We start from the raw sequence: 56,099 nt of genomic DNA, 5'->3' as shown, positions 1-56,099 counted from the left end.
GTGACCGGTGATCGCCGACAGGGGGACGCCCGCCGCGTGCAACTCCACGGCCACCGCCAGCTCTTGGGGGCTCGGCACCAGGTACTCCTCGGTGTCCCGGCCCGGCAGCCGCTCCAGGACACCGAGCTCGACCGCCTCCCGGACGGCGTCCTCGTCCGGGGTGCCGCCGAAGCGGGCGTCGAGCTCGGCCCGGGTGATCCGGGCCGCCTCCTCGTCCGTCCACGGCCCCTGGACCTCGGCGACCAGTCCGAGGACCCCGCCCAGCCCCCGGCCCGTGTCCCACGCTTCGAGCAGCTCCTTGATCGAGGCCAGGGTGTAGCCCCGGTCGAGGAGGTCGGCGATCTGCCGCAGCCGGGCCAGGTGGCCGTCCCCGTACACGTTCGACCTGCCCCGCCGCTCCGGGCGGGGCAGCAGCCCCCGGTCCTGGTAGGCGCGGATCGTCCGGACGGTGGCCCCGCTGTGATGGGCGAGATCCTCGATCCGGTACTCCGGCCGCACTGCTGACTGCTCGGACAAACCCGCTCCCACCGACCGATCGTTCCACCCCGCGCGGGGCCCTCACGCGAGGGATCGTACGGCCGTCCGCCCGGCCCCCGGTCCCGGGCGGACGGCCGGGCCCCCTACGCCGGCGGCTGCCAGCGGGCCAGGGCGCGCAGGGCACCCGGGGCCAGCCGGGAGAGGGCGTGGGCGCCGCGCGCCTCCGGGGTGACCGGCACGACCGCCCGGTCGTGCAGCACCGCGTCCAGGATCGCGTCGGCGACCTTCTCCGGCGGGTAGTTCCGCAGGCCGTACAGGCGCGAGACCTTGCGCTGCCGCCGCTTCTCCTCCGCCGCGTCCGTGACCCCGGCGAACCGGGCGGTCGCCGTGATGTTGGTGTTCACGATCCCCGGGCAGATCGCGCTCACCCCGATGGACCGCCCGGCGAGCTCGGCGCGCAGGCACTCGCTCAGCATCAGCACCGCCGCCTTCGAGGTGCTGTACGCCGGCAGCGCCCGCGAGGGCTGGAAGGCGGCCGCAGAGGCCGTGTTGACGATGTGGCCGCCCTGGCCGCGCGCCACCATCTGCGCCCCGAACACCCGGCTCCCGTGGATCACGCCCCACAGGTTCACGTCCAGGACCCGCTTCCACTCCTCGCTGGTCGTCTCGAAGAAGGAACCGGTGAGCCCGATGCCGGCGTTGTTGACCAGGACGTCGACGGTCCCGTACTCGGCGGCCACCTTGACGGCCAGCTTCTCCATCGCCTGCTCGTCGGAGACGTCCACCGCCTCGCCCCAGGCCTCCGGGGCGCCGATCAGCCGGGCCATCTCCGCCGTCCGGGCCGCGCCCTCGGCGTCCCGGTCCACCGCCACCACCCGCGCCCCGGCCTCCGCGAAGGCGAAGGCGGTGGCCCGCCCGATGCCGCTGGCCGCGCCGGTGACCAGCACCAGCTGACCGCCGAACCGCTCCGCGTACTCCGGCCGCACCCCGCCCTTCGCCGCCGACTCCGCCGCCGGCCGGGGCGCCCGCGCCGCCGGTTCCTCGTGGGCGCGGACGAAGTCCGTGATCCACGCGGCCAGCCGGTCGGGCCGGGTGCGCGGCACCCAGTGCTTGCCCGGCAGGCTCCGCCGGGTCAGCTCCGGCACCCAGTCGCCCAGGTCGTCGTAGAGCCGCTCGGAGAGGAAGGCGTCCCCGGTCGGGGTGATCAGCTGCACGGGCGCGTGGGCGAAGGCGTCGGGGCGCGGCCGGAGCATGCGCGCCCGGACGTTGTCCCGGTACAGCCAGGCACCGTTGGCCGCGTCACTGGGCAGCGACGGCGTCGGGTAGTCGCCGGCCGGGACCTTCTCGATCCGCTCCAGCATCTTCGGCCAGCGCCTGCCCAGCGGTCCGCGCCAGGCCAGCTCCGGCAGGACCGGGGCGTGCAGCATGTACACGTACCAGGACTTCGCCCCCTGTCCGAGGAGCTGCCCGACCCGGCGCGGGGTGGGGCGGGCCGCCCGGCGCTTGATCCAGTGGCCGAAGTGGTCGAGCGACGGGCCCGACACGGAGGTGAAGGAGGCGATCCGGCCCTCGGTGCGCTCCACGGTCACGAACTCCCACGACTGCACCGAACCCCAGTCGTGGCCGACGAGGTGGACCGGCCGGTCCGGGCTGACCGCGTCCACGACGGCCAGGAAGTCGTCGGTGAGCTTCTCCAGGGTGAAGCCGCCGCGCAGCGGCGTCGGCGCCGTCGAACGCCCGTGGCCCCGCACGTCGTACAGCACGACGTGGAACTCCTCGGCCAGCCGCACCGCGACCTCGGACCAGACCTCCTTCGAGTCCGGGTAGCCGTGCACGAGCAGTACCGTCGGCCGGTCGGCGTCGCCGAGCTCGGCGACGCACAGCTCGATCCCGCCCGTCCGGACCCGGCGCTCCCGCGCCCCCTCGAGTCCCGCGCCCGCCATCACACCGCTCCTTCGTTCCACCGCCGCACGTGCGGCAGGTCGTCGTCCAGCCAGAACGCGCTCTGCTCGGGGTCCCTGGAGTCGGTGACGACCAGGATCTCCTCGAACTTCGCGCCCGTCCCCCGGAATCCGAGGTGCGGCTCGACCGCCCAGAGGCCCGGCGTGGGCGGGTGGTCGGAGAACTTGTAGGGGGACCAGAGCGGCGACCAGCCGTCCCGGTGGCCGTGCAGGGCGTCGCTCACCAGGCCCTTGAGGGACTGGGTGCCGAAGCCGAACAGGGTCGGTGCGAACCGCCGCTCCCGCACCCGGTCGATCTTGTGGGCGATCACGCCGAACGGATAGGCCCGGTGCCGGTTGGCGTACCCCTGGCGGACCATGAGCCGGTCCACGTCCTCGTATATCTCGCGCAGGCTGCGCCGCTCGCGCACCTCGCGCAGGATCAGCTCGCGGTGCTCCCGCAGGTCGGCGAGGAGCTTGTCGTGGAGCGGGTTGAGCCCGAGGCAGCCGCTGTAGCCGATGTCCGCCGTGTACCCCTTGTAGACGGGCGCCATGTCGAGGATGAAGGGCATCCCCGCCTCCAGCCGCCGGTCGGTGGGGAAGAACTGGAGCGGGATCTTGAAGTCGACGAAGGCGGTGCGGTCGCCGAACCAGGCGAACGGCCGGTGGAACCAGTCCTTCACACCCCGCTCGTACAGCCACTCGCGCTGCATCCGGGCCGCCTCGCGCTCGGTCACGCCCGGCTTGAGCTGCGCCGCGACCGCTTCCGCGCAGGCGTAGGAGAGCTGCTGGACTTCCCTGAACCCCCGCAGTTCCGCGGTCAGTTCGCTTGCCACTGCTGAGGTCATGCCACCCGCCCGTCCGGTGTGAGCGCACGGTCGCACTACGCGTCCGTAACTTGACACCGATGAATGTGACAATGCCCGGCGGCTGCGTCAAGGGGTGTGCACGAGCCCCTGTGGAAAACCCCGGCCGGCCGGCGCCCCGACGACTTTCGTCCCGACCCGCCTCAGGGTCCGTACGCCGGAAGTCGGAGAGGGATCGATCCGTAGGGCTGACGATCCCTGTGGCATTCGCCACTACCTTCGAACCGTGACTGTGATCGCCACCGAAAGCCTCAGCAAGCGGTTCCCCCGGGTGACCGCTCTCGACCGGCTCTCCCTGGACATCGGGCCCGGTGTGACCGGACTGGTGGGCGCCAACGGAGCCGGCAAGTCCACGATGATCAAGATCCTGCTCGGGCTCTCCCCGGCCACGGAGGGCCGCGCCGAGGTCCTGGGCCTCGACGTCTCGACGCACGGCCCCGAGATCCGCGAGCGTGTCGGCTACATGCCCGAGCACGACTGCCTCCCGCCGGACGTCTCGGCCACCGAGTTCGTCGTCCACATGGCGCGGATGTCCGGCCTGCCGCCGGCCGCCGCCCGCGAGCGGACCGCCGACACCCTGCGCCACGTCGGCCTGTACGAGGAGCGCTACCGCCCCATCGGCGGCTACTCGACCGGCATGAAACAGCGGGTGAAGCTGGCCCAGGCCCTGGTCCACGACCCGAAGCTGGTCCTCCTCGACGAGCCGACCAACGGCCTCGACCCGGTCGGCCGGGACGAGATGCTCGGCCTCATCCGCCGCGTCTGGACCGACTTCGGCATCTCGGTGCTCGTCACCTCCCACCTCCTCGGCGAGCTGGAGCGGACCTGCGACCACGTCGTCGTCATCGACGGCGGAAAGCTGCTGCGGTCCAGCTCCACCAGCGACTTCACCCGCACCACCACGACCCTGGCGGTCGAGGTCACCGACTCCGACGCCCACCCGGACGGCACCGGCGCGCTGCGCGCCGCCCTCGCCGCCGCCGGCGTCCACCTCCACGAGGGCGTCGAGGAGGGCCTGCCCGGCGCCGGCCACATCCTGCTCCTGGAGGCCGCCGGCGAGGAGACGTACGACCTGGTGCGCGACACCGTCGCCGACCTCGGCCTCGGCCTGGTCCGCATGGAGCAGCGCCGCCACCACATCGCCGAGGTCTTCCGTCCCGAGGCCGCCGCGCAGCACGAGGAGGTCAAGGCCCGATGAGCACTCCCGCCCCCGAGGCCGCCCCCGACACCACCCGGATCCACAACATCGGATACCGGTCCTACGACGGCCCCCGGCTCGGCCGCTCCTACGCCCGCCGCTCGCTCTTCTCGCAGTCCCTGCGCGGGGCGTACGGCCTGGGCCGCAGCGCCAAGTCGAAGGTGCTGCCGATGCTGCTCGCCGGCGTCATGTGCGTCCCCGCGCTGATCGTCGTCGCGATCGGGGTGTACACCAAGGCCGACAAGCTGCTGATGGAGTACACCCAGTACGCGGTCTACCTCCAGCTCGTCATCGCCGTCTACCTGGCCTCCCAGGCCCCGCAGTCGGTCTCCCGCGACCTGAGGTTCCGCACGGTGCCGCTGTACTTCTCCCGCCCCATCGAGCGGGTGGACTACGTGCTCGCCAAGTACGGGGCGATGGCCTCGGCGCTGTTCATCCTCACCGCCACCCCGCTGCTGATCATGTGGATCGGCTCGATGCTGGCGAAGATGGACTTCGCCGAGCAGGCGAAGCTGTTCGGCCAGGGCCTCGTCTCCGTCGCGGTCCTGTCGGTCCTCTTCGGCGGCATCGGTCTGGTCATGGCCGCGCTCACCCCGCGCCGCGGCTTCGGCGTCGCCGCCGTGATCGCCGTCCTCACCATCTCCTACGGCGCGGTCTCCACCCTCCAGGGCATCTCCTACGCCACCGAGAACACCGACGCCATCGCCTGGCTCGGCCTCTTCTCGCCCCTCACCCTCGTCATCGGCCTGCAGAACGCCTTCCTCGGCGCTCCCGCCTCCTTCCCCGGCGAGGTGCCGGTCGGGTCCGGGACCGGCGTGGTCTACCTCGTGGTGGTCCTCGGCCTCATCGCCGGCTGCTACGGCATCCTGATGGCCCGCTACCGGAAGGTCGGACTGTGAGCACCCTGCACATCGACCACGTCTCGCGCTGGTTCGGGAACGTGGTGGCGGTCAACGACATCACGATGTCGATCGGCCCCGGCGTCACCGGCCTCCTCGGCCCCAACGGCGCCGGGAAGTCCACCCTCATCAACATGATGGGCGGCTTCCTCGACCCCTCCACCGGCAGCGTGACCCTCGACGGCGAGCCGGTCTGGCGCAACGAGTCGGTCTACCGCTCCATCGGCGTCGTCCCCGAGCGTGAGGCGATGTACGACTTCCTCACCGGCCGCGAGTTCGTGGTGGCCAACGCCGAACTCCAGGGCCTCGGCGCCGCGGAGGCCCAGCGGGCGCTGGCCACCGTGGAGATGGAGTACGCGCAGGACCGGAAGATCGCCACGTACAGCAAGGGCATGCGGCAGCGCGTGAAGATGGCCTCGGCCCTCGTCCACGAGCCGTCCGTGCTGCTGCTCGACGAGCCGTTCAACGGCATGGACCCGCGCCAGCGGATGCAGCTCATGGAGCTGTTGCGCCGGATGGGCGCCGAGGGCCGGACGGTGCTGTTCTCCTCGCACATCCTGGAGGAGGTCGAGCAGCTCGCCTCCCACATCGAGGTGATCGTCGCCGGCCGGCACGCCGCCTCCGGCGACTTCCGCCGGATCCGCCGCCTGATGACCGACCGGCCGCACCGCTACCTGGTCCGCTCCAGCGACGACCGGGCGCTCGCCGCCGCGCTGATCGCCGACCCGTCCACGGCCGGCATCGAGGTCGACGCGGTCGACGGCGGCCTGCGGATCCAGGCCGTCGACTTCGGACGCTTCACCGAGCTGCTGCCGCGGGTCGCACGCGCGCGGGGAATCCGGCTGCTGACGGTCTCGCCCTCCGACGAGTCCCTGGAATCCGTCTTCTCGTATCTCGTCGCGGCCTGAAAGGAGCCTGACCGATATGTACGACCCCACTGTCGCCCGGCTCACCTACCGGGCCCTCCTCGGCCGCCGCCGGGCGGCGATCCTCTTCCTCCTGCCCGGCCTGCTCCTGATCATCGCCGCGGCCGTCCGCGTCCTCAACGGCGCCGACGACCAGGTCGCGGCCGACCTCCTCGGCGGCTTCGCGCTGGCCACGATGGTCCCGCTGATCGGCGTCATCGCCGGCACGGGCGCGATCGGCCCGGAGATCGACGACGGCTCCATCGTCTACCTGCTCTCCAAGCCGGTGAAGCGGTCGACGATCATCACCACCAAGCTGATCGTGGCCATTGCCGTGACCATGGTCTTCTCGGCCGTGCCCACGCTGATCGCCGGCTTCATCCTGAACGGCAACGGGCAGCAGGTCGCCGTCGCCTACACGGTCGCCGCGCTGGTCGCCTCCATCGCCTACAGCGCGCTCTTCCTGCTGCTCGGCACGGTCAGCCGGCACGCCGTGGTCATCGGCCTGGTCTACGCCCTGGTCTGGGAGGCGCTGTTCGGCTCCCTGATCGCCGGCGCCCGCACCCTCAGCGTCCAGCAGTGGGCGCTCTCCCTCGCCGAGAAGGTCACCGGCGAGGGGCTGATCAGCTCGGACGTGGCCCTGCCGACGGCGACGGTGCTGCTCGTCGCCGTCACCCTCGGCGCCACCTGGTTCGCCGGCCACAAGCTGCGCACGCTGACGCTGGCCGGCGAGGAGTAGGCCCTCCCCGGACGGAGCGTCAGACGGTACGGTCGCGGGCGGCGAGCAGGCCGACGCCCGCGGCCGCCGCGCAGACGGCGAGCACCAGCGAGATCGGCAGCGTCCACGAGCCGGTCGCCTGGTGCAGGGCACCGGCCGCGAGCGGCCCGGCGGCGGCCATCAGATAGCCGACCGTCTGGGACATCCCGGAGAGCCGGGCGGCCGTCGGGGCGTCCTCGGTACGCAGCACGATCAGGGTCAGCGCGAGCCCCAGGGCCCCGCCCTGACCCACCCCGAGGACCGCCGACCAGAGCCAGGCGCCCTCGGCCGGGGCGACGAGCAGCCCCGCGTAACCGGCGGCGACCATCGCCGTCACCAGCACCACCAGCGGACGCTGGCTCCGCATGCGGCCGGCGAGCAGCGGCACCACGAAGGCCCCGGCGATCTGGATCAGGTTGTTGAAGGCGAAGACCACGCCGGCCTCGGAGCGGCTCATCCCGTGGTCGGTGAAGATCGTCGGCATCCAGGCGATCAGCACGTACGACCACAGCGACTGAAGGCCCATGAAGAGGGTCACCTGCCAGGCGAGCGCCGAGCGCCACACGCGCGTGGGCGCGGCGCCGGCGGCCGGAACGGCCCGCACCTCGTGGCCGGTGCGGCCCCGGGCGATCAGCACCTGCGGCAGCCAGGCCACCGCCGCCACCACGGCCAGCAGCGACCAGAAGCCGAGCGAGCCCTGCCAGCCCCCGCCGAGCGCCTCCTCCAGGGGCACGGCCGCCGCGGCGGCGACCGTCGCGCCCGCCACCATCGCCCCCGTGTAGACGGAGGTCATCGTGGCGGCCCGCTCCGGGAAGTCCCGCTTGATCAGCCCCGGCATCAGCACGTTGAGCAGGGCGATGGCGGTGCCGACGAGGACCCCGCCGCCGTACAGCGCCGCCACCGAGGGCAGCAGCCGCAGCAGGATCCCGCCGGCGAGCAGCAGGAGCGCGGCGAGGACCGTCCGCTCGGCGCCGAAGCGGCGGCCCAGCCAGGGCGCGACCAGCGCGCCGAGGCCCAGGAAGAGGACCGGGATCGAGGTGATGAGCGAGCCGGCGGTCGAGGAGAGCCCGAAGCTCCCGGCTATCTCGCCGACCAGCGGGGCCACGCTCGCGAGCGCCACCCGCATGTTGAGCGAGGCGAGCACGATGCCGACGAGCAGCAGCACCGGATGGGCGAGCAGCGCCCTCCGCGCGGCCGCCCCGGCGGCCGAGGGCCGTACGTCCGCCTCGGCGTCGACCAGCACGCGCGCGGGGCCCGTCTCCGTGTCCGTGCCCCTCACGCGCGCACCTCCCCGGACTCCCCCGGCAGCGCCGCGAGCGCCTCCGCCGGGATCCGCAGCAGCTCGCGGGCCTGGCGTTCGGCGGCGTCCGCGTCGCCGGCCTCCACGGCGGCGACCAGGGCCTCGTGGGCGTCGATGTCGACCGGGGGCATCGCGCGGTCGCCCAGCGCCTCCACCAGGACCTCGTGGACCTGCGCGGAGAAGAAGCGGTAGACCTCGATGAAGGCCGCGTTGTGGGTGGCGGCGACCACGGCGAGGTGGAAGGCGAGGTCGGCGTCGGCGTCCCGGTCGCCCTCCTCGCGCAGGGTGGTCAGGGCGGCCCGCAGCCGCAGCAGGTCGTGGGTGTCCCGCCGCCCGGCCGCGAGCCGGGCCGCCTCCGCCTCCAGGGCGGTCCGCAGCTCCAGGACGTCCCGGGCGCCCGCGTGCCGGACCCCGCGCAGCACGGCGGCGGGGTCGGCGGTGGAGCGGACGAAGGTGCCGTTGCCCTGCCGGGACTCCAGGAGCCCGGCGTGGACGAGGACCCGGATCGCCTCGCGGACGGTGTTGCGGCCGACGCCGAGCTGCTGGGCGAGTTCGTGCTCGGTCGGGATGCGGTCGCCGACGGACCACTCGCCCTCGGCGAGCTGGGCCCGCAGCTGCTCGACCGCGGAGTCCACCAGCGAGGTCCGTCCCGCCGCTCTCAGTGCCGCCATCCGCTCCGTACCTCCATGTCCAGTAGATTCGCCCGGTTGCCCAGTCATCCTACAAGTCATCCACAGGTGAGCGGTTCCACCGGGGCGCCGCCGGGCGACGGGACTACTGTGGGCTCGTACGTGGACCGAACACCCTCATTCACCTTCGGGAGTCAGTCATGTCAGACCGCTTCGACGTCGTCGTACTCGGAGCTGGCCCCGGCGGCTACGTCGCCGCCATCCGCGCCGCCCAGCTGGGCAAGCGGGTCGCGGTCGTCGAGGAGAAGTACTGGGGCGGTGTCTGCCTGAACGTCGGCTGCATCCCCACCAAGGCGCTGCTCCGCAACGCCGAACTGGCGCACATCTTCAACCACGAGGCCAAGACCTTCGGCATCAAGGTCGACGGCACGGTCTCCTTCGACTACGGCGAGGCGTTCCGCCGCAGCCGCACGGTCGCGGACGGCCGCGTCAAGGGCGTCCACTTCCTGATGAAGAAGAACGGGATCACCGAGTTCGACGGCCGGGGCACCTTCCTCGACGCGAACACCCTCCAGGTGGCGAAGGCCGACGGCACCACGCAGACGATCACCTTCGACAACTGCATCATCGCCACCGGCGCCTCCCCGCGCCTGCTGCCCGGCACCTCCCTCAGCGACCGCGTGGTCTCGTACGAGCAGCAGATCCTCGCCGAGGACGCCCCGAAGTCGATCGTCATCGCCGGCGCCGGCGCGATCGGCATCGAGTTCGCGTACGTGCTGAACAACTACGGCACCAAGGTCACCATCGTCGAGTTCCTCGACCGGATGGCCCCGCTGGAGGACGAGGAGGTCTCGAAGGAGCTCGCGAAGCAGTACCGCAAGCTCGGCATCGACGTCCTCACCTCGACCCGCGTCGACGCGATCGACGAGTCCGGCCCGCAGGTCCGCGTCACCGTCACCGGCAAGGACGGCTCCCAGAAGGTCCTGGAGGCCGACAAGGTCCTCCAGGCCATCGGCTTCGCCCCGAACGTCTCCGGCTACGGCCTGGAGAACACCGGCGTCGCCCTCACCGAGCGCGGCGCCATCGACGTCGACGGCCGCGCCCGCACCTCGGTGCCGCACATCTACGCCATCGGCGACGTCACCGCGAAGCTGATGCTCGCGCACACCGCCGAGGCCATGGGCGTCATCGCCGCCGAGACGATCGCGGACGCCGAGACCATGGAGCTCGACTACGCCATGATCCCGCGCGCCACCTACTGCCAGCCGCAGATCGCCAGCTTCGGCTACACCGAGGCGCAGGCCCGCGAGAAGGGCTACGACGTCAAGGTCGCCAAGTTCCCCTTCATGGCGAACGGCAAGGCGCACGGCCTCGGCGACTCCACCGGCTTCGTGAAGATCGTCGCCGACGCCAAGTACGGCGAGATCGTCGGCGCCCACCTGATCGGCCCCGACGTCACCGAGCTGCTCCCCGAGCTGACCCTGGCCCAGCAGTGGGACCTCACCGTCCACGAGGTCGCGCGGAACGTGCACGCCCACCCGACCCTGGGCGAGGCCGTCAAGGAAGCGATCCACGGCATCGCCGGCCACATGATCAACTTCTGAGGCGCCGCCCGGCCTCCCGGGCCACCCCCGGTTCCGGGTGATAGGCACTGACGGGTGCCGAGCGAAACCTTCCCGGGTGGCGAACCGTCCCGACCGATCAGGTCGTGGGTGCGTTCGTCACCCGGCACGCACCTCTGGCTGGCGGTCCTCGCGATCACCGGCCTCACCCTCGCGCTGTCCCCGGCCGGACTGGACGCGTACTTCCTCCACCGCAACAGCAGCAACCTCCACCAGCTCGCCCACCACCCGGTCCGCGCCCTGCTCGGCAGCGCGTTCTGGATCGAGGACCCGGCGGACCTGCTGCTGTACGCCGTCCTCTTCGAGACCCTGCACGCCCCCGTGGAGCGCTGGCTCGGTACCGCGCGGTGGCTCCTCACCGTCGCCACCGCGCACATCGCGGCCACCCTCCTCAGCCAGCAGGCCGTCCTCTTCGCGATCGCCCACCACGACGCGCCGCGCGGCATGGCGCACGTCGTCGACATCGGCGTCAGCTACGGACTCGCCGCCTCCGCCGGGATCCTGACCTACCGCGTCCCCCGGCCCTGGCGGTGGGCCCACCTCGTCGCCGCGGTGGCCTTCTTCCTCGTCCCGCTGCTCGCGGACCGCACGTACACCGACCTCGGGCACGCGATCTCGCTGGCGATCGGCCTGGCCTGCCACCCGCTCACCCGCCGTCCGCACGGCCGCGGGCCACGCGGAAAACCGCTCGCTCCCGAACGGCGGTCCGGCGCACACTAGTTGTGCGGGGGACACGGGGGATCCCCCGAGGGGCGGCCGCTTCGAGCGCGCGGGCCACGCGACCGCGCGGGCCGCCCCTCCGGTACGCCGCGGGGCCCGCCTCCCTCGGGAAGGCGGGCCCCGCGGCGCACGTCAGGGACTTCGCTCAGGCGGCCAGCAGGCGCTCCAGGACGACCGCGATGCCGTCCTCCTCGTTGGAGGCGGTCACCTCGTCCGCGACCGCCCGCAACTCCTCGTGGGCGTTGCCCATCGCGACCCCGCGCGCGGCCCAGCCGAACATCGGGATGTCGTTGGGCATGTCGCCGAAGGCGATCGTGTCGGCCCCCTTCACGCCCAGCCGGCGTGCCGCCAGCGAGAGGCCGGTGGCCTTGCTCAGGCCCAGCGGCAGGATCTCCACGATCCCCGGACCCGCCATGACCACGTCGACCAGCCCGCCGACGGTGGCGCGCGCGACCGCGGTCAGCTCGTCGTCGGACAGGGTCGGGTGCTGGATGTAGAGCTTGGTGAGCGGCGCCGTCCACACCTCGGCCGGGTCCTCGTAGGGCACGTACGGCAGCGGACCCTCCTGGGCCCGGTAGCCGGGGCCGATCAGGACCTCGCCCTCCAGCCCGTCCCGGCTGGCGGCCAGCGCCAGCGGACCGACCTCCGCCTCGATCTTGGACAGGGCGAGCCCGGCGAGCTGCCGGTCCAGGGTCAGGGAGGTCAGCAGCCGGTGCTCGCCGGCGTGGTAGACCTGCGCGCCCTGGCCGCAGACCGCGATCCCCCGGTACCCCAGGTCGTCGAGGATGTGCCGGGTCCAGGGCACCGCCCGGCCGGTGACGACGATGTGCGCGGCGCCCGCCGCCGTCACCGCGGCGAGCGCGTCCCGGGTGCGGTCCGAGACGGACTCGTCGGCCCGCAGCAGCGTGCCGTCGAGGTCCGTCGCGACCAGGCGGTAGGGGAAGGCGCTCACTTCGCGATCGGCTCCAGGACCTCGCGCCCGCCCAGGTACGGCCGGAGGACCTCCGGGACGCGCACCGAACCGTCGGCGAGCTGGTGGTTCTCCAGGATGGCGACGATGGTGCGCGGGACGGCGCACAGCGTGCCGTTCAGCGTGGCGAGCGGCTGGACGGCCTTCTTGCCGCCCTGGTCGTCGCGCATGCGGACGGAGAGGCGGCGGGCCTGGAAGCCGTCGCAGTTGGAGGCCGAGGTCAGCTCGCGGTACTTGCCCTGGGTGGGGATCCACGCCTCGCAGTCGAACTTGCGGGAGGCCGAGGCGCCGAGGTCGCCGGTGGCGACGTCGATGACCTGGAAGGGCAGCTCCAGGGAGTTGAGCCACTGCTTCTCCCACTCCAGGAGCCGCTTGTGCTCGTTCTCCGCGTCCTCGGGCGCGACGTACGAGAACATCTCGACCTTGTCGAACTGGTGGACGCGGAAGATGCCGCGGGTGTCCTTGCCGTACGTGCCGGCCTCGCGGCGGAAGCAGGGCGAGAAGCCCGCGTACCGCAGCGGCAGCTTGTCGGCGTCGATGATCTCGTCCATGTGGTACGCGGCGAGCGGGACCTCGGAGGTGCCGACCAGGTAGTAGTCGTCCTTCTCCAGGTGGTACACGTTCTCCGCGGCCTGGCCGAGGAAGCCGGTGCCCTCCATGGCGCGCGGGCGGACCAGCGCGGGGGTGAGCATCGGGACGAAGCCGGCCTCGGTGGCCTGCGCGATGGCCGCGTTGACCAGGGCGAGCTCCAGGAGGGCGCCGACGCCGGTCAGGTAGTAGAAGCGCGAGCCGGAGACCTTGGCGCCCCGCTCGACGTCGATGGCGCCGAGCGCCTCGCCCAGTTCCAGGTGGTCCTTGGGCTCGAAGCCCTCGGCCGCGAAGTCGCGGATGGTGCCGTGCGTCTCCAGGACGACGAAGTCCTCCTCGCCGCCGACCGGCACGTCCGGGTGGACGATGTTGCCGAGCTGGAGGAGCAGGTTCCTGGCCGACTCGTCGGCCTCGTTCTGCTCGGCCTCGGCGGCCTTGACGTCGGTCTTGAGCCGCTCGGCGCGCTGGAGGAGCTCGGCGCGCTCCTCCGGGGTGGCCTTGGGGATCAGCTTTCCGAGCGCCCTCTGCTCGGATCGGAGCTCGTCGAAGCGGACGCCGGACGACCTGCGCCGCTCATCGGCGGAGAGCAGGGCGTCGACGAGGCCGACGTCCTCTCCACGGGCGCGCTGGGAGGCGCGAACACGGTCGGGGTCCTCACGGAGCAGGCGAAGGTCAATCACCCCACCAGGCTACCGGTGTGCGCTCGCGCGACCCCACCGTATATGAGAACGCGTACCGGTATGCCCGAATTGCCGAATCTTGCGGGCTGGGGAAATGCGCGGCGAATCAAGTTATCCACAGGGTGTGCGGAAGTTCTGTGGATTTCCCCTCCGTCACCTCCGAATTAGGTGATCAAACTCCATTCACGCACCCATTTCGAGGGGAATCGATCCCTCCGGAGAGTGAGTCGCGGTAGCCCGTTCTGACGTGGACAGCGGTACGGCCTGTGGATGGAGGGCATGCGCGCGAGGAGTGAAGCGGGCGATTTGTCGACCTTGCGGAGACCGGGTGTCGACTTGTCCCCAGCTTGCGCCACAGCCCTGTGGATAACCGAGGGGGAAAACGAAAAGTATGCAGGTAGGACTAGTGAGCTCTGCCTGTGGACGAACGAACGCACGAGGCGCGCCGTTCGGTCAGTATCGCGGTCAGGCCCTGCCGTCCTGGGCCCTCGCCAACCAGTCGGAGGCAGCCGTGAACTCCTCGTCCGAGGTCCCCCGCCGCAGTGGCCGGACGTCCGCGCGGGACGCGCCCGCCCGCGGATACGAACCGAGGAAGCGCACCTGCGGACAGATCCGCTTCAGACCCATCAGCGCCTCGCCCACCCGGCGGTCCGAGATGTGGCCCTCGGCGTCCACGGCGAAGCAGTAGTTCCCGATCCCGGCCCCCGTCGGCCGGGACTGGATCAGCATCAGGTTCACCCCGCGCACCGCGAACTCCTGGAGGAGTTCCAGAAGGGCACCCGGATGATCGTCACCCAGCCACAGCATCACCGAGGTCTTGTCCGCGCCGGTCGGCGCCGCCGGCCGGGCCGGCCGGCCCACGAGCACGAACCGCGTCTCCGCGTTCTCCGCGTCGTGGATCTCCTTGACCAGCGCCTCCAGGCCGTACGTCGCCGCCGCGAACTCGCCCGCGAAGGCCGCGTCGAACTGCCCCTCCCGCACCAGCCGGGCCCCGTCCGCGTTCGACGCGGCCGACTCCCACACCGCCTCCGGAAGGTGCTTGCGCAGCCAGTTGCGCACCTGCGGCTGGGCCACCGGATGGCCCGTCACCGTCTTGATGTCCGACAGCGCGGTCCCGGGCCGCACGAGCAGCGCGAAGGCGATCGGCAGCAGCACCTCGCGGTAGATCATCAGCGGCTCGCCGGAGGCCAGCTCGTCGATGGTCGCCGTCACCCCGCCCTCGACCGAGTTCTCGATCGGGACGAGCGCGGCGGCCGCCTCCCCGTGCCGTACGGCGTCGAGCGCGGCCGGAACCGAGACCATGGGGACGAGCTCCCGCGTCGCCGCCTCGGGCAGGCTCCGCAGAGCGGCCTCCGTGAACGTGCCTTCGGGGCCGAGGTAGGTGTACCGGGTGGCGGACATACCGTCACCCTAATGCGCCCCGTCGCCCGGCTCTTCCCCGTCCCGGCCTCCGGGCGCCCGCCGGCCCCGGCCGCCCGGCGGGCCGGGGCCTCAGCCCTCCAGCAGCCGCTGGCCGACGTACTCGCCCTCGGCGGCTCCGCCCGGCACGGCGTAGAGCCCGCTCGACTCGTGCCGGATGAACGCGGACAGCGCGTCGCCCCGGTCGAGCTTGCGCTGCACCGGCACGAAGCCGCGCAGCGGATCGGCCTGCCAGCAGATGAAGAGGAGCCCCGCGTCCGGGGTGCCGTCCGCGCCGATCCCGTCGTGGAAGGAGAAGGGCCGGCGCAGCATCGCGGCCCCGCCGTTCTGTTCGGGGGCGGAGATCCGGGCGTGGGCGTTGCCGGGGATGACGGGCTTCCCGTCCGGCCCCGCCTTGTCCAGGTCCAGCGGAGTGGTCTCCGAACCGCCCGACAGCGGTGCCCCGTCCGCCTTGCGGCGCCCGATGACCCGCTCCTGCTTCTCCGTCGACAGCCGCTCCCAGTCGTCCAGGAGCATCCGGATCCGCCGCACGACCGCGTACGAGCCGCCCGCCATCCAGTCCTGGGCGCCGGCCGCCCCGGCGGGGACGAAGATCCGCCGGTCGAAGTCGGGGTCCGTGGGCTTGGGGTTGTTGGTGCCGTCGACCTGGCCCATCAGGTTCCGCGCGGTCATCGGGCGGGCGGTCGCCCCCGCCGAGCGGTTGAAGCCGTTCATCTGCCACCGCACCCGGGCCGCGCCCCCGGCCTCCTTCTGGAGCGCGCGCAGCGCGTGGAAGGCGACCAGGGCGTCGTCCGCCCCGATCTGCACCCACAGGTCGCCCTCCGAGCGCCTGGGGTCGACGGCGTCGGAGGAGAAGGCGGGCAGCGGATCGAGCTGCTCCGGCCGCCGGTAGGTCAGCCCCGTCCGATCGAAGAAGGTGCGGCCGAAACCGAAGGTGACCGTGAGGGAGGACGGGCCCGCGTCCAGCGCGATCCCGGTGTCGCCGGACGGGGCCTTCCCGGCCATCAGCGTCCGCGCCGTCGCCGACCAGCGGCGCAGCAGCGCGGCGGCCTCCTTGCGGCCCGCGCCTGGCGCGAGGTCGAAGGCGACCAGGTGGCCCCGCGACTGGAGCGGGGTGGTGATGCCGGGCTGGTGCCTGCCGTGGAACGCCACCTCGGTGGCCCCCACCGAGGTCAGGGCCCGGGGGTCGCCGGCGCCGGGAGCGGCGGAGCCGCCCTCCGAGACGGCTGTCGCGACGCCGGCGCCGCCGGCCGCGCCGATCACCAGGCCGGCCGCGCCCGCCGCGCCGACGGTGCCGAGCAGCCGGCGCCGGGAGACGTCGGGCCGGCCGCCGCCGGACGAGGAGGGGGAGGCGTCGCCGGACGAGGGGCCGGGGGTGGGGCCGGGCGCGGAGCCGGTCACGGGGGTGCTCACGGGGGTTCAGCCGATCCTGACGTTCTTCTCGATGGTGGTCTGGTCGATCTCGGAGGTGCGGACCGTCACCTGGATCCGCCAGTCGCCGGGCAGCGGGAGCTGCACGCCGCTCGCGGTCCAGTGTCCGGTCTGGATCCGGTCCGGGGCGACGGGCAGCGGACCGACGCCCTTCTCCTCCAGGGTGAGGTTCACCTTGATCTCGGGGAGGTCCAGCGGCTTGCCGTTGGGGCGCTCGGCGAAGAGGTGGAGCGCGTTGGCCCCGGTGCGGCCCGGGTCGAGGGTGAGCCGGACGACGCCCTTGCCGTCGACGCCGCCGGTGTCGAAGGGGAGCCGGATGTCCACCGGGCGGTCCGGCACCGCGGCCGGGCCGGCCGCCGCCCCGCCGGACCGGGCGGCCTCCTCCTCGGTGCGGCCGGGCTCGGTGGAGGTGAGGACGGTGGTCACGGCGAGCAGGACGACGGCCACGGCGGCCTCGGTCAGCACCGAGCGGCGCAGCCCGGTCCGCTCCGGATCCGCGTCCCGGGCCTTCTTCCGCCGGGCGGTGGCCATCGCCGCGCGCTGCCGGGCGAGCTGGGCGGCCCGCTCGGGGTCCGTCTCCTCGGCGATGACCTCTTCGAGGGTCTCCTCGAGCGCCTGCTCCTCACGCTCCTCCTCGGTGGGCTCCGCCTCCGCGCCCGCCTCCGTGCCCGCCTCCGCGTCCGCTTCCGGGGTCCGCTCGGCGAGCCGCCGGGTCCAGCGGCGGGATATCCAGGCGACGCCGACGAGCACGCCCATCAGGCCGATCTTGACCAGGAGCAGCTGCCCGTACCGGGTGCCGGTCAGGGCGGACCAGGAGCCGACCTGGCGCCAGGACTGGTAGAGGCCGGTGGCCACCAGGACGGCGACCGAGGCGAAGGCGACCCGGGAGAAGCGCTCGACCGCGGCGCGCTCCACGGAGGGCGCCCGGTAGAGGGCGACCAGCAGGGTCGTCAGCCCGCCGAGCCAGGTGGCGACGGCGAGCAGGTGCAGGATGTCGACGGGCATCGCGACGCCCGGCTGGATGCCGGTGGAGGCGTGCTCGGCCAGTGCCCAGGTGCCGGCGATGCCCGCGGCGACGACCGTGCCGCCGAGGCCCAGGCCGAAGGCGAGGTCCTTGCGCTCCTTCGGGTCGGTGCGCCGGGCGTACGCGCCGAAGAGGACGGCGACGAAGAGCGCGGCCGCGCCGAGCAGGAGCAGCCGGGAGGTGAGCGCCGCCCCGGTCTTGGTCTGGAGCACGGCCTGGAGCCCCGCCAGGTCGAAGACGTCGGCGAGCTCGCCGGAGCCGGTGTACGGGCCGCGCAGGAGCAGCATGGCCAGGGTGGCGCCGGTGAGGGCCAGCCAGCCCCGGACGACCGTCCGCTGCACGGGCCGGACGCCCGCGCCGCGCGGCCAGCACAGCAGCACGAAGGCGCCGCCGCCGACCAGGACGGCGAAGCCCGCGTACGACAGGTAGCGCGCGATGCCGTAGAGGGCGCCGACGATCCCGCCGCCGGCCGCCCGGTCGGGCAGGGCGACCGAGGTGGCGGAGGGGGCGCCGATGGAGAAGGTGAAGGCCCCGGCGATGGGGTGGCTGTCGGCGGAGACGGCCTGCCAGGCGACGGTGTAGGTGCCGTCCGGCAGACCGGCCCGCAGGGCCACGCCGTACTTGACGACGGCGCCGCTGCACAGGTCGATGATCTCGCCGGTGTCGGCGCGCCGGCCCGAGGGGTCGAGGACCCGGATCGAGTCGGCGCCCATCGCGACCTGTTCCGAGAAGGTGAGGCCGACCTCCTCGGGGGCGGTGGCGACCACCGCCCCGTCCTTCGGGTCGCTCCCGGTCAGCGCCGCGTGGGCCGAGGCGGGGGCGGCGCCGGCGAGGAGCGTGCCCAGGAGCGCGGCCGCGAGAACGAGCAGCCGGGCCAGGGCGGTGCCGAGGCGCGGGGCGGTGGGTGTCGTCACTGTGTCACTCCGTCAACGAGCTCAGTGCTGCTGAGGGTTGTGGTTGGGGGCCTCGACGGGCAGCTCGACCGTGATCGGGTCGGCCTTCTCGAAGTGCAGCTCGACGCTGACCTTCTCGCCCTGCTTCGGCTTCGACTTCAGCTCCATGAACATCAGGTGGTTGCCGCCCCGGTCCAGCCTCAGCTCCCCGTTGGCGGGGATGTCGAAGGCCTTCACCCGCTGCATCTTCTGGTTCTTCGTCTCGTGCATCGTGACGTCGTCCGAGAGCGGGCTGGTGACCGAGGTCAGCTTGTCGGCGGTGCCCCCGGTGTTCCGGATGGTGAGGAAGCCGCCCGCCATGTCCATCACGGGCTGGGGCATGTACGCGCCGCTGACCTTCAGCTCGGGCTTCCCGCCGTCGGACGAACACCCGGTGAGCGCGAGGGCGGCGGCGAGCGCCACGGCGGCGGACAGGGCGGTGGTGCGGCGGGTCACGGGTTCTCCCCCTTGATGATCTTCGGCAGGTCCTTGGCGTAGTCCTCGACGGTGGTGTCCTCCCCGTACAGGACGTAGCCCTGGTCGGTGGTGGGGGAGAAGGCGACGACCTGGGCGCCGTGCATGGAGACGACGGTGCCGTCCTTCTCCTTCTTCGGCGGGTCGATGCCGATGCCGATGGACCGGGCACCTGCCTGGATCTTCGAGAAGTCGCCGGTGAGCCCGGTGAAGGAGGGGTCGCCGGCCGCGGGCAGCCACTTGGCCAGTGAGGCGGCGGTGTCCCGCTCGGGGTCGGTGGTGACGAAGACGACCTGAAGCTTGTCCTGGTCGGCCTTGGGGAGCCGCTTCTTGGCGATGGCGATGTTGCTCATCGTCAGCGGGCACACGTCGGGGCAGTTGGTGTAGCCGAAGTAGAGGAGCGTCGGCTTGCCCTTGGTGCGCTCGCGCAGGTCGTACGTCTCGCCCTCGGTGTCGGTGAGGACGAGGTCGGGCTTGGTGAACGGCCGGTCGAGGACGGTGGCGGCCCGGCCCTTCTCGGCGGTGCCGCCCTCGACCTGGACGAAGCCCGAGGAGGTGTCCTTGGCGTCGTCGCCGCCGAGGCCGACCGCGGCGGTGATGCCGAGGGCGGCGACGATCGCGACGGCGGCGACGATCAGCGGGGTGCGCCGCCCGGGGCGGCCGGTGGGGCCGTCCCCGCCGCTCTGCGACGGGGACGTCTTCTCTGTGGACATGCGGTGTCTGTCTTTCGGAGTGCTGGACGTGCTGGGCGGGTGCCGTCAGGCCGAGCGACGGCGACCGGCGAGGACGCCGAAGGCGACGCCGGCGACGCCGACGAGGATGCCGACGACGCCGAGGACCCGGGCCGTGGTGTCGGTGGTGGAGGACGAGGCGGCCTCGGCGTGGGCGCCGGCCCCGTCCTCGTGGCCGGCCTTCGCGTCCGCGGCGGCGGAGGCCGTGGCGCCGGAGGTCGTGGCCGAGGCGGTGGGGGTGGCGGCGCCGCCGCCGTGGTGGTCCTCGCCGGCGGCCGAGAGCTTCAGGACGGGGGCCGGGTTCTGCGGCTCCTCGGCACCCTTCTGCTCCTCGATCCAGCGCACGACCTCCTTGTTGTCGTAGGTCTGGATCGCCTTGAGGACGAGCTGGTCGGTGTCCTCGGGCAGCTGCCCGAGGGAGAGCGGGAACTGCTGGAACTGGCCGGGGCCGATCTTCGATCCGTCCGCGGTCCAGGTGACCTTGGAGACGGCCTGCTTGATCTGCTTGCCGTGCAGGGTGAGCGGCTTGTCCAGGTCGGCCTTGGTGACCTCGGCCTTCCAGCCCGGGACCGGCTGCGGCATGACGGAGGCGAGCGGGTGGTCGAGCGGGAAGTTGACCTCGACCTTCACGGTGGAGGCGTTGTCGCGCTCGTTGGGGACCTTGATGTTCACGGTCGCGTAGCCGCCCTGGGCGGCCTCGCCCACCGGCTGCACGCCGACGTGGGCGAGGGCCGGTCCGGCGAGCAGGACGACGGAGGCGGCGGCGGTGCCGGCGGTGACCAGCGCACGGGAGACGTTCATGGTGAGGAACTCCAGCTCGATGAGGGGCCGCGAGGGGCCCGGGAGGAGAAGGCGGTCCGGTCCGGGCGCGGCGGCCGGCGGGGCGGACCCCGGGCGGGCGCGTACGGACGGGCGCGGCCCCGCTCCCCTTCGGAGCGGACCGCGTCAGGCTGCGAGGACGCAGGCGGCCGGCGGGCCGCGGCGGATCACCGTGTGCTGGAGCGCCCCGGCCACCGGCGGCGGCGCGGAGTCGAAGGCGGTGCGGAGCCGGCCGCGCGGACCGGCCGGGGCCAGCGTCGCCAGGCCGGCGAGCAGGGCCCGTACGAGGCGGAGCGCGGCGCGCAGGGAGCGGACGGGCGCGCCCTCGGCGAGCTCCGCCGTGCCCTGCTCGGAGAGCTCCACGAGCCGGACCAGGGCGAGGTCCCCCCGGCGCAGCAGCCAGCCCGCCACCAGGGCGGCGAGCAGGTGGCCGAGGAGCATCGGCAGGCTCGGCAGCAGCGCGCCGCCGGCGTGCGCCGCGTCGGCCCCGTGCACGCCCGCGTGTGCCTGGACGGCGGCCGGGTCGATCCCCGCGCGGCTCAGGATCCCGGCGGCGTCGCTCGGGGTGAGGGCGGCGGCGCCCGCCCCGCAGACGAGCTTGGCGGCCGCCCGCACCAGCGCGTCGTCGGCCTCGGGGTTCAGGGCGAGCCGCTGCCGGCCGAGGCCGAAGAGCAGGTGGAGCCCGAGCTGTCCGCCCGCGAGGCAGGCGACGACGAAGCCGAGGGAGCGCTCGCGCCCGGTGAGCAGGACCGTGAACCCGAAGACGCCGAGGAAGCCGGCGAGGAGGGTCCACAGGGCGATGCCCGCGCAGGCGGCGAGGGCGTGTCCCAGCGCGGACAGCACGACGCAGACCGCGGTGAACACCGCGGCCCTCAGCAGCCGTGGAGCGAGCGCGGGGGCAGTCATGGCGGCCCCATCATCGCACCAGGACCCCGGCGGCCACGCGGCAGGTCCGCAAGGTCGTTCTTGGGGGTGTTCGGGATGACATACACCGGGTCCGGGGCCCGGTGCATCCGCCGAACGGGCGCTCTTGGCGCGTCCGGGCGCTTACGGACCGCCGTCCCCGGCAATAGCTAGGGGTATGTCGAGCCGCTGCCGGGAGGCTGGAGCATGAGCATCTGGTGGTCACTCCATCTGCGGCGCGAGGCCGCGAGCGTTCCGCTCGCCCGGCGCCTGTTCCTCGGCACCATGGAGACGGCCGGGGTCGATCCCGACGTGTCCTACGAGCTGTCGGTGGCGCTGACCGAGGCGTGTGCCAACGCGGTCGAGCACGGGGGCGGCGCCGCCGCGGGCCGCGGTTCGGAGGCGTACCGGGTGACGGCCTTCCTCGACGGGGAGACCTGCCGGATCGAGGTCGCCGACGCCGGTCCCGGTTTCCCCGGGGCACCGCCCGTCCGGGCGGCCGGTCAGGACGCCGAGAGCGGCCGCGGGCTCCGGCTGATCGAGGAGCTCTCCGACCACGTGCACTTCGGCCGCTCGGGCCGGGGCGGCGCGGTGGTCAGCTTCGACAAGCTCCTGAAGTGGAAGGACAGCCCGTCCCTCCTGATGGCCTGAAACCGCGTGCGGGGCCCCTCGGAAGGGGCCCCGCACGCGGGACGGGGTCAGCCCCTCAGGGCCGCCATCCACGCCTCGACCTCGTCGGAGCGGCGCGGCAGCTGCTCGGAGAGGTTCCGGTTGCCGTCCTCGGTGACGAGGATGTCGTCCTCGATCCGGACGCCGATGCCGCGGTACTCCTCCGGCACGGTCAGGTCGTCGGCCTGGAAGTAGAGCCCGGGCTCGACGGTCAGGCACATGCCCGGCTCCAGCGTGGTGTCGACGTACGCCTCGGTGCGCGCGGCGGCGCAGTCGTGGACGTCCATGCCGAGCATGTGGCCGGTGCCGTGGAGGGTCCAGCGGCGCTGGAGGCCCAGCTCCAGGACGCGGTCGACCGGGCCCTCGACGAGGCCCCACTCGACGAGCTTCTCGGCGAGCACCCGCTGGGCGGCGTCGTGGAAGTCGCGGTAGGCGGCGCCGGGCTTCACCGCGGCGATGCCGGCCTCCTGCGCCTCGTACACGGCGTCGTAGATCTTGCGCTGGATCTCCGTGTACCGGCCGTTGATCGGCAGGGTGCGGGTGACGTCGGCGGTGTAGAGCTCGGTGGTCTCGACGCCGGCGTCGAGGAGGAGCAGGTCGCCGGAGCGGACGGCGCCGTCGTTGCGGACCCAGTGGAGGGTGCAGGCGTGCGGGCCGGCGGCGGCGATGGTGCCGTAGCCGACGTCGTTGCCCTCGACGCGGGCGCGGAGGAAGAAGGTGCCCTCGATGTAGCGCTCGCTGGTGGCCTCGGCCTTGTCGAGGACCTTCACGACGTCCTCGAAGCCGCGGGCGGTGGCGGCGCAGGCCTTCTCCAGCTCGGCGATCTCGAAGTCGTCCTTGATCAGACGGGCCTCGGAGAGGAAGATCCGCAGTTCCTCGTCGCGCTCGGCGGTGACCTTGTCGGTGAGGGCGGCCTCGATGCCGGCGTCGTGGCCGCGCACGGCACGGACCGGACCGGTGGCCTCCTTGAGGGCGGCGGCGAGCTCGCGGACGTCCTTCGCGGGCAGGCCGAGCAGCTGCTCCGCCTCGGCGAGGGAGTGGCGGCGGCCGACCCACAGCTCGCCCATGCCGTCGAGCCAGAACTCGCCGTTCTCACGGTTCGAGCGCGGCAGCAGGTAGATCGTGGCGTCGTGGCCGGTCGCGGTCGGCTCCAGGACCAGGACGCCGTCGTGGGTCTGGTCGCCGGTGAGGTACGCGTACTCGGTGGAGGCGCGGAAGCTGTACTCGGTGTCGTTCGACCGGGTCTTCAGGTTGCCGGCCGGGATCACCAGGCGCTCGCCCGGGAAGCGGGCGGAGAGTGCCGCCCGGCGCGCGGCGGTCTCGGCCGCCTGCGGGATCGGCTCCAGCCCGGTCAGCTCCGTGTCGGCCCAGCCGGACTTCATGTTCTCGGCGAGCTCGTCGGAGACGCCCGGGTACAGGCCGTTCTTCCGCTGCTTGATCGGCTCTTCGGCCTCGTCCGGGGTCTCCGGGGTGAGCTCATCGGCCACGGGTCTGCCTCCTCTTGGTACGACACTGAACCCCCTCCATCGTACGGTCGTGCGGAAGGGGGCCCAGGGCCGGAAGACCCGTTACCGCGCGGTCACAACGCGGTCACCGCCCGCTCGGTGCCCGCTCAGTCGAAGCGGGCCGCGAGCAGGACCACGTCCTCGCCCTCCGGGGCCGGGCCGAGCCCGTCCGGAAGCACGGTCCGCAGGACGTGGTCGGCGATCGCGCCCGGGTCGTCCCGGTCCGCCGCCGGCACGCTCGCGGCGGCCGCGTGGAGCCGGGCGAAGGCCCGGTCGATGGGGTCGCCGGTACGCCGCAGCAGCCCGTCCGTGTAGAGCAGCACCGTTTCTCCGGGCGCGGGGGACAGCTCCACGCTGGGCGCCTCCCAGCAGGAGAGCATCCCGAGCGGGGCGGAGAGCGAGGTCTCCACGTACTCGGTGCGGTGTTCGCCGATGAGCAGCGGCGGGGCGTGCCCGGCGCCGGCCAGGACGAGGCGGCGGCGGGCGGGCTCGGCGTAGGCGAAGAGGGCGGTGGCGGAGCGGGCCGGCTCGGTGAGCCGGAGCAGCAGCTCCAGGTCGGAGAGGACGGCGACAGGGTCCTCGCCCTCCATCACCGCGTACGCGCGCAGCGAGGCGCGGAGCCGGCCCATGGCGGCCAGGGCGCTCGGTCCGGTGCCGGAGACCGAGCCGACGGAGAGGCCGAGGGCGCCCTCGGGCAGCGGCAGGGCGTCGTACCAGTCGCCGCCGCCCCGGGGGCCGGTGCGGTGGCGGGCGGCGAGGCGGACGCCGGGGACGCGGGGGAGCCGGCTCGGGAGCAGCTCCTCGGCGACGGTGGAGACCTGGACGCGGGCGCGCTCGACCTGGAGGAGGTGGGCGAGGTGCTCGGTGGCGAAGCGGCCGTAGAGGCCGACGAGGTGGCGCTGGCGGTCGGTGGGGGCGGCCGGCTCGTCGTAGAGCCAGACGCCGGCGCCGAGGCGGCCGGTCTCCTCGGTGGCGAGGGGGAGGGCGTAGCTGGCGGCGTAGCCGAGGCGGGCGGCGACCTCGCGGTGGCGGGGGTCGAGGCCCTCCTCGGCGCGGACGTCGGGGATGGCGATGGGCTCCGGGACGCGGGTGGCGCCGTACGGGTCCGACGGGTCGGGGAGCCCGTCGAGGAGGCGGCCGTAGCTGGTGGCGCTGCGGGGGACGGTCTCGATGGTGCCGAGGTCGGCGTGGGCGAGGCCGAGGCCGATGGTGGTGGCGGGGCCGAGGCCGTCGGCCGGTTCGAGGACGGCCATGCCGCGGCGGGCGCCCACGAGGGCGGCTCCGGCGCCGAGGAGTTCGCGCAGGGCCTCGTCGAGGGTGGAGGTCCTGATGAGCCGCTCGGTGAGTTCGTGGAGGGTGGTGAGGTCGGAGACCCAGCCGGCCAGGCGGTCGGTGATCAGGGCGCCGGGGGCGGGGGCGCCGTCGGCCGGTGCCGCGGCGGCGGGGACGCCCGCGAGGGGCGCCTTAGTGTGCGGTGGCGCGGGAACCGTGGAATCGATTCCGGCCACTTTCGGGACGTGCTTCGGCAGGTGTGGGGAGCTCATCTCGGTCGGCTTTCCGACCGGTGCGTTTGACGCCATGGCATCGCAAACCCCCATGTCATATTGCGCCGCTCGATGTCTCCACATGTACACGCACCCGAGGAGCGATGTCCAGCATCGTCCCGGTGGGACTTGTGGTGTCCGAGGGGCGTTCCGGGTGGTCCTCCGGGAGGTCGCGCACAGGGGTTGAAGTGGGATGGAAGTTGGCTGAAAATTGACCCCGCTGTGCACCATTTGCGGTCGACTGGCGTCGTTTGAAAGCGCGTCATCCCGAGCATGCGGGGTACGTAATCGATGGCAGGCAGGGGCAGTTGGAAGTGCCCCGGAATCGAGATGCGGAACCCCGGCGTCGTACGTGCCGCAGGCCGCAGCCCCTCCCCGCGTGGCGGGGATCGTGTTCTCAACCGGCTTCGACCTGACTGTGACCCGGCCCCGTTCCGGCCGGCCCCGCTCCCGCCCGGGGCGGCGCACCGCCGACGCTGTACGCGCTGATACGCACGGTGAAGAGATCTGCACGTGGTGTGATGTGGATTCGGCGTTCAACGGAAAGGAACGAGCGCTCATGCGCGAGATCCTCGGAAGGCGACGCAGGCTCCGGTTCCGGCGCAAGGCGAGGGCCGCACGACAGGACGCGGCGGTCGCCTTCGCGGTCGAGTGGGACTGGCCCGTCCTGCCGGGCGTGGGCCTGAAGGAGCCCGCCCGTACGGCGAAGAGCTCCAGCGGCGACGGGCCGGTGTGCGCCTGCCCCGACCCCGGTTGTGTGGTCCCCGGCGCGCACCCCTTCGACCCCGGCCTCCTCGCCGCCACCACCGACGAGCGGATGATCCGCTGGTGGTGGACCCGGCGCCCGGACGCCCCGATCGTGCTGGCCACCGGCGGCCGCGCCCCGTGCGCGGTGAGCCTCCCGGCCGTCGCGGGCACGCGCGCGCTGCGGGCCCTCGACGCGGCGGGCATGCGCTTCGGACCGGTGGTGGCGACGCCGACCCGCTGGTCGATCCTGGTCGCCCCGTACGGCCTGGAGCGCCTCGGCGAGCTGCTGTACGCGAAGGACAGCGTGCCCAGCTCGCTGCGGTTCCATGGAGAGGGCGGCTATCTGTTGCTGCCGCCGTCCACGGCGGGCACCGGGCAGGTCCGCTGGGAGCGGGCGCCGCTCGCGGGCTCCGCCCGGCCGTGGCTGCCGGACGTGGAGGCGGTGGTGGACGCCCTGGTCGAGGCGAGCACGGCCGCACCGGGCGGCGGGAGCCGGCTCGCCTACTGAGCCGCGCCGAGCGGTACCGGGGGTGCGCGAGGCGCACCGAGCCGTACCGGGGTGTACCGGGGCAGGCTGAGCCGGACCGAGGCGTGCTGGGCCTGTCGAGTCGTACCGGGCCGCGGGGCCCCGGGGGCCTGTCGCCGTTCACCCGAACGGGTGTGTCCTGGGTCGACGCGTAGGGGAATCGGGCGTGCGGCCCGCCGGGGGCCCGTCCCGCGCCGGTAGGTTCGCCCCACGGTCCGTGATCGTTCCCGAACAGAGCAGGTGGGGCGCATGAGTCGGCTGAGCCCGGCGAAACTCCGCGTGGCCGGCCTCGGCACCGCCGTCGCGATCGCCGTCCTGGTGCCGCTCGCCGCGAAGGCCGGCCCGTCGGACGACGCCCCGCCGCGCGCGGCGGCCCCGGCACCGGCCGACGCGAAGCCGGCCGACGCGAAGCCGGGCGGGACGGAGCCGGGCGGGACGGAGCCGGGCGGGACGGACGCCGGTCGCGGCGGGCCGGTCGGGGAGCTGTTCGGCGGCCTGGAGCTCGGCCGGGAGGACCGTACCGCCGCGGACCCCGCCGCTTCCGCGCCCGCGCCCGTTCCCGCTCCGGTGCCGGAGCGGACCGCGGCGCGCCCCGCCGCCCCCGCCGGGGTGCCCGAGCGGGTCAGCCGCTGCGGCCCCGAACTCGCCTCGCCCGAGGGCGTCGAGGCGCAGACCTGCGTCCTGGCGGAGGGGCCGGACGTCTGGGCGCGCGCCTACTACCGCAACGCCACCGGACGGGAGATCGACGCGATCCTGACCCTCATGGCGCCCGGCGGGCGGACGGTCCAGGTGCGCTGCGCGGTGCCCGCGCGGGACGAGCCGGAGACCTGTGAGACGCCGAGGGAGCCGGGGGCGGGCGCGGCCCGCGCGCACACGGCCGTGGCGGAGTTCGCGGGGGAGGACGAGGGCGGCGAGGCGCCGCTGCTGCTCCGGGCGGGCAGCAACACGGCTGACGGCGAAGCGAGTTGAGGGGGGCGGCCCCGGCGCGACGGCGGGGCGGGCATGGAAACGCCCGGTCGCTGGCGACGGGGGATGCACCAGCGACCGGGCTCCCTGAACGGTAACAAGAGATCTGCGGTTCGCAAATTCGATCTCGGTTATTCGGACAGGGATTTACCGCTCCGTAGGTTCCGCTGTGGCGGAAGTCACCGACTGGTCGGTCTGTCAGTCACCGATACCACCTGGGGTATCAGCTGAGAGTCACCTGACGGTTCGTGAGGCCGCCGCGCGCACGCCGCTCCTCGGCGGTCAGCGGGGCGTCCTGGCCGAGCGCCTCGGCCAGTCGCTCGGCGAACTCGGCGGCGGGCTTCTCGCACTCCTCGGCGGTCATCGCCGACGGCAGGTCCCACACCGGGACCATCAGGCCGTGGGCGCGGAAGGAGCCGACCAGACGGGTGTCCGCGCCGAGCGAGGTGGCGCCGGCGACGTGGAGGCGGGCGAGCGCGTCGAGCAGCTTCTCCTCCGGGTGCGGCATGACCCAGCGCAGGTGGTTCTTCTCCGGCGTCTCGCACCAGTAGGCGGCGTCGACCGAGGCCAGCTTCACCGTCGGGATCGCGGCGGCGTTGGCCCGCTCCAGGGAGGCGGCGACCTCGGGGTCGGCGCCGTCCGCCGACTGCGGGATCCAGAACTCGAAGCCGGTGTGGACCTCGGGCACGAACGGCGCGTCCGTGTCGAGCAGGTCCTGGAGGCGCGGGCCCTCGGGCTCGACGCGGCGCGGCGGCACCGGGTTGCCGGGCTCGGTCTCCAGCGCGCGCTGGAGGGTGTCGGCGAGGTCGCGGGAGAGGTCGCCGGAGGTGCCGTCGTTCTGCAGGGCGAGCAGGACGGAGCCGTCGTCGCGGCGGAGCGCGGGCCAGGCCATCGGCAGGACCGTCGCGAGCGTCACCGACGGAACGCCCTCGGGCAGCCCGCCCTTGAGGGTGAGCGGCACGGTGGCGGCGGGCACCAGCTCGCGCAGCGCGACCAGGTCGCACTCGCCGGGCAGGCCCTCGAAGGGGCGCTGGACGTGCTCGGTCGCGGCGTGCGCGGCGGCCCGGCCGTGGCACGCCTTGTAGCGGCGGCCCGAACCGCACGGGCAGGGCTCGCGCGCGCCGACGACCGGGATCTCCCCGTTCGTGACCTGTGCCTGGCCGCTCTTGCCGGCCTTCGTCTGGGGGCGCTTCTTGGCCATGGTGTGGCTTTCTCCCGATCGCGGTGCTGTGTCGGGCGCGAGCCTAGCCGCCCGGACGCCGCCGGAGGCTCCGCCGTGCCCGGACCGTCCGCCGGGGCGCCCGCCTGTCCGGTGCCTGTCCGGAGCGGCGGCGGACGCGGGCACGGACGCGGATCCGGAGCCCGCGAGGACGTCGGATCCGGTACGCGCTCCGCGGCGCGGACACCGGGCCGGAGCCGGTGTCCGCCGACGGGCCCGGCGCCCCTCAGTCCAGGTCGTCGTACGCGTCGAGGAGGTCGAAGCCGCAGCCGCCGGCGCCGACCCGGGCCGCGAAGTCCTCGCGGCGGTGCCCCTCCGTGACGATCACCCAGACCGTGACCTCGCCGGTCGCGCTGTCGCGCACGCCCCAGTCCTGGGCCAGGGCGCCGATGATGTTGAGCCCGCGTCCGCCGCGCGCCGTGACCGACGGCGTCGACGGAACGGGTCTCGTGGGACCGCCCCCGTCCGTCACCTCGACCGTCAGCCCGCCCGACGGATCGAGCCGCCAGGCCGCCAGCACGTCGCCCTCTCCCCGGTCGCCCCGGCCCAGCGGACTGCCGTGCCGGCAGGCGTTGCTGAGCAGTTCGGACAGGATCAGGACCGCGTCGTCGACGACCGATTCCGACACTCCGCTGCGGTACAGCTCGTCCCGCATCCGGTGTCGCGCTTCCCCCACGCCCGCAGGGCCATGGGGTACGGCCATGCTCGACGACGTGGGCACCTTCTGTGCCACCACCAACGCCACCCCCGAGACCTCCTTCGCCCCACGCCACCGTGTGGATGCCCCGGGGACCCCGGCCGGAAACCGCCTGTTCCGGGTGGTGTGGAGCACAAGTGACGATCGCGTACGTGCCGAACGCTCCGAACGCGCCGGTGCGCCCCCCTCGCGGGCCCCCCCGCTCCGGCCGCCGGGGAGCGGTTCAGGCGCGCCCGAGGTGGGCGAGGACCTGCCGGGGGCGGTTGGTGATGATCGCGTCGACGCCGAGCCGCAGGCAGAGCTCGACGTCCTCGGGTTCGTCCACCGTCCAGACGTGGACCTGGTGGCCGGCCTTCTGGAGGCGCAGGATGACGGCCGGGTGGTGCCGGACGATCCGGATGGACGGCCCCGCCACGCGCGCGCCCGCGGGCAGGCGCCCGTCGCGCAGCCGGGGGGTGACGAACTGGGCGAGGGAGACGGTCGGCAGCTCCGGCGCGGCGGCGGAGATCCGCTGCAGGGAGCGGGCCGAGAAGCTCATGACCCGTACCGGGGACTCCTCGGCCGTCACGGGCGCGTGCAGCCCGAAACGCTTCAGGAGCGCGAGAAGCCGGTCCTCGACCTGGCCGGCCCAGCGGGTGGGGTGCTTGGTCTCGATGGCGAGCTCGACCCGCCGCCCGGCGTCGGAGACCAGCTCCAGGAGCCGCTCCAGGGTGAGGACCGAGGTGTACCCGGGGTCGCCCCAGTCGGGGAGCTCGCCCGGCTCCCCGGAGTCCTCGCGCTCCTTGAACGCCTTCCAGGCGCCGAAGTCCAGGGCGGCGAGGTCGGCGAGTTCGAGCGTGGAGACGGCGCCGCGACCGTTCGAGGTACGGTCGACCCGACGGTCGTGGACACAGACCAGGTGTCCGTCGGCCGTGAGCCGTACGTCGCACTCCAGGGCGTCGGCGCCGTCCTCGATGGCCTTCACATAGGCGGCCAGGGTGTGTTCCGGCGCGTCCTCGGAGGCCCCTCGGTGGGCGACGACCTGGACGGGGCCGCGGTTCGGTTGCTGCCGTGCGTGGGTCACCGCGTCATGGTGCCATTGGCGGGGCGGTGCGGGCACCCGAGACCTGTCCGTTCTGCCCGGTTATAAAGAATGGGGTGCCGACGCACAGCTCCGCCTTACCGCGGTCTGACGCCGGGTGGGAAAGGCTGGGCGCAGCACCCTGGAGCGAGTATCACCGTCCCCGCGCAGTGAACGAGGAGAGCGAGCTGTGAGCACCGAGAACGAGGGCACCGAGGTTCCGGCGGACCCGACTGCCCCGTCCGCCCCCGCCACGCCTCCCGCCCCCGCCGTGCCGCCGGTCCCGCCCGTGCCCCCGACCCCGGCTCCGGTCCAGGCCCCGGCCCAGGAGCCCGCTCCCGCGATGGCGGCCGCCTCCGCGGGCGGCCTGCCGCCGGCGCCTCCGGTCGTGCCGTCCTGGGCCGAGCCGGTCCCGGGCCCGCCCGCGGCCCCGGCCGCCCCGCGCAAGCGCACCGGCGGGCTCGTCGCGGCGGTCCTGGTCGCGGCGCTCGTCGCCGGCGGCATCGGCGGCGGCATCGGCTACTGGGCGGCCCAGCGCGAGGACGGGACCACGGCGTCGACGACGGTCTCCTCGGGCGAGGCCCCGGCCTCCTTCAAGCGGGACCCGGGCACGGTCGCGGCGGTCGCCGCGAAGGCGCTGCCGAGCGTGGTCACCATCCAGGCGAAGTCGGGCGACGTGCAGGGCGAGGGCGGCACCGGCACCGGCTTCGTCTACGACCAGGAGGGCCACATCGTCACCAACAACCACGTGGTGGCGTCGGCGGCGGAGGGCGGCACGCTCTCCGCGACCTTCTCGGACGGCAGGACGTACGACGCCGAGGTCGTCGGCCGGGCCGAGGGCTACGACGTGGCGGTGCTCAAGCTGAAGGAGGCCCCCAAGGGGCTGAAGCCGCTGCCGCTGGGCGATTCGGACAAGGTGGCGGTCGGCGACTCGACGATCGCGATCGGCGCGCCCTTCGGCCTCTCCAACACGGTGACGACCGGCATCATCAGCGCCAAGAACCGCCCGGTGGCCTCGGGCGACGGCGGCCGCAGCAACTCGTACATGAGCGCGCTGCAGACGGACGCCTCGATCAACCCGGGCAACTCGGGCGGCCCGCTGCTGGACGCGGCCGGCGCGGTGATCGGCATCAACTCGGCGATCCAGTCCACCGGCGGCGGCTACGGCCAGTCCCAGGCGGGTTCGATCGGCCTCGGCTTCGCGATCCCGGTCAACCAGGCGAAGGCGGTGGCCGAGCAGCTGATCAAGACCGGCAAGCCGGTCTACCCGGTGATCGGCGCGACCGTGAACATGAACGATAAGGGCGAGGGCGCGACCATCGCGGAGCAGGGCGCGGGCGGTACGGCGGCGGTGACGCCGGACGGCCCGGCGGCCAAGGCCGGCCTGCGGCCCGGCGACGTGATCACCGGCTTCGGGAACCGCACGATCGACAGCGGCCCCACCCTCATCAGCGAGATCTGGACCCACAAGCCGGGCGACTCGGTGAAGATCACCTACGAGCGGGACGGCAAGCCGGCGACGACGACGGTCGTCCTCGGCGAGCGCACCGGCGACAGCTGACCCACGCGCGCGTGGCGGCCCGCGCGTCGACGACGGACGGCGGCGCCGGGGATCCGCCCCGGCGCCGCCGCCGTCCGCGGGCCGGCCGTCCTACCGCTCCCGGCTCTGGGCGGCGCCGGTGACGCCCCAGTTGTTGTCGGCGTTCAGGCTGACCCGGATGTCGCCGATGTCGAGGCGCCGGCCCGGCCGGCCGGCGGGCTCGTCGTCGCCCATGATGAGCATCGGGTCGAGCATCACCACGGCCGCGGCGAGGACCAGGAAGATGAGCGGTCCGACCAGCAGCGGCAGCACGTCGAGGGCGGAGGAGCCGTCGCCGACGGCGGCGTGGGCGTCGTGGGCGACCCGGACGCCGACGGCGGCCATCCCCGTGTAGTGCATGCCGGTGACGGCGATGCCCATGATGACGCTCGCGCCGAGGCTGGCGAGCAGGCCCCGGACGGAGACGGCCGCCCAGAGGGCGGCGGTCGCGGCGACGACGGCGATGAGGACGGAGAGCGCGACGACACCGGGCGCGTACGTGAGGGAACCGTTCATCCGCATGGCGGCCATGCCCAGGTAGTGCATCCCCGCGACGCCGAGGCCGGTGAAGAGGCCGGCGGTGAGCAGCGGGACCGGCCGGGCGCCGCGGTAGCCGACGGTGAAGACCCCGGCGCCGACGACGAGCACCGCGACCAGCAGGCTGAGGAAGGTCAGCGGGCCGTCGTACGAGATCGCCGTCTCGCTCACCCGGAAGCCGAGCATCGCGATGAAGTGCATGGTCCAGATCCCGCACCCGATGGACGCGGCTCCGAGCGCCAGCCACCCGGGCTTGCGGGCCCGGCCGCTCGCGAGCGACCGCACGGTGCACCGCAGTCCCAGCGCGCTGCCCAGGCAGGCCATCACGTAGCCCACCAGGGGCGTGACCATGCCGTAGCCGAACCCGTCGATCGTGCCCTGCACCCTGCGTCCCTCGGTCCTTCTCAAAAAACGTGAAGATGTTGTGAACGGACTTTAACCCTCCGTTTCGGATGATCTTCAGGCGCCCCGGGCATCCCGGACGCTCCGGACGCCGCCCCGTCAACCCGCCCAAGATCGTCACGCTCTCCCCCGCCCCCTCCCCCCACCCGGTACGCTGTAGCCCGCTCCGCCCCAAGCGGTCCGGAGCGAGGGTGGGTTGCCCGAGCGGCCTAAGGGAACGGTCTTGAAAACCGTCGAGGCAGCGATGTCTCCGTGGGTTCAAATCCCACACCCACCGCAGCGCGTGAGAGCCTCCGACCGGCGTGACCGGTCGGAGGCTCGCGGCTTTTCCGGGGCGGGGCGGCCCTTCAGGGGTGGGGGTGGCTGCGGGCCTGCGGACTGTTCAGGCAGAGGGCGATGTTGCGGACCGCGGCGGTGAGCTCCTCGATCACCCGGGCCGCCTGCTCGGCGTTGTGGAAGGCCGGCGGGGAGGTGAGGGAGCGGCTCAGCTCCTCCGCGGCCCGGACGGCGGGCGAGGCGTCCGGGACGGACACCGGGACGGGAGCCGGCGCGGACGCGGCGGGTGCGGACGCGGGTGCGGGGGCCGGTGAGGGAGCGGACGCGGGCATGGCGGTCTGGGTGGTGACCTGGGGGGTGTGGGCGGCCTGTGCGGCGTGGGGGGACTGGCCGGCCTGGGAGGCCGGCGGCGGGGCCGAGGGGTACGGGCCGGGCTCCGGCCGGTAGTCGTCGAAGGCGGGGGAGAAGGCGCCGGAGCCGGTGACCAGGGAGGAGTGCGCCTCCTCCTGGGGGTGCGGCGCCGTGGAGCCCTGGCCGTGCGGCGCCGTGGAGCCCTGGCCGTGCGGCAGGGCGGGGCCGTGGGCGGCGGTGAGGACGGCGGCCGGGTCCTGGTCGTGGCGGGGCTGGGGCAGGAAGAAGTGGTCGAAGCCGGGGAAGGCCGGGGCGGGCGGATGCGCGGTGGGCTGGGGGTACTTGGCCTGCCACTGCGCGCGGTAGAACGCCACCTGGTCCTCGCAGGCGGCCCGGGCGTGGAAGACCGCGGTGTCCTCGCCCAGGTCCGGGTACCAGAGGTTGGGACCGGGGAAGCGCACGGTCCGCATGCGCGGCTTGATCAGCTCGGCGCATCCCATGCAGCAGCCCTCCGGCACGATGAGCGGGATCCCGCCGCTCTGCTCCGGGAGGCGGGGGCCGCCCTCGGGGCTGTACTCCCCGTGGTGGCAGGGCGGGAGCTCTCCGCAGGCCCGGCAGACGGCGTAGTGCTCGGGGAGGACCTGCCAGTCCTGACTGGCGGGGGCGCACCAGTGCTTCGGCGCGGAGCGGGGGAGGTTCTCGTCGCGGAGCACCAGGACCACCGGGCGCTTGTAGAAGTCGCCGCGGTCCGAAGCCGGCTTGACCGCCTGGTTGTTGACCCGCCGCAGCTCGTTGGCGTGCCACCACAGCTCCATGTGGTCGCGCCACGCCTTCTCGTAGGCCTCCGGCCAGTGGGCGTTGGGGTAGCCGGTGATCTCCAGGACCCGCCACGCCCGCCGGTCGAGCACGACGATGGCGCCGGCCCGCAGCCGCAGGTGGGTCCCCTCGTCCCCCTCGTCCGGCCAGTCGTGGCGGCCGATGAGGGTGGGCTGGTCCGGGAGCCACCTGCGAATCTGCATGACACGCTCCTAGGCGACGAGACGTCGTGGTTTCAACTGGGGCAGTAGGTGAAATTCTGGATAATTTAGGCGCGGGTGGGGGGTTAGACACGCGCATATCTCCTTTCGCTTCAGGGTGAAAACACCCGTTGGACCGGCCATTTCCCCCTTCCCGGCCGGGAGGAGCCGTGGAAGTCGGGACCGGGGCCGACGGTTCCGGCAGGTGCGCGGCGGAGGCCGGAATGCCCACTCGTACGTGTGACACCGCTTCCGTCGCGTCGGCCCGTAGGTATGCATTGCTCCCCGTACCGGCCGTTCCGAGCCCCGGAGAGGGGTCCGCGGGCCGGCGGAGTGGGGTAAAAGCGGCTGCGCCCTCCACCGGCCCGGCGGGAGGATGGAAGGGGCGGGAGCCGTCCCGGGAGCCGAGGAGGGCGTCATGGTCCGGATCGTGCTGGTGCGGGGGGACATCACCGCCGAGGCGGCGGACGCGGTGGTCAACGCCGCCAACTCGTCCCTGCTCGGGGGCGGAGGGGTCGACGGCGCCATCCACCGGAAGGGCGGGCCGGAGATCCTCGAAGCCTGCCGGGCGCTGCGCCGCTCGCACTACGGCAGGGGACTGCCGACCGGGAGGGCGGTCGCGACCACGGCCGGCCGGCTGCCCGCGCGGCACGTGATCCACACCGTGGGGCCGGTCTGGTCGGCGGACGAGGACCGGTCGGAACTGCTGGCCTCCTGCTACCGGGAGTCCCTGCGGGTGGCGGACGAACTGGGGGACCGTACGGTCGCCTTCCCCGCCGTCTCCACGGGCGTCTACGGCTGGCCGATCGACGACGGGGCGCGGATCGCGGTCGAGACCGTGCGGGCCGCGGAGACCGCGGTCGAGGAGGTGCGGTTCGTGCTCTTCGACGCCATCGCGTACGCGGCCTTCGAGGCGGCGGTCGGGGAGGCGGGCTGAACCGGAGGGCTCGAGCGGCGGTCGGGGAGGCGGGCTGAACCGGAGGGCCCGAGCGGCGGTCGGGGAGGCGGGCTGAACCGAAGGGCCCGAGCGGCGGTGGGGAGACGGGCTGAACCGGAGGGACCGAGCGGCGGCGGGGAGACGCGCCGAGGCGAAGGGTTCGGGCGGAGGCGGGTGGCCCGGGCGGAGACATCCGCTCGAAATTCCTTTCCCTGCCGATGAGATGCGTTCGATCGGGTCCGGGGGCCGACGGGCGGTCCCGGTCCGTTTTGTCGGGGGTTCTGGCGGAACGCTTCCTCTCTTGCGGCACACCGGTTCCCGGCCCGTTTCGCCACCCCTCCCCGCTGTGAGCTGGGGGTTTCTCGGCTACGAAGGGTTTATCGGCTTGTCCTCACGCTTGCGGGGGAATGCGGCCGTCCGGGGTGGTTCGCCGGGGATTCGGTGGGCAACTCTGGATTCGCGACGTCGAGCAGAGAACGACCGACCGGGGCGGTAGGCCAACCTCCCTGGTCAGGGCCGGAGTTCGCGGCCTTCCTTCAGATCAGCGTTTCCGTGCACAGCAGACTGGCTTCAGTTCCCGGAGGAACAGACATGGCAAGCATCCGTACCGCCCGCATCGTCGCCGCCGTCGCCGCCCTGCCGCTCGCCGCAGCCCTCTTCGGCGGCGTGGCGCAGGCCGACAACGGCGGCTTCGCGGACGACGGATCGAACACGAGCGTCGCCACCATCATCGGCAGCGGCGTGGGTGGCGACAACAACGGCAACTCGACCACCACGCAGCAGGTGGCGACCGGCTCCGGTGCCTCCAACCAGAACAACACGGCGAGTGTGAACGGCTCCGCCTTCACCCACATCGCCCAGTCGAACAACGTCGTCAACTTCACCCCGTGGTGGTGACGATCCCACGGGGACGGCCCGAGGGGGCGTGACCGCGGTGTGAACGGCGGCCCGTGCGGCGGTGCTTCGGCACCGTCGTGCGGGCCGCCTCGCCGTTCTCCCGCCCCGTGCGCCGCCCCGGGCGGGGTTCCCGGCGGGGTCTCGTGCCGGTCCCGCGCGGAGGGGAAGCCCCGTGCCTTGACACGGCGACCGTATCTGACGGACAGTCAGAAACCTTCGTCGTCCCCTCCGGGAGGCCGCCCCGTGCACCTCGCCCCGACCGAGCGGCAGCTCCGGCTGCGCGCCGAACTCCGCGCGTACTTCCGCGAGACGATGCCCGACGGGCCGCCCCCGGCGACCGACGGGCCCGCCCAGCGCCGGCTGCTGCGGCGGATCGGCGCCGACGGGCTCCTCGGCCTCGGCTGGCCGGAGGAGTACGGAGGGCAGGGCCGCGGCCCCGACGAGCAGTTCGTCTTCTTCGACGAGGCGTACCGGGCCGGAGCCCCGGTCTCGATGGTCACCCTCAACACCGTGGGCCCCACCCTCATGCGGTACGGCACCGAGGAGCAGAAGGCCGCCTTCCTGCCCCGGATCCTGAGCGGCGAGTGCGTCTTCGCCATCGGCTACAGCGAGCCCGAGGCCGGTACGGACCTGGCCTCGCTCCGCACCCGGGCGGTGCGGGACGGCGACTCCTGGGTCGTCGACGGGCAGAAGGTCTTCACCTCCAACGCGCAGAACGCCGACTGGATCTGGCTCGCCTGCCGCACCGACCCCGAGGCGCCCCCGCACCGGGGCATCTCCCTCCTCCTCGTCCCCACCGACACCCCGGGCTTCTCCTGGACCCCCATCGAGACCGTCGGCGGGCTCACCACGACCGCGACCTACTACGACGGGATCCGGATCCCGGCCGGGAACCTCGTGGGGGAGGAGAACGGCGGCTGGGGGCTCATCACCGACCAGCTCAACCACGAGCGGGTCGCGCTGGCCGCGATCGGCATGCAGGCGGAGGACTTCTTCGCCGCCGCGCTCGACCGCGCCCGCACCCCCGATCCGGTGACGGGGCGGCGCCGGGTTGACGAGCCGTGGGTGCGGATCCGGGCGGCCGAGGCGCACGCCCGGCTGGCGGCGACACGCCTGCTCAACTGGCGTCTGGTGGGGGACGTGGGGGCCGGCCGGCTGTCCCCCGGGGACGCCAGCGGCGTGAAGTTCGCGGGAACCGAATCGGCGGTGGAGGTGTACCGAATATGTCAGGAGATCGCGGGTGACGCGGGGACGGTGCGAGCGGGATCGCCGGGGGAGGTGGACGGCGGCGAGCTGGAGCGCATGAACCGCGCCGCCCAGATCAACACCTTCGGGGGAGGGGTGAGCGAGGTGCAGCGGGAGATCGTCGCGCGGGCACGGCTCGGCATGCGGGGGAGGGGCCGGCGATGAGCGGGGAGAACCGGGACCGGCCGCACGAGGGGCAGGAGCGGCCGGCCGAGGGGCGGGACCGGCCGTACGAGGGGCAGGAGCGGCCGGCCGAGGGGCGGGACCGGCTGTACGAGCTGTTGAAGGTCTACGAGGGGAGGCCCGCGGTCACCGCCGGGCGCGGCAAGGACCCGGTGAACCTGCCGATGATCCGGCACTGGTGCGAGGCCATGGGGGACACGCACCCGGCGTACCGGGGGCCGGACGCGGTCGCGCCGCCGACCATGCTCCAGGCGTGGACGATGGGCGGCCTCTCCGGGCACGAGGACCGCTCCGAGGCGTACGGGGAGCTGCTCGCCCTCCTCGACGGCGCCGGGTACACCTCGGTGGTCGCCACCGACTGCGAGCAGGAGTACCTGCGCCCGCTCAGGCCCGGCGCCGAGATCACCTTCGACGCCGTCGTCGAGTCCGTCTCGCCGCGCAAGACGACCAGGCTGGGCACCGGCCACTTCGTGACGACCCGGACGGACGTGCGGGCGGACGGCGAGCTCGCCGGCACCCACCGCTTCCGGATCCTCAAGTACGCCCCCGCCGCGCGGCCGCCGAAGCCCCCGGAGCGGCCACGCCGGCCCCGCCCGGTGATCAACCGGGACAACGCCGGGTTCTGGGAGGGCGTCGCCGCCCACCGGCTGCTGATCCAGCGGTGCACGGCCTGCGGGACCCTCCGCTTCCCCTGGCTGCCGGGGTGCGGCGCCTGCGGGGCGCCGGAGTGGGAGGCCGTCGAGGCGAGCGGCGAGGGCACGGTCTTCTCGTACGTCGTCATGCACCACCCCCCTTTCCCCGCCTTCGACCCGCCGTACGCGGTCGGTCTGATCGAGCTCGCCGAGGGCGTCCGGATGATCTCGAACGTGGTGGGGGTGCCGTACGGCGAGGTCCGGATCGGGATGCCGGTCCGGCTGGAGTTCCGGCGGGTCGACGAGGAGCTGGAGCTGCCCGTCTTCCGCGCCGTGGCGGACGGGCCGGCCGCGAGGGCCGCGGGAGGGGAGCGCTGACATGGACTTCACGCCCACCGAGGAGCAGGAGGCCGCGCGGGAGCTGGCCGCCCGGATCCTCGGCGACCTCTCCACGCACGAGCGGCTCGCCGCCGCCGGCACCGGCACGGACGCCGAGCTGTGGAAGGCGCTGAGCGCGGCCGGACTGCCCGCCGCCGTCGAGGAGATCGGCCTGCTCGGCCTCGTCCTCCTCCTGGAGGAGCAGGGAAGGGTGACGGCCCAGGTGCCGCTCGCCGCGACCGGGGTGTACGGGATCCTCGCCGTCGCCCGGCACGGCACCGGGGAGCAGCGGGCCCGCCTGCTGCCGGGGCTGCGCGACGGGACGGCCGTCGCGACCGGCGCCTTCCCGGCGGCCGGCGCGGTCACGGCGCGCGGCGGGCGGCTCACCGGGACCGTCGGCTGGGTGCCCTGGCTGCGGGACGCCGCGCACGTGCTCGTACCGGACGCCGACCGCGCCCTGTGGCTGGTGCGGACCGAGGACGCCGTCGTCGAGGCCGTCGAGCTGACCGCGCCCTGGGCGGCGGGGCGGCTGGTGCTCGACGGCACGCCCGCCGAGCGGCTGGGGGGCCGGGAGGGGCCGGAGGCGTACGAGGACGTGCTGGCCGCCGCCCGTACCGCCTTCGCCGGTCTCCAGGCGGGTGTCTGTGCCGGGTCGCTGGCCCGGGCCGTCGCGCACACCTCCGTACGGGAGCAGTTCGGTCGGCCGCTCGCCACCCGGCAGGCGGTGCAACTCCGGGCTGCCGACGCCCACATGGACACCGAGTCCATCCGGGTCACCGCCTACGAGGCGGCCTGGCGGTCCGACACGGGCCTCGACTGCGCCGAAGCGGCGCTGACCGCCGCCTGGTGGGCGTCCGAGGCGGGGAAACGGGTCGTGCACAGCGGCCAGCACCTCCACGGCGGCACGGGCGCCGACCTCGACCACCCCGTCCACCGGCACTTCCTCTGGGGCCGGCAGCTCGACGCCTACCTGGGCGGCGGCACCGAACTCCTCGCCGAACTCGGCGACCTGCTCGCGAAGGGAGACCCGTCGTGAAGCCCGTGGAACGACCGGAGGCGAAGGCCGGCGACACCCTGCCGCCGCTGGAGATCCCGGTGACCCGGACCCTGATCGTCGCCGGGGCCGTCGCCTCCCGCGACTACCAGGACGTCCACCACGACGCCGAGGCCGCCCGGGAGAAGGGCTCCCCGGACGTCTTCATGAACATCCTGACCACCAACGGCCTCGTCGGCCGGTACGTCACCGACCACTTCGGCCCGCGCTCGGTGCTCCGCAAGGTCGCCATCCGGCTCGGCGCCCCCAACCACCCCGGCGACACGATGACGTTGACCGGGACCGTGGCCGAGGTGACGGACGGGCCGGACGGCACCCTCACCGCGCTCGTCCGCGTCGCCGGGGCCAACGGCCTCGGCCACCACGTCACCGGCACGGTCACCGTGGAGGTGCCCCGATGAGCCTGCGCCGCCCCGACGGCCTCGGCGGCCGGGCCGCCGTCGCCGGCATCGGCGCGACCGAGTTCTCCAAGGACTCCGGCCGCAGCGAGCTCTCCCTCGCCGTCGAGGCGGTGCGCGCCGCCCTCGACGACGCCGGGCTCACCCCCGGGGACGTGGACGGACTCGTCACCTTCACCATGGACACCAGCCCCGAGATCACCGTCGCGCAGGCGGCCGGCATCGGCGAGCTCTCCTTCTTCTCCCGCGTCCACTACGGCGGCGGCGCCGCCTGCGCCACCGTCCAGCAGGCCGCGCTCGCCGTCGCCGCCGGGGTCGCCGAGGTCGTCGTCTGCTACCGGGCCTTCAACGAGCGGTCGGGGCGCCGCTTCGGCTCCGGCGTGCAGCGGCGCGAGCCCTCCGCCGAGGGCGCCGCGCTCGGCTGGCAGCTCCCCTTCGGGCTGCTCACCCCCGCCTCCTGGGTCGCCATGGCCGCCCAGCGCTACCTGCACGTCCACGGCCTCACCCCGGAGGTCTTCGGGCACGTCGCCGTCACCGACCGCCGGTACGCGGCGACCAACCCCGCCGCGTACTTCCACGGCAAGCCGATCACCCTCGCCGACCACGCCGCCTCCCGCTGGATCGCGGAGCCGCTCCGCCTCCTCGACTGCTGCCAGGAGACCGACGGCGGCCAGGCGATCGTCGTCACCACCCCCGAGCGCGCCCGGGACCTGCGGCACCCGCCCGCCGTCGTCCTCGCCGCCGCCCAGGGCGCGGGCCGCAGACAGGAGGCCATGACCAGCTTCTACCGGGACGGGCTGACCGGGCTGCCCGAGATGAGGGTGGTGGCGCGGCAGCTGTGGCAGACCTCCGGGCTCCGCCCGTCCGACATCGACGTGGGCATCCTCTACGACCACTTCACCCCGTTCGTGCTCATGCAGCTGGAGGAGTTCGGCTTCTGCGGGCCCGGCGAGGGCGGGGACTTCGTCGCGGCGGACGCGCTGCCGCTCAACACCCACGGCGGGCAGCTCGGCGAGGCGTACCTCCACGGCATGAACGGCATCGCGGAGGCGGTCCGCCAGCTGCGGGGCACCTCGGTGAACCAGATACCCGGCGCGGCCCGCGCCCTGGTCACCGCCGGCACGGGCGTACCGACCTCGGGCCTCGTCCTCGGCACGGACGACTGAGGCGCGGGAGCCCGGGCAGGCGGACCGACCACGGCGGGCCGCTCCTGGCCCGCCCTCCTGAACGGCCTGCTGGAGGGGCGGAACCTCTCCGCCGACGACACCGCCTGGGCGATGGACCTGATCATGAGCGGCGAGGCGACCGACGCCCAGATCGCCGGCTTCATGGTGGCGCTGCGCGCCAAGGGCGAGACCGTCGAGGAGATCAGCGGACTCGTCCGGACCATGTACGCCCACGCCAACACCATCGAGGTGCCCGGTCCGGCGGTCGACATCGTCGGCACCGGCGGGGACGGCGCCAAGACCGTCAACATCTCCACGATGGCCTCGATCGTCGTCGCCGGCACCGGCACGAAGGTCGTCAAGCACGGCAACCGCGCCGCCTCCTCCGCCTCCGGCTCCTCCGACGTCCTGGAGAAGCTCGGCATCAACCTCAACCTCACCCCGGAGCGGGTGGCCGAGGTCGCCGAGGAGGCCGGCATCACCATCTGCTTCGCCGTGAAGTTCCACCCCTCGCTGCGGCACGTCGCCGCCGCCCGCGGCCAGCTCGGCATCCGCACCACCTTCAACGTGCTCGGCCCGCTCACCAACCCGGCCCGGGTGAAGGCCCAGGCCGTCGGCGTCGCCGACCCGCGGATGGCCCCGATCGTCGCCGGCGTCTTCGCCGAGCGCGGCAACTCGGCCCTCGTCTTCCGCGGTGACGACGGCCTGGACGAGCTGACCATCACCGGCACCTCCCGGGTGTGGGTGGTCCGGGACGGCGCCGTCCGCGAGGAGGTCTTCGACCCGAAGGACGTCGGCGTCGACTACGCGCCCCTGGAGGCGCTGCGCGGCGCCGACGCCTCCTTCAACGCCGACGTCGCCCGCCGGCTCCTGGCCGGCGAGACCGGTCCCGTACGGGACGCGGTGCTGCTCAACGCGGCGGCGGCGCTCACCGCCCTGGAGCCCGGCGGGGGCACCCTCGCGGAGCGGCTGCGGGCCGGGATGGACCGGGCGGCGGAGTCCATCGACTCCGGGGCCGCCCGCGCCGCCCTGGAGCGCTGGATCGCCGCCAGCAACGCCTGAGGGTCCACCGGGCGGTCCGCGCGACTCCCGTTCCGGAATGCGGACGGGGTTGCGCGGACCGCGAGCGGTGGCATACGTTCGGCGACAGGTCATGAGTGACAGCCCTCAAGCCCCGGCTGGCTGTCCGGCAACCCTCCGTCCGTGGCGGGGTGCCCCGGGTGAAGACCAGGCCGTGGACAGCAAGGTCCTCGGCAAGCGCGGACCCCTGCGCCAACCCTGGGGTCCTGGTCCTCGAGGGAGCGGTCTCGTGAGCAAGCGAATGCGCTAGGGCCTCCGGCCCCTTTTTCCCACCTCCGTGCGGCCCCCTTCTCGCCGCGCGTCGAGGCAACACCCGTACGCGGCACGCCGTTTCGCGCTGCCCCGCGGGTCCTTCACGCCCCTCGCCTGTCCTGCCGGGAGACACCGCCATGTCCGCACGCCCGAACGCCTCCGCCACCGCCGCCTCCGCCGCCGAGTCCGCCGACGCCTGCTGCGCCGGCCCGCTGCCCGTCCTCGGCCGCGACGTCACCGTCCCGCTCGTCACCGGCGGCGAGGTCACCTACGCGGCCCTCGACTACGCCGCCAGCGCCCCCGCCCTCCAGCGGGTCTGGGACGACGTCGCCGCCTACGCCCCGTACTACGGCAGCGTCCACCGCGGCGCCGGCTACCTCTCCCAGCTCTCCACCGACCTCTTCGAGCAGAGCCGCGTCACCGTCGCCGAGTTCCTCGACTGCCGCGAGGGCGACCAGGTCGTCTTCACCCGCTCCACCACCGACTCGCTCAACCTGCTCGCCCGGGTGATCCCCGCCGACTGCCAGGTCTTCGTCTTCGAGACCGAGCACCACGCCTCCCTGCTGCCGTGGCAGGACGCCCGGGTCACCTACCTCAACGCGCCCCGCACCCCGGCGCAGGCCGTCGAGACCCTGGAGCGCGCCCTCGCCGACCGGGATCCCTACGGGCCCGCCCTGGTCTGCGTCACCGGCGCCTCCAACGTCACCGGCGAACTGTGGCCGGTCCGCGAACTGGCCGCCGCCGCCCACGCGCACGGCGCCCGGATCGTCCTCGACGCCGCCCAGCTCGCGCCCCACCACCCGGTCTCGGTGAAGGAGCTCGACGTCGACTGGGTCGCCTTCTCCGGGCACAAGCTGTACGCGCCCTTCGGCTCCGGCGTCCTCGCCGGCCGCGCCGACTGGCTCCAGGCCGCCGAGCCGTACCTGGCCGGCGGCGGCGCCTCCCGCACCGTGGCCCGCCGGACCGACGGCGGGGTGGACGTGGAGTGGCACACCACCGCGGCCCGCCACGAGGCCGGATCGCCGAACGTCATCGGCGTCTACTCCATCGCCTCCGCCTGCAAGGCGCTCACCGAGGCCGGCTTCGACGCCCTCGTCGCCCGCGAGCGGCACCTCATCGACACCGTCCGCGCCGGCCTCGCCGACGTCCCCGAGGTCCGTGTCCTCTCCCTCTTCGGCGACGACGCCCCGCGCGTCGGCGTCATCTCCTTCGTCGTCGACGGCTGGAACAGCTCGCACTTCGCCGCCGCCCTCTCCGCCGAGTACGGCATCGGCGTCCGCGACGGCCTCTTCTGCGCCCACCCGCTGGTCCGGACCCTGCTCGGCTCCGACCCGCAGGACCCGGGCGAGTGCGGCGCGCCCGAGGCGAACCCGGGGGAGAGGTCGCTCAACGCCATCCGCGTCAGCTTCGGCGCCGGCACGCCCGACGAGCACGTCGAGCGGTTCGTCGGCGCCGTGAAGGAGCTGGTCCGCGACGGCGCCCGGTGGACGTACCGCACGGAGGACGGCCGCTGCGTCCCCGACCGCGGCTGAACGGCCGGCCGGTCAGGCGGCCAGCCGGGTCCCCACCAGGACCATCCGCAGGGCCCGCTCGGCCGCGTCCGCCAGGAACTCGGCGCCCCGGTCCAGGGCTTCGGGCAGCGCCACCGGCGCGGGCAGGATCGAGCCGTACGCGTCGACCCCGGCCGCCCGCACCTCGTGCGCGCCGTGCCCCAGCGTCCCGGCCAGCGCCAGCACCGGCACCCCGTGCGCCTTGGCCCGGCGGGCCACCTCCGCCGGGATCTTGCCCCGCACGGTCTGCCCGTCCAGGGCGCCCTCCGCGGTGATCACCAGATCGGCGCGGGCCAGCCGGGCGTCCAGGTCGATCCGGTCGAGCAGCACCTCGAACCGGGGCAGCAGCCGGGCCCCCAGCGCGGCCAGGCCGGCGCCGAGCCCGCCCGAGGCGCCGGACCCCGGGGCCGTACCGAGTCCGGGGGGCGCGCCCAGGTCCCGTACGAGCAGGTCGGCCCAGCGGTCCAGGGCCGCGGCCAGCTCCTCGACCCGCTCCGGGCCCGCGCCCTTCTGCGGGCCGAAGACCCGGGCCACCCCCCGCTCGCCGGTGAGCACGTTGTACGGGTTGCAGGCCACCAACAGCTCGGCGGCCGCGAGCCGGGGATCGAGCCCGGCCGCATCGATCCGCGCGAGCCGCGTCAACGCGGCGCCCCCCAGGGGGAGTTCGGCTCCCCCGTCGTCCAGGAGCCGGGCGCCGAGGGCCTGGAGCGCACCCGCTCCGCCGTCCGAGGTGCCGGAGTCGCCGCAGCCGACGAGGATCCGGCGGGCTCCGGCGTCCAGCGCGGCCCGGATCAGCTCGCCCACCCCGTACGTGGTGGTGGCGCCCGGGTCGCGGCGGCCGGCCGGCACCAGCGAGAGGCCCGCGACGGCCGCCATCTCGACCACCGCGGAGGAGCGGTCGAGGAGCGCGAAGTGGGTCTCGACCGGGGTGCCGAGGGGGCCGGCCGCGACCCGGGGCAGCAGCCTGCCGCCGGTCGCGGCGGCCAGCGCCCGGGCGGTGCCCTCCCCGCCGTCGACCAGCGGGATCAGGTCGACGACGGCGTCCGGGCGGACCCGGCGCAGGCCCTCGGCGATGGCCTCGGCGGCCTCCGGCGCGGAGAGGGACTCCTTGAAACCGCTGGGGGCGACGGCGATGTGCAGACTCACGGCTGGGACTCCAGGAGGACGGGCACGCCGAGCAGCGGCCAGACGAACAGGGCGAAGCAGAGCACCAGGACGGCGCTGAGCGGGGCGAGCACGGCGGAGAGCCGCAGCAGGTCGCGGGGGGTGAAGGAGGGGACGCCGTCCGGCGGTTCGGCGAAGAGGGCGACGGGTTTCGCGGAGGCGGGCAGGGTCTGGCAGAAGCCGGCGGCGGCGGTGGAGGCGAGCGCGGCGGCCACCGGGTTGACCCCGGCGCCGACCGCCGCGGCCACCACCAGCGGCACCAGCACCGAGGAGCGGGCGGAGCGGGACTGGAGCACCAGGTGGGCGGCGGTGCTGACGGCGACGACGACGGCGAGGAACACCCACGGCGGCACCCCGTCCGGCAGTCCGCCGACCAGCCATCCGGCCGCGCCGGACTCGGCCAGCGCCACGCCCATCGCCATGGTCGCGGCCATGAAGAGCAGCATCGGCCAGGGCACCGACCGCAGCCCGTCCTTCATCCGGACCGTGCCGAGCGCGGGGGAGGAGGCCACCACCGCGCCGATCAGCGCGACCACCGCGGGCGACACCCCGTGCAGCGGCTCGGAGCACCAGAGCACCACCACCGTGCACAGCAGCAGCAGACAGCGCTGCTCGGGCGGGGAGAGCGGCCCGGACACCGGGGTGGGGGAGTGTTCCTGGATCGCGGCGACGGTGATCCGCACCGGGGCGCGCCGGTCCTTTTGGCGGGTGGTGGTGAGGAGGACCGCCTCGGCGGCCAGATGGGAGGAGACGACGGCGAGCGGGAGGCCGAGGACCAGCCAGCGGGCGAAGCCGAGGGACTCGCCGGTCTGCTCCAGGAGCACGCCGACGGTGATGAGGTGGGCGCCGGCGCCGATGAGGGTGGCGACGGCCGACAGCAGGATGACGGTGGGGAAGAGCAGCGCCAGCATCACCACCAGCCGCCGCCGGTCCGCCAGTGCCTGGGCGAGGGCCAGGAAGACGGGCAGGGCCAGCGCGGCCCGCCCGGAGGTGGCGGGGACGGCGAAGGCGGTGACGACCAGCGCGGCGGTGGTGAGGTGCACCAGCCGGCGCACGCTGCCGGCGCCGGTGACGAGGAAGGCGGCGGCGCGGCCGGCGAGCCCGGTCCTGGTGACCGCGGCCGCGAGGACGAAGGCGCAGATCAGCAGCCAGACGGTGGCGTCGCCGAGGGTGGCGAAGAGGGTGTCGGCGCTGATCACGCCGGTGACGGTGAGGGCGAGTCCGGCGCCCAGCGCGATGTACGTGTCGTCGACGGGCGCGGCGATCCAGGCGCAGGTCGCGAGGGCGAAGACGGCCAGGGTCAGCCGGGCCTCGCCGCCGAGCCCGGGGGCGGTGCCGGGGAGGGCGAGCACCGCGCAGACGCCGAGCGCGAGGCAGAGCCAGACGGTCTGGCGGAGGGAGAGGGGCACGGGAACCACCCTCCGGGCGGCCGGTGAGCCGTCGATGAGCCTTCCATGAAGGAGGCTTCACGCGGCGCCGGCCGGGCGCGTCACGGCATCCGGTAGCCCATGCCCCGGACCGTCTCCAGCCGTTCGGCGCCCAGCTTCTTGCGGAGCGCCCGGACGTAGACGTCCACGATGTTGGAGCCGGGGTCGAAGTCGTACCCCCACACGTGGGAGAGGATCTGCTCCCGGGAGAGGACCTGTCCGGGGTGGCGCAGGAACAGGTCCAGCAGCACGAACTCACGGGCCGTCAGGTCCACCGTGCGGTCGCCGGCGCGGGCCCGCCGGGTGCGCAGGTCCAGGCTCAGGTCGCCGCTGCGCAGCACGGTGACCTCGGGGGCGCGGGCGGCGGTGCGCAGCCGCAGCCGGATCCGGGCCAGCAGCTCCTCGAAGCGGAACGGCTTGGTCATCCAGTCGTCGGCGCCGCCCTCCAGGCCGGCCACCGTGTCCCGTACCGAGTCGCGGGCCGTCAGGACGAGGACGGGCAGGGTGGCCCGGGCCTCGCGCAGCTCCCGCAGGACGGTGAAGCCGTCCCGGCCGGGCAGTCCGATGTCCAGGACCATCAGGTCGAAGCCGCCGGTGAGCGCCCAGGAGAGCGCGGTGTCGCCGTCGGCGGCGACGGTGGTGGTGAAGCCGTTGGCCCGGAGGCCCTTCTCGACGAAGGAGGCGATGCGCTCCTCGTCCTCCGCGATCAGGACGCGGTTCATGGTCTCTCCTCTGCGGATCCTGTGCGGATCCCCGGGGAATCGTCTGCGGATCCCCCGCGGATCCCCTGCGAACCGAGGATCTTCATTCCTCGAAGACAAGTACGAAGGTGGCGCCGCCGCCCTCGGTCGGGCGCAGCTCCACCCGGCCGCCCCGGTGCCCCTCGGCGATCGCCCGGACGATGGCGAGCCCGAGCCCGGCGCCGCTGGTGCGGGCCCCGCGCCGGGCGGTGCCCCGCCGGAACCGCTCGAAGATCACCGCCGCGTCCTGCTCCTGCACGCCGGGGCCCCGGTCCGCCACGTACAGCTCGATCCGTCCGGCGGTGCTCCGCGAGCCGATCGCGATCCGCGCGCCCGGCACGGTGTGCTGGACCGCGTTCTGCGCGAGCTGCACCATCGCCTGGGTGATCCGCTGGGCGTCGAGCCGCGCCTCCCGGTCGGCCACCCCGTCGAGCACCCAGTCGCGGTCGCCCAGCGCCCGGGCCTTCACGAAGACGTCGGCGGTCAGCTCGCCGAGCTGCACCGGTTCGGTGCGCACGAAGTCCGGCCGCTCGGCCTTGGCGAGCAGCAGCAGGTCCTCCACGATCCGGCTCATCCGGTCCAGCTCGTCGGTGACGAGCCGGACGGTCTCGGCCCGTTCGGCCGGGTCGTCGCCCATCAGCTCCAGGTGCCCGCGGACGATGGTGATGGGGGTCCGCAGCTCGTGCCCGGCGTCGTCGACGAACTGCCGCTGGCCGGCGAAGGCCCGCTCCAGCCGGTCGAGCATCGCGTTGAAGGTCTCGGCGAGCGCCGCGATGTCGTCCTTGCCCTGCACCGGGATCCGCTGGGTGAGGTCCCGTTCGGTCAGCTCGGCGGCGGTCGTCCGCACCACCCGGACGGGGGCGAGGATGCGGCCCGCGACCACCCAGCCGATGCCGGTGGTCAGCAGCAGCGCCACCCCCGATATGGCGAGCAGGATCCGGAACGCCTCGTCGGCGATGGCCTGCTGCCGGTCGGCGTGGAAGGCGACGACGAACGCGGACGGCGGGCCGCCGGTCTCGATCGGCACCTTCGCCCACCGCACCTCGCCCCGCGCGCGGTCGAGCCGCCCCGAGGACTCCGGGGCGGCGGCGACGGCGTCGAGCGAGGGCCGGTCGCGGTGCAGCGGCAGCGGGCTCGGGATGTCCCGGGACTGCCGGACCACCCGCGGTCCGGGCCCGCCGGTGCCGACCAGGCCCAGCAGCTCCTCGTCCGGGTCGGAGTACTGCCGCTGGAGGAAGACCCGCAGCAGCGCCTCGGGGTCGGTGAAGCGCCGGCCGGTGTCCGGGTCGACGCCCTGCTCGACGAAGGTGGCGAACTCGCCGGTCTCCTGGGTGAGCAGCTGGTTGATGCGGTGGTCGGCGTCCCGCAGCAGCAGGGTGCGGGTCACCACGGCGACCGCGGCCAGCGCCACCGCCATGACCAGCAGCAGCCAGAGCAGGATGCGGACGCGGGCGGAGAGCCGGTGGTAGGTGGGCTTCACTCGTGATCGTCATCGTCGTCGTCGCCCGTGGCGGAGGGGCCGGGCACGACGGAGTCGGAGGGCGGCGGCGCCGACGGGGCCGTGGGGGCGGGCGGCGCGCTGGTGGGGGAGGCCGGCGCGGTGGGCGTCGGCGCGGTCGGCCCGGTGGGCGTCGGCGGGGTGGAGAGGTGGACGGCGGGCGGGACCCGCGGCGCCTCCGGCTCGTCGGTCAGCGCGTAGCTGGTGGCCGCGATGCCGAGCGGGACGGCGACGACGGCGACGAGGCCGGCCATGCGGTGGGTGAAGGACATGGTCGCCAGGGTGGGACGCGCGGGCGCGCCCCGGGATGAAGCCCGGATGAGGATTCCTTCATCCGGGCTCCGGCGGGGACCGGCCTCAGGACTCCAGACCGATGGCGAAGGCCGCCTCCAGGTCGTGCTGCGAGTACGTGCGGAAGGCGACGTGCGTGTCGGTGCCCTCGACGCCCGGGATCTTGCTGATCCGGCCGGGGATGACCTCGGCCAGGTCGTCGTGGCGGGGCACCCGGACCATCGCGATGAGGTCGTACGTGCCGGTCACCGAGAAGACCTCGCTGACGTTGTCGAGCGCGGCGATCGACTCCGCGATCTCGGGGATGCGGTCCACGCTGGTCTTGATGAGGACGATCGCGGTGATCACGGCTGGCTGTCTCCCTCGGTCGCCGCTGCTGGGGTTTTCACTCTATCCCCACCCCGGAACCGCACCCAGGCGTAGAGGAAGCCGACGGAGAAGCCCACCACGTGGGCCAGATAGGCGACCCCCGGGCCCGGACCCGCGGTCCGCGCGGCCAGCCACTGGAGCGTGAACCAGAAGACGAGCACCGCCCAGGCCGGGAAGCGCAGCGGCAGGAAGAAGAGGAAGGGGAAGAGGCTCGTCACCCGGGAGCGGGGGAAGAGGAAGAGGAAGGCCCCGAGCACCGCGGAGATCGCCCCCGAGGCCCCGACCAGGGTCTGCTCGCTCTCCGCGTGCGCCACCGCGTAGCCGAGCAGGGCGACGTAGCCGGTGCCCAGGTAGAAGAGGGCGAACTCGACGTGCCCCATCCGCTCCTCGGCCATCGCCCCGAAGACCCACAGGAAGAGCATGTTGCCGAGCAGGTGCAGCCACCCGCCGTGCACGAAGAGCGCCGTGAAGGGGGTGAGCAGGGCCCCGGGATCGCCCCGCGTCAGCTCGGCCGGCACCACCCCCCAGCGCAGGAAGTACGCGCTCTGCGCCGCCGCCACCTCGTCCCCGGTCCCGTACGCCGGGTTCAGACCGGAGACCGGGCTGACAATGAAGAGGAGGCAGCACGCGGCGATCAGTCCGTAGGTCACCACGGGTCCGGTACGGAGGCCCCGACAGGCGCCCAGGGCCGTGCCTCGCCACTCGATCATGGACAGATCATGACGCAGAAGGGACGAAGTGGACAGAGTGCCTCGCCGGGCCGGGCGCCGTCCGGGAAGGCCGTAGGGTTACGGGATCGAGCACCGCAGTTCGACGGCGCACCGCGGCTCCCGCACCTGGTATCACCACGACAGGAAGAAGGACGGCACCATGACGACGGTTCCCCTGCCGACCGCCGAGACCCGCTGGCGCTGCACCCTGTGCGGCAACCTGACCCGCTTCGACGTGACGCGCTCGTCCAAGGTCGTCGAGTACGTCCACCTCGACCTGGCCGGGGAGCCCAAGGTCGAGGAGCGCGAGGTGGTCAGTGAGACCATCGAGTCGGTCCGCTGCCGCTGGTGCAACGCGGTGGACCAGATCGAACTCGTGGACAAGCCGGGCGCCGAGTCCTGACGGACGGCGCCGACGACAGTAGGGGTGACGGATCGTGGAGCAGCCCGCGCACGGTGGCGAACCGGCCGGCGCGGCAGGTGACGCTGCCGAGACGCTCGACCATCCCCTGCCGGAGGGGGTACGGCGGCGGGTGATCGCGCTGGTCGCCGACGCCTTCGGCGGTCTGACCGTCGCCGAGCTGCCCGCACCCCTGCGCCAGTACGCCCGTTTCACCGCGAGCCGGCGCGCCAAGTTCGCCGGCAACGCGATGGCCGCCGCGCTGGAGTCCGATCCGCTCTTCCGGCAGCGGATCGGCGAACGGTTCAAGCAGTCCGAGCCGGAGCTGGCCGGCGCCGTGGAGTCCGGCACCCCGCCCGCCGCCGCCGATCCCGTCGACGTGGCGGCGGCGGCCTACGTGCTCCGTCCGCCGGGCTGGTCCAAGCTGGTGGCCGCCGCGGGCGAGGAGGTCCAGCGGGCGGACGCCGAGCGCGCCGACGAGGCCGGCCGGCGCGAGCTGGAGCGGCTCCGCGAGGAGCTGGCCGCGGCCCGCGAGCGCACCAGGGGCGAGACCGAGCAGCTCCGGCACGATCTGGAGGCCGCCCGCAAGGAAGCCGAATCGCTTCAGCGCAAGCTGCGCAGCGCCCAGAGCGACGTGAAGCGCGGCGAGGCGGCGCTGCGCCGGCTCCAGGCCGAGGCCGAGGCCGCGCGCGCCGAGTCGGCCGCCCAGGTCTCGGCCGCCGAGAGCGAGTCGCGGCGGCTCAGGGCCCGGCTCGGCGAGGTCGAGGCGGCCCTGGAGGCGAGCCGCCGGGCCGCCCGCGAGGGGCGCTCGGTGGAGGACATGCGGCTGCGGCTGCTGCTCGACACCGTCCTCGACGCGGCGCAGGGGCTGCGGCGCGAACTCGCCCTGCCCCCGGCGTCGGTGCACCCGGCGGACACCGTGGACGCCGTGGAGCCGGGGCGGATGTCGCCGAAGGACATCGCGGCCCGGGCCCTGTCGGAGACCGATCCGGCCCTGCTCGACCAGTTGTTGGCGCTGCCGCAGACCCATCTCGTCGTCGACGGCTACAACGTCACCAAGACCGGCTATCCGACGATGCCGCTGGAGAAGCAGCGGCTGCGGCTGCTCGGCGGGCTCTCCGCGCTCGCCGCCCGCTCCGGCGCCGAGGTCACCTGCGTCTTCGACGGGGCCGAGCTGGCCGCTCCGGTGCTGCTCGCGCCGCCGCGCGGGGTGCGGGTGCTCTTCTCCAAGCCGGGCGTCACGGCGGACGAGTTGATCCGCCAGCTGGTGCGGGCGGAGCCGCCGGGCCGGCCGGTCGTCGTGGTCTCCACCGACCGGGAGGTCGCCGACGGCGTCGCGAAGGCCGGTGCGCGGCCGGTGGCGTCCGCTCTGCTCCTCAAGCGCCTTTCACGGCTCTCGTGATGACTCGCCCGGGACGCAACTCTTGCTTCGTATGCCCGATTTCTGGATGGCAGATCGTCAAGTGCCGGTCACGGGCCGTGCGATGCGTGTAAATAAAGTGGTGCGTGAGCGAGTTTTTTGCCATCGGGATTTGAACTGATCACAACTTGGTCACTAGGGTCGGGCCTCGAACCTTCGCGCGGTTGATCACCCATCCGGGCGGTCCGTGGAGGAACCGCCTGCCCTTGACCGGCCGGGCGGCTCGAGGAAGAAGGAGCTCGCCTTCGTGGCGTCCCACCGTCGACCCAAGCAGCCGAGCCGCACCCGTGTGACCGTGCTCACCGCGACCGCGGCCGCCGCCGTCGCGCTCTCCGCCCAGACCGGAGCCCAGGCGGCCCCCAAGCCGAAGATCGACGAGGTCAAGTCGAAGGTCGACAAGCTCTACCACGAGGCCGAGGAGGCCACGGAGCAGCACAGCCTGGCCGAGGAGCGCCGCGGCAAGCTGCAGAAGGAGATCGGCCAGATCCAGGACCGGGTGGCCCGTGGTCAGCAGGAGCTGAACACCCTCCGGGACCAGATCGGTTCGGTCGCCAGCGCCCAGTACCGCTCCGGCGGCATCGACCCGGCGCTCCAGCTCTTCCTCTCCTCGGACCCGGAGGACTACCTCGACAAGGCGTCCGCCATAGGCCGGGTGACGGACCAGCAGGCCGACGTCCTCGCCACCATCCAGGACAAGCAGCGCGCCCTCGCCCAGCAGCGCGCCGAGGCCACCGCGAAGCTCGCCGACCTCGAAGAGGTCCGCAAGACCCTCGGCGAGAAGAAGCAGAAGATCCAGGGCAAGCTCTCCGAGGCCCGCAAGCTCCTCAACACCCTCACCGCCGAGGAGCGCGCCCGCATCCAGCAGGAGGAGCGGGAGCAGGCCGAGCGCGCCTCCCGCGCCGCCGCCCCCCGCGTCGACCTCGGCAACGAGGCCCCGGCCAGCGGCCTGGGCGCCGCCGCCCTCTCCGCCGCCGCCACCCAGCTCGGCAAGCCGTACGTCTCCGGCGCCGAGGGCCCCAACGCGTACGACTGCTCCGGTCTGACGATGTGGGCCTACCGCCAGGCCGGCGTCAGGCTGACCCGCACCACGTACACCCAGCAGAACGACGGCGTGAAGATCGGCCGCAGCCAGCTCAAGCCCGGCGACCTGGTCTTCTTCAACGGCCTGTCGCACGTGGGCCTGTACGCGGGCAACAACACGATCCTGCACGCCCCCAAGCCGGGCGCCGTGGTCCGCTACGAGTCGATGAACTACATGGGCACCTTCCAGTTCGGCGTCCGCATCGGCGGCTGACCCGCCCGGCGTGCCGCCCGAACGGGTGGTTCGCCGCACCCCGAGCTGACCCGACGCCCCGCCGGTGACCTTGTGATCTCCGGCGGGGCGTCATTTTCTGTGCCCGGTGCCTTCGTTGGACGCGGCCGGGGGAGCGGCTACTGTCTGCGGCGCCAGTCCGCACGAGCCGAACGAAGGGGCGCGAGCCGTGGCCTCCCACCGCCGACCCGCCCGGGTCACCGTCCTGACCGCAGCCGCCGCGGCCACCGCGGCGGCCTCCCTCGGCGCCGTCCCCGCGAGCGCCGACCCCGGAGCCGGCGCCGAGGCCACCCGCGCCAAGGTCGACCGCCTCTACGAGGAGGCCGAGCGCGCCGCCGAGGGCTACAACGAGGCGGACGAGAAGGCGGACGCCCTGCGGCGCAAGGTGGGCCGGGCCCAGGACAGCCTCGCCCGCGGCCAGGAGCGGATCAACCGGATGCGGGGCGCGCTCGGTTCGCTCGCCGGCGCCCAGTACCGCTCCGGCGGCCTCGACCCGGCCCTCGTCCTGCTGCTCTCCTCCGACCCGGACAGCTACCTCGACAAGGCGTCCGCCCTCGACCGGGTCACCGCCCGGCAGAGCGCCGCCCTCACCGAGCTCCAGCGGGAGCGCCGCCGCCTCGACCAGGAGCGCGCCGAGGCCCGTACCGCCCTGGCCGAGCTGGAGCGCAGCCGCGCCGAGGTCGCCCGCCACAAGCGCTCGGTCGAGCGGAAGCTCGCCGAGGCCCGCCGGGTCCTCGCCTCCCTCACCGCCGCCGAGCGCGCCGACTACGAGCGGGCCTCCCGCTCCGGCGGCCGCTCCGGGGACGCCCCCGGGAACGGCTCCGGGGCCCCGGGCGAGGAGCTCCCGCCCCCCGCCGACCTCGGCCCGGCCGACTCGCGGGCCGCCGCCGCGGTGCTCGCCGCCCGCAGCGCCGTCGGCAAGCCGTACGTCTGGGGGGCGACCGGCCCCACGGCCTTCGACTGCTCGGGGCTGATGGTCTGGTCGTACCGGCAGGCCGGGATCAGCCTGCCGCGCACCTCGGCCGCCCAGCGGAACGCCGGCCGGCAGGTGCCGCTCTCCCAGGCGCAGCCCGGCGACCTCGTCACCTACCGCGGCGACGCCAGCCACGTCGGCATCTACGCCGGGAACGGGCAGGTCATCCACGCCCCCTACCCGGGCGCCCGGGTCCGCTACGACCCGGTCGGCATGATGTCCCACGTGACGGTGACCCGGATCTGAGCCCGCCGCCGCGGAACGCCGGGAGGCGCGCTTCCGTCACCCTTCCGTACCATCTGAGGCGTGGTGGAACAGGGGTGCGGAGCGCGACGGCCCGGGGCCGTGCTGCTCGCCCTGCTCCTCGCCCTCGCCGCGCTCGTCGGCTGCGGGACCGCCGCCCGGCCCGCCGATCCGGCCCTCCACGAGGTCCAGGCCCTCCTCGACCGGCACGCCGAGGCCCTCCTGGACCGCGACGAGACCGCCTGGCTCGCCGCCGCCGACCCCTCCCACCGGGCGGCCGCCCGGACCGAGTTCCGCCGGCTGGCCGCGGTCCCGCTCGCCGGCTGGAGCTACCGCGTCACCGGCGTCGACCGCACCGGCGAGGGCCGGCTCACCGCCCGGGTCGAGCGCGGCCACCGCGTCGCGGGGTACGACCGCGGCCTCCTCGGCACCGGCCGGATCATGGAGCTCGCCGAGCGGGGCGGGCGCTGGTACCTGACCGGCGAGCGGCCCGCCGACGGCGCCCCGGCGCGGATCTGGGAGCAGGGCGAGGTCACCGCGGTGCGCGGCGCCCGCTCGCTGGTCCTCGGCGTCGGCCAGGACCGGGCCCGGCTGGCCGAGATCGCCCGCCTCGCCGACCGGGCCGTGCCCGCCGTCGACGCGGCGTGGGGCCGGGACTGGGCCCGCCGGGTGCTGGTCCTCGTCCCCGCCTCCCTCGACGGCATGGGCGGGCTGCTCGCGGTGGACGGCTCGCAGTACCGGGGGATAGCGGCCGTCACCACCGGCGAGACCGGGCGGCGCGCCGACGCGCCCGCGGACCGGGTGATCGTCAACCCCGACGCGTACGGGGTGCTCGGCGACTTCGGCCGGGAGCTGGTCCTCACCCACGAGACCGTCCACGTCGCCACCCGCGCCCACACCACGCCGTCCACCCCCGTCTGGCTCTCCGAGGGCTTCGCCGACTGGGCCGCCTACCGGGGCACCGGCCGGACCCCCGCCCAGGCCGCCCCCGAGCTGCGACGGGCCGTCCGGGCCGGGGAGGTGCCGGCCGCGCTCCCCGAGGACGCCGACTTCGGCTTCTCCGGCGACGCCGACGCGCTGGCCCGCGCCTACGAGACGGGCTGGCTGGCCTGCGCGATGATCGCCGACCGCTGGGGCGAGGACCGGCTGACCGCCTTCTACCGCGAGGTGGGCGGCCACCCGGGCCGGGAGGGGGCGGTGGAGAGCGCCCTGCGGAAGGCGCTGGACACGACGCCGGAGGAGTTCACCGCGGGCTGGCGGGCGTACCTGCGCGCTCAGCTCGGCTGAGCGCGGGCGCCGAGCGCGGCGTTGCCGATCGGCGGGTGGTTTCCACGGCGGAAATATGCTTGCCGGAATACGACGTCCGCTCGGCCAGATCCTCCTGCTTCCAGCCCCTTTCCTC

General features: G+C 74.0%; 53 protein-coding genes, 1 tRNA gene and 1 riboswitch (1 of these 55 running past the window's edge). Of the genes, 25 read left to right on the top strand and 29 right to left on the bottom strand.

Going from position 1 to position 56,099, the window contains the following annotated elements; all coding sequences use genetic code 11:
* From AB0E83_RS00270 to AB0E83_RS00260, 3 genes are all read right to left on the bottom strand, one after another.
* Positions 1-516: the 5' portion of a MerR family transcriptional regulator gene (locus AB0E83_RS00270; RefSeq protein ID WP_362103854.1), read on the bottom strand. The gene continues 426 nt to the left of window position 1, outside the view; 516 of the gene's 942 nt are visible here — the first part of the coding sequence; it begins with the start codon at positions 514-516; the stop codon falls past the left edge of the window.
* Between the two features lie 104 nt (positions 517-620).
* Positions 621-2,420 carry an SDR family oxidoreductase gene (locus tag AB0E83_RS00265; protein ID WP_362103852.1) on the bottom strand — a complete coding sequence of 600 codons (1,800 nt, stop codon included), beginning with the start codon at positions 2,418-2,420 and terminating at the stop codon, positions 621-623.
* Complete coding sequence (locus tag AB0E83_RS00260) at positions 2,420-3,265, bottom strand: M24 family metallopeptidase (protein WP_362103850.1); 846 nt, start codon at positions 3,263-3,265, stop codon at positions 2,420-2,422. Before AB0E83_RS00260 ends, AB0E83_RS00265 begins: the two co-directional genes overlap by 1 nt.
* A gap of 250 nt (positions 3,266-3,515) precedes the next feature.
* On the opposite strand from AB0E83_RS00260, the gene AB0E83_RS00255 reads away from it, so the two are divergent.
* Genes AB0E83_RS00255 through AB0E83_RS00240 form a run of 4 tightly spaced genes read left to right on the top strand, consistent with a single transcriptional unit; the run spans position 3,516 to position 7,024 of the window.
* Positions 3,516-4,481, top strand: a complete 966-nt coding sequence (locus AB0E83_RS00255) for an ABC transporter ATP-binding protein (protein WP_362104252.1) — start codon at positions 3,516-3,518, stop codon at positions 4,479-4,481.
* Positions 4,478-5,380: an ABC transporter permease gene (locus tag AB0E83_RS00250; RefSeq protein ID WP_362103848.1), complete on the top strand. Its 903-nt coding sequence runs from the start codon at positions 4,478-4,480 to the stop codon at positions 5,378-5,380. Before AB0E83_RS00255 ends, AB0E83_RS00250 begins: the two co-directional genes overlap by 4 nt.
* Positions 5,377-6,288 (top strand): ABC transporter ATP-binding protein, encoded by a 912-nt coding sequence (locus AB0E83_RS00245; protein WP_362103846.1) that lies wholly within the window; start codon positions 5,377-5,379, stop codon positions 6,286-6,288. Before AB0E83_RS00250 ends, AB0E83_RS00245 begins: the two co-directional genes overlap by 4 nt.
* A 16-nt stretch (positions 6,289-6,304) precedes the next feature.
* Entirely contained in the window at positions 6,305-7,024 is a 720-nt protein-coding gene (locus tag AB0E83_RS00240) for an ABC transporter permease (RefSeq protein WP_362103844.1), read from the top strand.
* A 19-nt stretch (positions 7,025-7,043) separates the two neighbouring features.
* Here the strand turns inward: AB0E83_RS00240 and AB0E83_RS00235 are convergent, their stop codons facing one another.
* Entirely contained in the window at positions 7,044-8,321 is a 1,278-nt protein-coding gene (locus AB0E83_RS00235) for an MFS transporter (RefSeq protein ID WP_362103843.1), read from the bottom strand.
* On the bottom strand, positions 8,318-9,013 hold the full coding sequence (locus AB0E83_RS00230) for a GntR family transcriptional regulator (RefSeq protein WP_362103841.1): 696 nt from the start codon (positions 9,011-9,013) through the stop codon (positions 8,318-8,320). The genes AB0E83_RS00235 and AB0E83_RS00230 overlap by 4 nt, the downstream gene beginning before the upstream one ends.
* 158 nt (positions 9,014-9,171) lie before the next feature.
* On the opposite strand from AB0E83_RS00230, the gene lpdA reads away from it, so the two are divergent.
* Positions 9,172-10,575, top strand: a complete 1,404-nt coding sequence (lpdA, locus tag AB0E83_RS00225; protein WP_362103839.1) for a dihydrolipoyl dehydrogenase — start codon at positions 9,172-9,174, stop codon at positions 10,573-10,575.
* A 108-nt stretch (positions 10,576-10,683) separates the two neighbouring features.
* Positions 10,684-11,313, top strand: a complete 630-nt coding sequence (locus AB0E83_RS00220; RefSeq protein ID WP_362103837.1) for a rhomboid-like protein — start codon at positions 10,684-10,686, stop codon at positions 11,311-11,313.
* A gap of 145 nt (positions 11,314-11,458) precedes the next feature.
* Here the strand turns inward: AB0E83_RS00220 and AB0E83_RS00215 are convergent, their stop codons facing one another.
* The 9 genes from AB0E83_RS00215 to AB0E83_RS00175 form a co-directional block, all read right to left on the bottom strand.
* Positions 11,459-12,265, bottom strand: a complete 807-nt coding sequence (locus AB0E83_RS00215) for an HAD family hydrolase (RefSeq protein ID WP_362103835.1) — start codon at positions 12,263-12,265, stop codon at positions 11,459-11,461.
* Positions 12,262-13,551 (bottom strand): serine--tRNA ligase, encoded by a 1,290-nt coding sequence (gene serS / locus AB0E83_RS00210; protein ID WP_362103833.1) that lies wholly within the window; start codon positions 13,549-13,551, stop codon positions 12,262-12,264. Before serS ends, AB0E83_RS00215 begins: the two co-directional genes overlap by 4 nt.
* A 465-nt stretch (positions 13,552-14,016) precedes the next feature.
* Positions 14,017-14,952, bottom strand: a complete 936-nt coding sequence (gene pheA / locus AB0E83_RS00205; RefSeq protein ID WP_362103831.1) for a prephenate dehydratase — start codon at positions 14,950-14,952, stop codon at positions 14,017-14,019.
* Between the two features lie 90 nt (positions 14,953-15,042).
* Positions 15,043-16,383 (bottom strand): iron uptake transporter deferrochelatase/peroxidase subunit, encoded by a 1,341-nt coding sequence (gene efeB, locus AB0E83_RS00200; RefSeq protein ID WP_362103829.1) that lies wholly within the window; start codon positions 16,381-16,383, stop codon positions 15,043-15,045.
* Positions 16,384-16,389: 6 nt separating this feature from the next.
* Positions 16,390-18,303 carry a copper resistance protein CopC gene (locus AB0E83_RS00195; RefSeq protein ID WP_362104250.1) on the bottom strand — a complete coding sequence of 638 codons (1,914 nt, stop codon included), beginning with the start codon at positions 18,301-18,303 and terminating at the stop codon, positions 16,390-16,392.
* A gap of 57 nt (positions 18,304-18,360) precedes the next feature.
* Positions 18,361-18,813, bottom strand: a complete 453-nt coding sequence (locus AB0E83_RS00190; RefSeq protein WP_362103827.1) for a copper chaperone PCu(A)C — start codon at positions 18,811-18,813, stop codon at positions 18,361-18,363.
* Positions 18,810-19,544, bottom strand: coding sequence for an SCO family protein (locus AB0E83_RS00185; protein ID WP_362103825.1), 735 nt, complete (start codon positions 19,542-19,544; stop codon positions 18,810-18,812). Before AB0E83_RS00185 ends, AB0E83_RS00190 begins: the two co-directional genes overlap by 4 nt.
* Before the next feature lie 45 nt (positions 19,545-19,589).
* Positions 19,590-20,363: a YcnI family protein gene (locus AB0E83_RS00180; protein ID WP_362103824.1), complete on the bottom strand. Its 774-nt coding sequence runs from the start codon at positions 20,361-20,363 to the stop codon at positions 19,590-19,592.
* Between the two features lie 144 nt (positions 20,364-20,507).
* Positions 20,508-21,287: a hypothetical protein gene (locus AB0E83_RS00175; RefSeq protein WP_362103822.1), complete on the bottom strand. Its 780-nt coding sequence runs from the start codon at positions 21,285-21,287 to the stop codon at positions 20,508-20,510.
* Positions 21,288-21,491: 204 nt separating this feature from the next.
* On the opposite strand from AB0E83_RS00175, the gene AB0E83_RS00170 reads away from it, so the two are divergent.
* Positions 21,492-21,935 (top strand): ATP-binding protein, encoded by a 444-nt coding sequence (locus tag AB0E83_RS00170; protein WP_362103820.1) that lies wholly within the window; start codon positions 21,492-21,494, stop codon positions 21,933-21,935.
* A 47-nt stretch (positions 21,936-21,982) separates the two neighbouring features.
* Here the strand turns inward: AB0E83_RS00170 and AB0E83_RS00165 are convergent, their stop codons facing one another.
* Both AB0E83_RS00165 and AB0E83_RS00160 read right to left on the bottom strand, forming a co-directional pair.
* Positions 21,983-23,440, bottom strand: coding sequence for an aminopeptidase P family protein (locus AB0E83_RS00165; protein ID WP_362103818.1), 1,458 nt, complete (start codon positions 23,438-23,440; stop codon positions 21,983-21,985).
* Positions 23,441-23,565: 125 nt separating this feature from the next.
* A complete protein-coding gene (locus AB0E83_RS00160; RefSeq protein ID WP_362103816.1) occupies positions 23,566-25,056 on the bottom strand; it encodes a PP2C family protein-serine/threonine phosphatase in 1,491 nt (496 codons plus the stop codon).
* A 505-nt stretch (positions 25,057-25,561) separates the two neighbouring features.
* Here AB0E83_RS00160 and AB0E83_RS00155 point away from each other — a divergent pair.
* Together AB0E83_RS00155 and AB0E83_RS00150 are read left to right on the top strand one after the other, a co-directional pair.
* Positions 25,562-26,257 carry a bifunctional DNA primase/polymerase gene (locus AB0E83_RS00155; protein ID WP_362103814.1) on the top strand — a complete coding sequence of 232 codons (696 nt, stop codon included), beginning with the start codon at positions 25,562-25,564 and terminating at the stop codon, positions 26,255-26,257.
* A 267-nt stretch (positions 26,258-26,524) separates the two neighbouring features.
* Positions 26,525-27,244, top strand: coding sequence for a hypothetical protein (locus tag AB0E83_RS00150; RefSeq protein WP_362103812.1), 720 nt, complete (start codon positions 26,525-26,527; stop codon positions 27,242-27,244).
* Between the two features lie 220 nt (positions 27,245-27,464).
* Here AB0E83_RS00150 and AB0E83_RS00145 read toward each other — a convergent pair whose 3' ends face one another.
* From AB0E83_RS00145 to AB0E83_RS00135, 3 genes are all read right to left on the bottom strand, one after another.
* Complete coding sequence (locus tag AB0E83_RS00145; protein WP_362103811.1) at positions 27,465-28,442, bottom strand: DUF5926 family protein; 978 nt, start codon at positions 28,440-28,442, stop codon at positions 27,465-27,467.
* A gap of 244 nt (positions 28,443-28,686) precedes the next feature.
* Entirely contained in the window at positions 28,687-29,292 is a 606-nt protein-coding gene (locus tag AB0E83_RS00140) for an ATP-binding protein (protein ID WP_362103809.1), read from the bottom strand.
* Positions 29,293-29,380: 88 nt separating this feature from the next.
* A complete protein-coding gene (locus tag AB0E83_RS00135) occupies positions 29,381-30,220 on the bottom strand; it encodes a glycerophosphodiester phosphodiesterase (protein WP_362103807.1) in 840 nt (279 codons plus the stop codon).
* A gap of 187 nt (positions 30,221-30,407) precedes the next feature.
* Between AB0E83_RS00135 and AB0E83_RS00130 the strand changes: the two genes are divergently transcribed.
* Positions 30,408-31,778 (top strand): trypsin-like peptidase domain-containing protein, encoded by a 1,371-nt coding sequence (locus AB0E83_RS00130; protein WP_362103806.1) that lies wholly within the window; start codon positions 30,408-30,410, stop codon positions 31,776-31,778.
* Between the two features lie 90 nt (positions 31,779-31,868).
* Here AB0E83_RS00130 and AB0E83_RS00125 read toward each other — a convergent pair whose 3' ends face one another.
* Entirely contained in the window at positions 31,869-32,717 is an 849-nt protein-coding gene (locus AB0E83_RS00125; RefSeq protein WP_362103804.1) for an MHYT domain-containing protein, read from the bottom strand.
* Positions 32,718-32,925: 208 nt separating this feature from the next.
* On the opposite strand from AB0E83_RS00125, the gene AB0E83_RS00120 reads away from it, so the two are divergent.
* Positions 32,926-33,012 (top strand) — tRNA-Ser (locus AB0E83_RS00120).
* A 70-nt stretch (positions 33,013-33,082) separates the two neighbouring features.
* Here AB0E83_RS00120 and AB0E83_RS00115 read toward each other — a convergent pair.
* Positions 33,083-34,381, bottom strand: a complete 1,299-nt coding sequence (locus tag AB0E83_RS00115) for a hypothetical protein (protein WP_362103802.1) — start codon at positions 34,379-34,381, stop codon at positions 33,083-33,085.
* 415 nt (positions 34,382-34,796) lie between these two features.
* Between AB0E83_RS00115 and AB0E83_RS00110 the strand changes: the two genes are divergently transcribed.
* The 9 genes from AB0E83_RS00110 (at position 34,797) to AB0E83_RS00070 (ending at position 44,132) form a co-directional block, all read left to right on the top strand.
* A complete protein-coding gene (locus tag AB0E83_RS00110; RefSeq protein WP_362103800.1) occupies positions 34,797-35,315 on the top strand; it encodes an O-acetyl-ADP-ribose deacetylase in 519 nt (172 codons plus the stop codon).
* A gap of 591 nt (positions 35,316-35,906) precedes the next feature.
* Positions 35,907-36,212 carry a hypothetical protein gene (locus AB0E83_RS00105; protein WP_362103798.1) on the top strand — a complete coding sequence of 102 codons (306 nt, stop codon included), beginning with the start codon at positions 35,907-35,909 and terminating at the stop codon, positions 36,210-36,212.
* Positions 36,213-36,455: 243 nt separating this feature from the next.
* Positions 36,456-37,622 (top strand): acyl-CoA dehydrogenase family protein, encoded by a 1,167-nt coding sequence (locus AB0E83_RS00100; RefSeq protein WP_362103796.1) that lies wholly within the window; start codon positions 36,456-36,458, stop codon positions 37,620-37,622.
* A complete protein-coding gene (locus AB0E83_RS00095) occupies positions 37,619-38,650 on the top strand; it encodes a bifunctional MaoC family dehydratase N-terminal/OB-fold nucleic acid binding domain-containing protein (protein ID WP_362103794.1) in 1,032 nt (343 codons plus the stop codon). Before AB0E83_RS00100 ends, AB0E83_RS00095 begins: the two co-directional genes overlap by 4 nt.
* 1 nt (position 38,651) lies before the next feature.
* The gene (locus tag AB0E83_RS00090; RefSeq protein WP_362103793.1) at positions 38,652-39,686 is read left to right on the top strand and encodes an acyl-CoA dehydrogenase family protein; all 1,035 of its coding nucleotides are present in this window, start codon (positions 38,652-38,654) and stop codon (positions 39,684-39,686) included.
* Entirely contained in the window at positions 39,683-40,105 is a 423-nt protein-coding gene (locus AB0E83_RS00085) for a MaoC family dehydratase (RefSeq protein WP_362103791.1), read from the top strand. The genes AB0E83_RS00090 and AB0E83_RS00085 overlap by 4 nt, the downstream gene beginning before the upstream one ends.
* Positions 40,102-41,268: a lipid-transfer protein gene (locus AB0E83_RS00080; RefSeq protein WP_362103789.1), complete on the top strand. Its 1,167-nt coding sequence runs from the start codon at positions 40,102-40,104 to the stop codon at positions 41,266-41,268. The genes AB0E83_RS00085 and AB0E83_RS00080 overlap by 4 nt, the downstream gene beginning before the upstream one ends.
* Before the next feature lie 57 nt (positions 41,269-41,325).
* Positions 41,326-42,330 (top strand): anthranilate phosphoribosyltransferase, encoded by a 1,005-nt coding sequence (gene trpD, locus AB0E83_RS00075; protein WP_362104249.1) that lies wholly within the window; start codon positions 41,326-41,328, stop codon positions 42,328-42,330.
* An 87-nt stretch (positions 42,331-42,417) separates the two neighbouring features.
* A riboswitch (SAM riboswitch) is annotated at positions 42,418-42,534 on the top strand.
* Between the two features lie 203 nt (positions 42,535-42,737).
* On the top strand, positions 42,738-44,132 hold the full coding sequence (locus AB0E83_RS00070) for an aminotransferase class V-fold PLP-dependent enzyme (protein ID WP_362103787.1): 1,395 nt from the start codon (positions 42,738-42,740) through the stop codon (positions 44,130-44,132).
* Between the two features lie 12 nt (positions 44,133-44,144).
* On the opposite strand, the gene AB0E83_RS00065 is transcribed toward AB0E83_RS00070, so the two are convergent.
* The 7 genes from AB0E83_RS00065 to AB0E83_RS00035 form a co-directional block, all read right to left on the bottom strand.
* A complete protein-coding gene (locus AB0E83_RS00065) occupies positions 44,145-45,296 on the bottom strand; it encodes a glycerate kinase (RefSeq protein WP_362103786.1) in 1,152 nt (383 codons plus the stop codon).
* Positions 45,293-46,723, bottom strand: a complete 1,431-nt coding sequence (locus tag AB0E83_RS00060) for an SLC13 family permease (protein WP_362103784.1) — start codon at positions 46,721-46,723, stop codon at positions 45,293-45,295. Before AB0E83_RS00060 ends, AB0E83_RS00065 begins: the two co-directional genes overlap by 4 nt.
* A gap of 80 nt (positions 46,724-46,803) precedes the next feature.
* A complete protein-coding gene (locus AB0E83_RS00055) occupies positions 46,804-47,463 on the bottom strand; it encodes a response regulator transcription factor (protein WP_362103782.1) in 660 nt (219 codons plus the stop codon).
* A gap of 82 nt (positions 47,464-47,545) precedes the next feature.
* Positions 47,546-48,898, bottom strand: a complete 1,353-nt coding sequence (locus AB0E83_RS00050) for an ATP-binding protein (protein ID WP_362104247.1) — start codon at positions 48,896-48,898, stop codon at positions 47,546-47,548.
* A 59-nt stretch (positions 48,899-48,957) separates the two neighbouring features.
* The gene (locus tag AB0E83_RS00045; RefSeq protein ID WP_362103780.1) at positions 48,958-49,251 is read right to left on the bottom strand and encodes a small hydrophilic protein; all 294 of its coding nucleotides are present in this window, start codon (positions 49,249-49,251) and stop codon (positions 48,958-48,960) included.
* 85 nt (positions 49,252-49,336) lie between these two features.
* Positions 49,337-49,618 carry an Lrp/AsnC ligand binding domain-containing protein gene (locus AB0E83_RS00040; RefSeq protein WP_030758121.1) on the bottom strand — a complete coding sequence of 94 codons (282 nt, stop codon included), beginning with the start codon at positions 49,616-49,618 and terminating at the stop codon, positions 49,337-49,339.
* Positions 49,615-50,349 carry a rhomboid family intramembrane serine protease gene (locus tag AB0E83_RS00035; RefSeq protein WP_362103778.1) on the bottom strand — a complete coding sequence of 245 codons (735 nt, stop codon included), beginning with the start codon at positions 50,347-50,349 and terminating at the stop codon, positions 49,615-49,617. The genes AB0E83_RS00040 and AB0E83_RS00035 overlap by 4 nt, the downstream gene beginning before the upstream one ends.
* A 160-nt stretch (positions 50,350-50,509) precedes the next feature.
* On the opposite strand from AB0E83_RS00035, the gene AB0E83_RS00030 reads away from it, so the two are divergent.
* From AB0E83_RS00030 to AB0E83_RS00010, 5 genes are all read left to right on the top strand, one after another.
* Complete coding sequence (locus tag AB0E83_RS00030; protein ID WP_282691842.1) at positions 50,510-50,752, top strand: hypothetical protein; 243 nt, start codon at positions 50,510-50,512, stop codon at positions 50,750-50,752.
* A 34-nt stretch (positions 50,753-50,786) separates the two neighbouring features.
* Positions 50,787-52,151 carry an NYN domain-containing protein gene (locus tag AB0E83_RS00025; protein ID WP_362103776.1) on the top strand — a complete coding sequence of 455 codons (1,365 nt, stop codon included), beginning with the start codon at positions 50,787-50,789 and terminating at the stop codon, positions 52,149-52,151.
* 265 nt (positions 52,152-52,416) lie between these two features.
* Positions 52,417-53,463, top strand: coding sequence for an NlpC/P60 family protein (locus AB0E83_RS00020; RefSeq protein WP_362103774.1), 1,047 nt, complete (start codon positions 52,417-52,419; stop codon positions 53,461-53,463).
* A gap of 187 nt (positions 53,464-53,650) precedes the next feature.
* Entirely contained in the window at positions 53,651-54,700 is a 1,050-nt protein-coding gene (locus AB0E83_RS00015) for an NlpC/P60 family protein (RefSeq protein WP_362103773.1), read from the top strand.
* A gap of 60 nt (positions 54,701-54,760) precedes the next feature.
* A complete protein-coding gene (locus AB0E83_RS00010; RefSeq protein ID WP_362103771.1) occupies positions 54,761-55,984 on the top strand; it encodes a hypothetical protein in 1,224 nt (407 codons plus the stop codon).
* On the opposite strand, the gene AB0E83_RS00005 is transcribed toward AB0E83_RS00010, so the two are convergent.
* Positions 55,941-56,039, bottom strand: coding sequence for a hypothetical protein (locus tag AB0E83_RS00005; protein WP_362104246.1), 99 nt, complete (start codon positions 56,037-56,039; stop codon positions 55,941-55,943). The genes AB0E83_RS00010 and AB0E83_RS00005 overlap by 44 nt on opposite strands.
* Positions 56,040-56,099: the final 60 nt, after the last annotated feature.

It is taken from the genome of Streptomyces sp. NPDC035033, assembly GCF_040636735.1.
GTDB lineage: Bacteria > Actinomycetota > Actinomycetes > Streptomycetales > Streptomycetaceae > Streptomyces.
This window is presented reverse-complemented; position numbering and strand designations above follow the sequence as displayed.

What these genes read in the sequence shown, in the direction of transcription:
- AB0E83_RS00265 (WP_362103852.1), bottom strand. Translation starts at nt 2,420, where the DNA reads ATGGCGGGCGCGGGACTCGAGGGGGCGCGGGAGCGCCGGGTCCGGACG.
- AB0E83_RS00260 (WP_362103850.1), bottom strand. Translation starts at nt 3,265, where the DNA reads ATGACCTCAGCAGTGGCAAGCGAACTGACCGCGGAACTGCGGGGGTTC.
- AB0E83_RS00250 (WP_362103848.1), top strand. Translation starts at nt 4,478, where the DNA reads ATGAGCACTCCCGCCCCCGAGGCCGCCCCCGACACCACCCGGATCCAC.
- AB0E83_RS00240 (WP_362103844.1), top strand. Translation starts at nt 6,305, where the DNA reads ATGTACGACCCCACTGTCGCCCGGCTCACCTACCGGGCCCTCCTCGGC.
- AB0E83_RS00230 (WP_362103841.1), bottom strand. Translation starts at nt 9,013, where the DNA reads ATGGCGGCACTGAGAGCGGCGGGACGGACCTCGCTGGTGGACTCCGCG.
- lpdA (WP_362103839.1), top strand. Translation starts at nt 9,172, where the DNA reads ATGTCAGACCGCTTCGACGTCGTCGTACTCGGAGCTGGCCCCGGCGGC.
- pheA (WP_362103831.1), bottom strand. Translation starts at nt 14,952, where the DNA reads ATGTCCGCCACCCGGTACACCTACCTCGGCCCCGAAGGCACGTTCACG.
- AB0E83_RS00185 (WP_362103825.1), bottom strand. Translation starts at nt 19,544, where the DNA reads ATGTCCACAGAGAAGACGTCCCCGTCGCAGAGCGGCGGGGACGGCCCC.
- AB0E83_RS00180 (WP_362103824.1), bottom strand. Translation starts at nt 20,363, where the DNA reads ATGAACGTCTCCCGTGCGCTGGTCACCGCCGGCACCGCCGCCGCCTCC.
- AB0E83_RS00175 (WP_362103822.1), bottom strand. Translation starts at nt 21,287, where the DNA reads ATGACTGCCCCCGCGCTCGCTCCACGGCTGCTGAGGGCCGCGGTGTTC.
- AB0E83_RS00170 (WP_362103820.1), top strand. Translation starts at nt 21,492, where the DNA reads ATGAGCATCTGGTGGTCACTCCATCTGCGGCGCGAGGCCGCGAGCGTT.
- AB0E83_RS00160 (WP_362103816.1), bottom strand. Translation starts at nt 25,056, where the DNA reads ATGGGGGTTTGCGATGCCATGGCGTCAAACGCACCGGTCGGAAAGCCG.
- AB0E83_RS00155 (WP_362103814.1), top strand. Translation starts at nt 25,562, where the DNA reads ATGCGCGAGATCCTCGGAAGGCGACGCAGGCTCCGGTTCCGGCGCAAG.
- AB0E83_RS00150 (WP_362103812.1), top strand. Translation starts at nt 26,525, where the DNA reads ATGAGTCGGCTGAGCCCGGCGAAACTCCGCGTGGCCGGCCTCGGCACC.
- AB0E83_RS00145 (WP_362103811.1), bottom strand. Translation starts at nt 28,442, where the DNA reads ATGGCCAAGAAGCGCCCCCAGACGAAGGCCGGCAAGAGCGGCCAGGCA.
- AB0E83_RS00115 (WP_362103802.1), bottom strand. Translation starts at nt 34,381, where the DNA reads ATGCAGATTCGCAGGTGGCTCCCGGACCAGCCCACCCTCATCGGCCGC.
- AB0E83_RS00110 (WP_362103800.1), top strand. Translation starts at nt 34,797, where the DNA reads ATGGTCCGGATCGTGCTGGTGCGGGGGGACATCACCGCCGAGGCGGCG.
- AB0E83_RS00105 (WP_362103798.1), top strand. Translation starts at nt 35,907, where the DNA reads ATGGCAAGCATCCGTACCGCCCGCATCGTCGCCGCCGTCGCCGCCCTG.
- AB0E83_RS00095 (WP_362103794.1), top strand. Translation starts at nt 37,619, where the DNA reads ATGAGCGGGGAGAACCGGGACCGGCCGCACGAGGGGCAGGAGCGGCCG.
- AB0E83_RS00090 (WP_362103793.1), top strand. Translation starts at nt 38,652, where the DNA reads ATGGACTTCACGCCCACCGAGGAGCAGGAGGCCGCGCGGGAGCTGGCC.
- AB0E83_RS00080 (WP_362103789.1), top strand. Translation starts at nt 40,102, where the DNA reads ATGAGCCTGCGCCGCCCCGACGGCCTCGGCGGCCGGGCCGCCGTCGCC.
- AB0E83_RS00070 (WP_362103787.1), top strand. Translation starts at nt 42,738, where the DNA reads ATGTCCGCACGCCCGAACGCCTCCGCCACCGCCGCCTCCGCCGCCGAG.
- AB0E83_RS00055 (WP_362103782.1), bottom strand. Translation starts at nt 47,463, where the DNA reads ATGAACCGCGTCCTGATCGCGGAGGACGAGGAGCGCATCGCCTCCTTC.
- AB0E83_RS00050 (WP_362104247.1), bottom strand. Translation starts at nt 48,898, where the DNA reads ATGGCGGTGGCGCTGGCCGCGGTCGCCGTGGTGACCCGCACCCTGCTG.
- AB0E83_RS00045 (WP_362103780.1), bottom strand. Translation starts at nt 49,251, where the DNA reads ATGTCCTTCACCCACCGCATGGCCGGCCTCGTCGCCGTCGTCGCCGTC.
- AB0E83_RS00035 (WP_362103778.1), bottom strand. Translation starts at nt 50,349, where the DNA reads ATGATCGAGTGGCGAGGCACGGCCCTGGGCGCCTGTCGGGGCCTCCGT.
- AB0E83_RS00030 (WP_282691842.1), top strand. Translation starts at nt 50,510, where the DNA reads ATGACGACGGTTCCCCTGCCGACCGCCGAGACCCGCTGGCGCTGCACC.